General features: G+C 61.2%; 50 protein-coding genes (1 of these 50 only partly in view). 17 read left to right on the forward strand and 33 right to left on the reverse strand.

Annotation, left to right across the window (positions count from 1 at the left end):
* Window positions 1-235: 235 nt before the first annotated feature.
* The 3 genes from radA (at window position 236) to purF (ending at window position 3,864) form a co-directional block, all read left to right on the forward strand.
* Complete coding sequence (gene radA, locus Q9295_RS11250; RefSeq protein ID WP_306680669.1) at window positions 236-1,594, forward strand: DNA repair protein RadA; 1,359 nt, start codon at window positions 236-238, stop codon at window positions 1,592-1,594.
* Window positions 1,595-1,631: 37 nt separating this feature from the next.
* On the forward strand, window positions 1,632-2,252 hold the full coding sequence (locus Q9295_RS11255) for a CvpA family protein (protein WP_306680670.1): 621 nt from the start codon (window positions 1,632-1,634) through the stop codon (window positions 2,250-2,252).
* A gap of 139 nt (window positions 2,253-2,391) precedes the next feature.
* Entirely contained in the window at window positions 2,392-3,864 is a 1,473-nt protein-coding gene (gene purF / locus Q9295_RS11260; protein ID WP_306680671.1) for an amidophosphoribosyltransferase, read from the forward strand.
* 516 nt (window positions 3,865-4,380) lie between these two features.
* Here purF and Q9295_RS11265 read toward each other — a convergent pair.
* Entirely contained in the window at window positions 4,381-4,599 is a 219-nt protein-coding gene (locus tag Q9295_RS11265) for a hypothetical protein (RefSeq protein WP_306680672.1), read from the reverse strand.
* Between the two features lie 405 nt (window positions 4,600-5,004).
* On the opposite strand from Q9295_RS11265, the gene Q9295_RS11270 reads away from it, so the two are divergent.
* Both Q9295_RS11270 and yghU read left to right on the forward strand, forming a co-directional pair.
* Entirely contained in the window at window positions 5,005-5,661 is a 657-nt protein-coding gene (locus Q9295_RS11270) for an SDR family NAD(P)-dependent oxidoreductase (protein ID WP_306680673.1), read from the forward strand.
* 54 nt (window positions 5,662-5,715) lie between these two features.
* Window positions 5,716-6,564: a glutathione-dependent disulfide-bond oxidoreductase gene (gene yghU / locus Q9295_RS11275; RefSeq protein ID WP_306680674.1), complete on the forward strand. Its 849-nt coding sequence runs from the start codon at window positions 5,716-5,718 to the stop codon at window positions 6,562-6,564.
* A 41-nt stretch (window positions 6,565-6,605) separates the two neighbouring features.
* Here the strand turns inward: yghU and Q9295_RS11280 are convergent, their stop codons facing one another.
* The 6 genes from Q9295_RS11280 to Q9295_RS11305 form a co-directional block, all read right to left on the reverse strand.
* Complete coding sequence (locus tag Q9295_RS11280; protein WP_306680675.1) at window positions 6,606-7,709, reverse strand: cystathionine gamma-lyase; 1,104 nt, start codon at window positions 7,707-7,709, stop codon at window positions 6,606-6,608.
* A 42-nt stretch (window positions 7,710-7,751) separates the two neighbouring features.
* Window positions 7,752-8,651 (reverse strand): NAD(P)-dependent oxidoreductase, encoded by a 900-nt coding sequence (locus tag Q9295_RS11285; RefSeq protein WP_306680676.1) that lies wholly within the window; start codon window positions 8,649-8,651, stop codon window positions 7,752-7,754.
* A 107-nt stretch (window positions 8,652-8,758) separates the two neighbouring features.
* Complete coding sequence (locus tag Q9295_RS11290) at window positions 8,759-10,189, reverse strand: aldehyde dehydrogenase family protein (protein WP_306680677.1); 1,431 nt, start codon at window positions 10,187-10,189, stop codon at window positions 8,759-8,761.
* Window positions 10,190-10,196: 7 nt separating this feature from the next.
* Window positions 10,197-11,768: a trimethylamine methyltransferase family protein gene (locus Q9295_RS11295; protein WP_306680678.1), complete on the reverse strand. Its 1,572-nt coding sequence runs from the start codon at window positions 11,766-11,768 to the stop codon at window positions 10,197-10,199.
* A 201-nt stretch (window positions 11,769-11,969) separates the two neighbouring features.
* On the reverse strand, window positions 11,970-14,417 hold the full coding sequence (locus Q9295_RS11300) for a GcvT family protein (RefSeq protein ID WP_306680679.1): 2,448 nt from the start codon (window positions 14,415-14,417) through the stop codon (window positions 11,970-11,972).
* Window positions 14,418-14,523: 106 nt separating this feature from the next.
* Window positions 14,524-16,962, reverse strand: a complete 2,439-nt coding sequence (locus tag Q9295_RS11305; RefSeq protein ID WP_306680680.1) for a GcvT family protein — start codon at window positions 16,960-16,962, stop codon at window positions 14,524-14,526.
* Window positions 16,963-17,132: 170 nt separating this feature from the next.
* On the opposite strand from Q9295_RS11305, the gene Q9295_RS11310 reads away from it, so the two are divergent.
* Window positions 17,133-18,014: a LysR family transcriptional regulator gene (locus tag Q9295_RS11310; RefSeq protein WP_306680681.1), complete on the forward strand. Its 882-nt coding sequence runs from the start codon at window positions 17,133-17,135 to the stop codon at window positions 18,012-18,014.
* 485 nt (window positions 18,015-18,499) lie between these two features.
* Here the strand turns inward: Q9295_RS11310 and Q9295_RS11315 are convergent, their stop codons facing one another.
* The 5 genes from Q9295_RS11315 to Q9295_RS11335 all read right to left on the reverse strand — a co-directional run bounded on the left by Q9295_RS11315 (window position 18,500) and on the right by Q9295_RS11335 (window position 23,181).
* Complete coding sequence (locus Q9295_RS11315) at window positions 18,500-19,420, reverse strand: CehA/McbA family metallohydrolase (RefSeq protein ID WP_306680682.1); 921 nt, start codon at window positions 19,418-19,420, stop codon at window positions 18,500-18,502.
* Between the two features lie 38 nt (window positions 19,421-19,458).
* Window positions 19,459-20,208 (reverse strand): SDR family oxidoreductase, encoded by a 750-nt coding sequence (locus tag Q9295_RS11320; RefSeq protein ID WP_306680683.1) that lies wholly within the window; start codon window positions 20,206-20,208, stop codon window positions 19,459-19,461.
* A 3-nt stretch (window positions 20,209-20,211) separates the two neighbouring features.
* Window positions 20,212-21,885, reverse strand: coding sequence for a glycosyltransferase family 4 protein (locus tag Q9295_RS11325; RefSeq protein ID WP_306680684.1), 1,674 nt, complete (start codon window positions 21,883-21,885; stop codon window positions 20,212-20,214).
* Window positions 21,886-22,053: 168 nt separating this feature from the next.
* Window positions 22,054-22,830, reverse strand: a complete 777-nt coding sequence (locus tag Q9295_RS11330; RefSeq protein ID WP_306680685.1) for a peptidoglycan-binding domain-containing protein — start codon at window positions 22,828-22,830, stop codon at window positions 22,054-22,056.
* A 102-nt stretch (window positions 22,831-22,932) separates the two neighbouring features.
* Window positions 22,933-23,181: a hypothetical protein gene (locus tag Q9295_RS11335; protein WP_306680686.1), complete on the reverse strand. Its 249-nt coding sequence runs from the start codon at window positions 23,179-23,181 to the stop codon at window positions 22,933-22,935.
* 457 nt (window positions 23,182-23,638) lie between these two features.
* On the opposite strand from Q9295_RS11335, the gene Q9295_RS11340 reads away from it, so the two are divergent.
* Complete coding sequence (locus Q9295_RS11340; RefSeq protein WP_306680687.1) at window positions 23,639-23,923, forward strand: hypothetical protein; 285 nt, start codon at window positions 23,639-23,641, stop codon at window positions 23,921-23,923.
* 14 nt (window positions 23,924-23,937) lie between these two features.
* Here the strand turns inward: Q9295_RS11340 and Q9295_RS11345 are convergent, their stop codons facing one another.
* From Q9295_RS11345 to Q9295_RS11385, 9 genes are all read right to left on the reverse strand, one after another.
* On the reverse strand, window positions 23,938-24,777 hold the full coding sequence (locus Q9295_RS11345; RefSeq protein ID WP_306680688.1) for a fumarylacetoacetate hydrolase family protein: 840 nt from the start codon (window positions 24,775-24,777) through the stop codon (window positions 23,938-23,940).
* Between the two features lie 215 nt (window positions 24,778-24,992).
* Complete coding sequence (locus Q9295_RS11350; protein WP_306680689.1) at window positions 24,993-26,021, reverse strand: trans-3-hydroxy-L-proline dehydratase; 1,029 nt, start codon at window positions 26,019-26,021, stop codon at window positions 24,993-24,995.
* A 3-nt stretch (window positions 26,022-26,024) separates the two neighbouring features.
* On the reverse strand, window positions 26,025-27,689 hold the full coding sequence (lhpI, locus tag Q9295_RS11355; RefSeq protein WP_306680690.1) for a cis-3-hydroxy-L-proline dehydratase: 1,665 nt from the start codon (window positions 27,687-27,689) through the stop codon (window positions 26,025-26,027).
* Window positions 27,686-28,690, reverse strand: a complete 1,005-nt coding sequence (locus tag Q9295_RS11360; protein WP_306680691.1) for a 4-hydroxyproline epimerase — start codon at window positions 28,688-28,690, stop codon at window positions 27,686-27,688. The genes lhpI and Q9295_RS11360 overlap by 4 nt, the downstream gene beginning before the upstream one ends.
* 11 nt (window positions 28,691-28,701) lie before the next feature.
* On the reverse strand, window positions 28,702-29,937 hold the full coding sequence (locus Q9295_RS11365; protein WP_306680692.1) for an NAD(P)/FAD-dependent oxidoreductase: 1,236 nt from the start codon (window positions 29,935-29,937) through the stop codon (window positions 28,702-28,704).
* 7 nt (window positions 29,938-29,944) lie between these two features.
* Window positions 29,945-30,667, reverse strand: a complete 723-nt coding sequence (locus tag Q9295_RS11370; RefSeq protein WP_306680693.1) for an amino acid ABC transporter ATP-binding protein — start codon at window positions 30,665-30,667, stop codon at window positions 29,945-29,947.
* Window positions 30,660-31,313: an amino acid ABC transporter permease gene (locus Q9295_RS11375; RefSeq protein ID WP_306680694.1), complete on the reverse strand. Its 654-nt coding sequence runs from the start codon at window positions 31,311-31,313 to the stop codon at window positions 30,660-30,662. Before Q9295_RS11375 ends, Q9295_RS11370 begins: the two co-directional genes overlap by 8 nt.
* Window positions 31,314-31,326: 13 nt before the next feature.
* Window positions 31,327-31,992, reverse strand: coding sequence for an amino acid ABC transporter permease (locus Q9295_RS11380; protein ID WP_306680695.1), 666 nt, complete (start codon window positions 31,990-31,992; stop codon window positions 31,327-31,329).
* A 62-nt stretch (window positions 31,993-32,054) separates the two neighbouring features.
* The gene (locus Q9295_RS11385; protein WP_306680696.1) at window positions 32,055-32,861 is read right to left on the reverse strand and encodes a transporter substrate-binding domain-containing protein; all 807 of its coding nucleotides are present in this window, start codon (window positions 32,859-32,861) and stop codon (window positions 32,055-32,057) included.
* A 396-nt stretch (window positions 32,862-33,257) separates the two neighbouring features.
* Between Q9295_RS11385 and Q9295_RS11390 the strand changes: the two genes are divergently transcribed.
* From Q9295_RS11390 to Q9295_RS11405, 4 genes are all read left to right on the forward strand, one after another.
* Complete coding sequence (locus Q9295_RS11390) at window positions 33,258-33,962, forward strand: GntR family transcriptional regulator (RefSeq protein WP_306680697.1); 705 nt, start codon at window positions 33,258-33,260, stop codon at window positions 33,960-33,962.
* 128 nt (window positions 33,963-34,090) lie between these two features.
* On the forward strand, window positions 34,091-35,053 hold the full coding sequence (locus Q9295_RS11395) for a dihydrodipicolinate synthase family protein (protein ID WP_306680698.1): 963 nt from the start codon (window positions 34,091-34,093) through the stop codon (window positions 35,051-35,053).
* A 292-nt stretch (window positions 35,054-35,345) separates the two neighbouring features.
* Entirely contained in the window at window positions 35,346-35,642 is a 297-nt protein-coding gene (locus tag Q9295_RS11400) for a PRC-barrel domain-containing protein (RefSeq protein WP_306680699.1), read from the forward strand.
* Between the two features lie 207 nt (window positions 35,643-35,849).
* Complete coding sequence (locus tag Q9295_RS11405) at window positions 35,850-36,209, forward strand: response regulator (RefSeq protein ID WP_306680700.1); 360 nt, start codon at window positions 35,850-35,852, stop codon at window positions 36,207-36,209.
* A 53-nt stretch (window positions 36,210-36,262) separates the two neighbouring features.
* On the opposite strand, the gene Q9295_RS11410 is transcribed toward Q9295_RS11405, so the two are convergent.
* The gene (locus Q9295_RS11410) at window positions 36,263-36,826 is read right to left on the reverse strand and encodes a sigma-70 family RNA polymerase sigma factor (RefSeq protein WP_306680701.1); all 564 of its coding nucleotides are present in this window, start codon (window positions 36,824-36,826) and stop codon (window positions 36,263-36,265) included.
* A 95-nt stretch (window positions 36,827-36,921) separates the two neighbouring features.
* The gene (locus Q9295_RS11415) at window positions 36,922-37,215 is read right to left on the reverse strand and encodes a hypothetical protein (RefSeq protein WP_306680702.1); all 294 of its coding nucleotides are present in this window, start codon (window positions 37,213-37,215) and stop codon (window positions 36,922-36,924) included.
* A gap of 239 nt (window positions 37,216-37,454) precedes the next feature.
* On the opposite strand from Q9295_RS11415, the gene Q9295_RS11420 reads away from it, so the two are divergent.
* Together Q9295_RS11420 and Q9295_RS11425 are read left to right on the forward strand one after the other, a co-directional pair.
* Complete coding sequence (locus Q9295_RS11420; RefSeq protein ID WP_306680703.1) at window positions 37,455-38,069, forward strand: hypothetical protein; 615 nt, start codon at window positions 37,455-37,457, stop codon at window positions 38,067-38,069.
* Window positions 38,070-38,130: 61 nt separating this feature from the next.
* Window positions 38,131-38,709, forward strand: a complete 579-nt coding sequence (locus Q9295_RS11425) for a hypothetical protein (protein WP_306680704.1) — start codon at window positions 38,131-38,133, stop codon at window positions 38,707-38,709.
* 301 nt (window positions 38,710-39,010) lie between these two features.
* Here the strand turns inward: Q9295_RS11425 and guaD are convergent, their stop codons facing one another.
* The 4 genes from guaD to Q9295_RS11445 are packed head-to-tail and all read right to left on the reverse strand — an operon-like array spanning window position 39,011 to window position 43,619.
* Window positions 39,011-40,369, reverse strand: coding sequence for a guanine deaminase (gene guaD, locus Q9295_RS11430; RefSeq protein WP_306680705.1), 1,359 nt, complete (start codon window positions 40,367-40,369; stop codon window positions 39,011-39,013).
* 19 nt (window positions 40,370-40,388) lie between these two features.
* On the reverse strand, window positions 40,389-41,033 hold the full coding sequence (locus tag Q9295_RS11435; protein ID WP_306680706.1) for a glutathione S-transferase family protein: 645 nt from the start codon (window positions 41,031-41,033) through the stop codon (window positions 40,389-40,391).
* Window positions 41,034-42,749, reverse strand: coding sequence for a Rieske 2Fe-2S domain-containing protein (locus tag Q9295_RS11440; RefSeq protein WP_306680707.1), 1,716 nt, complete (start codon window positions 42,747-42,749; stop codon window positions 41,034-41,036).
* Between the two features lie 18 nt (window positions 42,750-42,767).
* Entirely contained in the window at window positions 42,768-43,619 is an 852-nt protein-coding gene (locus tag Q9295_RS11445; protein ID WP_306680708.1) for an aromatic ring-hydroxylating oxygenase subunit alpha, read from the reverse strand.
* 610 nt (window positions 43,620-44,229) lie between these two features.
* Between Q9295_RS11445 and Q9295_RS11450 the strand changes: the two genes are divergently transcribed.
* From Q9295_RS11450 to Q9295_RS11465, 4 genes are read left to right on the forward strand one after another with little or no spacing between them, the layout of a single operon-like run.
* Entirely contained in the window at window positions 44,230-45,312 is a 1,083-nt protein-coding gene (locus tag Q9295_RS11450; RefSeq protein ID WP_306680709.1) for a BMP family ABC transporter substrate-binding protein, read from the forward strand.
* Window positions 45,312-46,862: an ABC transporter ATP-binding protein gene (locus tag Q9295_RS11455; protein WP_306680710.1), complete on the forward strand. Its 1,551-nt coding sequence runs from the start codon at window positions 45,312-45,314 to the stop codon at window positions 46,860-46,862. The genes Q9295_RS11450 and Q9295_RS11455 overlap by 1 nt, the downstream gene beginning before the upstream one ends.
* Entirely contained in the window at window positions 46,862-47,929 is a 1,068-nt protein-coding gene (locus Q9295_RS11460) for an ABC transporter permease (protein WP_306680711.1), read from the forward strand. The genes Q9295_RS11455 and Q9295_RS11460 overlap by 1 nt, the downstream gene beginning before the upstream one ends.
* Window positions 47,929-48,846, forward strand: coding sequence for an ABC transporter permease (locus Q9295_RS11465; RefSeq protein WP_306680712.1), 918 nt, complete (start codon window positions 47,929-47,931; stop codon window positions 48,844-48,846). Before Q9295_RS11460 ends, Q9295_RS11465 begins: the two co-directional genes overlap by 1 nt.
* 25 nt (window positions 48,847-48,871) lie before the next feature.
* Here the strand turns inward: Q9295_RS11465 and Q9295_RS11470 are convergent, their stop codons facing one another.
* The 6 genes from Q9295_RS11470 to Q9295_RS11495 form a co-directional block, all read right to left on the reverse strand.
* A complete protein-coding gene (locus tag Q9295_RS11470; RefSeq protein ID WP_306680713.1) occupies window positions 48,872-50,038 on the reverse strand; it encodes a M20 aminoacylase family protein in 1,167 nt (388 codons plus the stop codon).
* A gap of 95 nt (window positions 50,039-50,133) precedes the next feature.
* Window positions 50,134-51,483 (reverse strand): NAD(P)/FAD-dependent oxidoreductase, encoded by a 1,350-nt coding sequence (locus tag Q9295_RS11475; protein WP_306680714.1) that lies wholly within the window; start codon window positions 51,481-51,483, stop codon window positions 50,134-50,136.
* On the reverse strand, window positions 51,480-52,643 hold the full coding sequence (argE, locus tag Q9295_RS11480) for an acetylornithine deacetylase (protein WP_306680715.1): 1,164 nt from the start codon (window positions 52,641-52,643) through the stop codon (window positions 51,480-51,482). Before argE ends, Q9295_RS11475 begins: the two co-directional genes overlap by 4 nt.
* A gap of 217 nt (window positions 52,644-52,860) precedes the next feature.
* A complete protein-coding gene (locus tag Q9295_RS11485; RefSeq protein WP_306680716.1) occupies window positions 52,861-54,141 on the reverse strand; it encodes a DUF3422 family protein in 1,281 nt (426 codons plus the stop codon).
* A gap of 167 nt (window positions 54,142-54,308) precedes the next feature.
* Entirely contained in the window at window positions 54,309-55,838 is a 1,530-nt protein-coding gene (locus tag Q9295_RS11490) for an NAD(P)(+) transhydrogenase (Re/Si-specific) subunit beta (protein WP_306680717.1), read from the reverse strand.
* Window positions 55,839-55,851: 13 nt separating this feature from the next.
* Window positions 55,852-56,943, reverse strand: partial view of a Re/Si-specific NAD(P)(+) transhydrogenase subunit alpha gene (locus Q9295_RS11495; protein WP_306680718.1) — the 3' portion only. 483 nt of this gene lie beyond the right edge of the window; only the last 1,092 of its 1,575 coding nucleotides appear in the window; its start codon lies beyond the right edge, outside the window; it ends in the stop codon at window positions 55,852-55,854.

Here is a 56,943-nt window from a genome sequence, read left to right on the forward strand (position 1 = left end):
CCGTCGTCGCCCTCGCCGCAACCGTCATCTTCTGGCTATGACACAAGAACGAGTCCTGACCCTAGCGAGCCTGCGCCTCCGGCGGGAGTATTTAAGATCAAGATGAATAGCTTAACGCTTCATCTTGAGAAAAATACTCCGGGGGTAAGGCCGCAGGCCTGAAGGGGGCAGCGCCCCCTTGCTTGAAGCGCGCGCCAGCACCGCCTATGCTGGCGGCACTTCAAAAGGGGATATCATGGCCAAGGCCTCGGCAAGTTTCACCTGCACCGCTTGCGGCGCGAGTTTCGGCAAGTGGAGCGGCAAATGCGATGCCTGCGGGGCTTGGAACAGCATCGTGGAAGAGGCGCCGCTTTCGGCAGGTCCCAAGGCATTGGGGCAAAGGGGCCGCGCGATTGCCCTAACCAATCTGGACACCGAAGAGCCGCCGCCGCCACGATTTTCTTCGGGAATTGAAGAGCTTGACCGAGTGCTTGGAGGCGGGCTGGTGCCGGCCTCGGCCATTTTGGTCGGCGGCGATCCCGGCATCGGCAAATCCACTTTGCTTTTGCAAGCCACGGCAAGCTTCGCGCGGCGCGGCCTGAAATGCCTATATATCTCGGGCGAAGAGGCGGCGGCGCAGGTTCGCATGCGCGCGCAACGTCTTGGGCTCACGGATGCGCCGGTGCAGTTGGGCGCCGAGACCGCTTTGCGCGATATCCTCACCACTTTGGACAATGAGCGGCCCGGGCTGGCGATCATCGACTCGATCCAGACCATGTGGCTCGACACGGTCGAGGCTGCCCCCGGCTCGGTCTCGCAGGTCCGCGCCGCCGCGCATGAGTTGGTGAGCTTCGCCAAACGCCGCGGCGTGGCGATCATCCTCGTCGGCCATGTCACCAAGGAAGGCCAGATCGCCGGCCCTCGCGTCGTCGAGCATATGGTCGACACCGTGCTTTATTTCGAGGGCGAGCGCGGCCACCAGTTCCGCATCCTGCGTGCGGTGAAGAACCGCTTCGGCCCCGCCGATGAGATTGGCGTTTTTGAGATGACCGGGAATGGGCTGCAAGAGGTTATCAACCCCTCGGCCCTCTTTCTGTCGTCACGCGATGCCCCTGCCCCCGGCTCGGCGGTCTTCGCCGGGATCGAGGGCAGCCGCCCCGTGCTGACCGAGATCCAAGCGCTTGTCGCCCCCTCAAACCTTGGCACGCCACGCCGCACCGTGGTTGGGTTAGATTCCGGCAGGCTCTCGACCATTTTGGCCGTGCTGGAAGCCCGCGTTGGCATCCCCTTCACCGGACTTGATGTTTTCCTCAACGTCGCAGGCGGCATGCGGGTGACCGAGCCTGCGGCCGATCTTGCCGTTGCCGCCGCCCTCCTTTCGGCTCGAGAAGATGTGGCAATCCCGCCAGATATGGTGCTTTTCGGCGAAATCAGCCTGTCTGGCGCGCTGCGCCCGGCGGGACAGACCGAAAACAGGTTGAAAGAAGCCGCGAAACTTGGTTTCACACAAGCGACCATTCCCAAGGGCTCAAAATCAACGGGTTCTGCGGGGATTTCCTTGCGTGAGATGGCCGACCTTGCCGCCTTCACCGGCGAGATGTTCGGCGCTGGCTGAGTTTGGCCCCTTTGATACAGGCCTTGGAGAGCGAATGATGGAAAACTTTACCGCAGTCGATGGCGTCGCGGCGCTTGTCATCCTGCTCTCCGCCATCTTGGCCTATTCGCGGGGTCTTGTGCGTGAGTTGATGGCGATTTTGGGCTGGATTGGCGCTGCAGTGCTGGCCTTCATCTTCGCCCCCGCCGCAAAACCCCTCGTCGCCGAGATCCCGGTTATCGGTGATTTTCTTGCCGACAGCTGCGAACTTTCGGTGATCGGCGCTTTCGCCGCCGTCTTCGCCATTGGGCTGATCTTGATGGCGCTCTTCACCCCGCTGTTCGCCAGTGTCGTGCAGCGCTCTGCTTTGGGGGGCGTGGATCAGGGGCTCGGCTTCCTCTTCGGCGTCGCGCGCGGTGTTTTGCTGATCGCTGTGGCCTTCATCGTTTGGGACCGGGCCTTGTCGAACCAATCGGTTCCGATGATCGACAATTCACGCACCGCCAAAGTCTTCGGCAATTTCCAATCGGCGATCGACGGCTCGATCCCCACCGATGCGCCGGGCTGGATCGTTGCCCGCTATAATGAGCTGACGATGGCTTGCGCCCCCGAAGCCACCGCGCCCACTTCGGCAGCACCGACCGAGATGCCCCCGGCCGAGGCCGCTCCGGCCAATTGAGCCAAGCCCTGACAAAAGGGGGCTGGGAACAATCAGCCCCCAACGATCACTTTTCCATTTGCGTCACAGCAGGGCGTGACTCTGCCGCCAGTTAGGCCTAAAGCAAGGCGCAACCTCACACCGGATTCGGAGGCCGCCCTTGCTGTCCGCCACGCGCCCCTTTCTTGCCCACCCCTTCGATGATGATAAGCTGAAGGAGGAGTGCGGGATTTTCGGCGTGATCGGCTTGAGTGACGCCTCAAACTTCGTCGCTCTTGGCCTGCACGCCTTGCAACACCGCGGCCAAGAGGCCGGTGGCATCGTCACCTATGAGCCGGAAACCGGCTTCCATTCCGAACGCCGCTTTGGCTATGTGCGCGATAACTTCACATCCGCAGCCATCATGAAGCTGCTGCCCGGTGATCTGGGGATTGGCCATGTGCGCTATTCCACCGCCGGGTCCAAAGGCGCCGCGCAGATCCGCGACGTTCAGCCCTTCTTTGGCGAATTTGCCATCGGCGGCTGTGCCATTGCCCATAACGGCAACCTGACCAATGCCGCGCGCCTGCGCAAAGATCTGATCGAGCGTGGCGCGATCTTCCAAAGCTCGTCCGACTCGGAATGCATCATCCATCTGATGGCGCGTTCGATGCAAAAGACCCAAGCCGAGCGTCTGAAAGACGCTTTGCGGCTGGTTGAGGGCGCCTTCTCGGTCATCGCCATGACCCGCACCAAGCTGATGGGTGTGCGCGACGCGCTTGGCGTGCGCCCCTTGGTTCTGGGCCGCTTGGGCGAAGGTTGGGTTCTGGCTTCGGAAACCTGCGCTTTGGACATCATCGGTGCCGAGTTCATCCGCGAGATCGAACCGGGCGAGATGGTGGTGATTGAGAACGGTGTCGTCGAAAGCACCCGCCCCTTCGCTCCCGCCAATGCGCGCTCTTGTATCTTCGAGCAGGTCTATTTCTCGCGCCCCGACAGCATCGTTGGCGGCCGTTCGGTCTATGAAACCCGCCGTCAGATCGGTGTGGAACTGGCCCGTGAAGCGCCGATCGACGCTGACCTCGTTTGCCCAGTACCGGATTCCGGCACCCCTGCCGCCATCGGCTATGCGGCTGAAAGCGGCATCCCCTTTGGTCTTGGGATCACCCGCAACCAATATATGGGCCGCACCTTCATTGAGCCCTCCGAGCAGATCCGCAACATGGGCGTGCGGCTGAAGCTGAACGTCAACCGCGCGCTGATCCGTGGTAAACGAGTGATCTTGGTCGACGACTCGGTTGTGCGCGGCACCACCAGCCGCAAGATCAAGGATATGATCCTAGATGCAGGTGCTGCCGAGGTGCACTTCCGCATCGCCTCGCCGCCGACGGCTTGGCCCTGCTTCTACGGCGTCGACACGCCGGAACGCTCAAAACTTCTGGCAGCGACGATGTCGGAAGAAGAAATGCGCGAATGGATCGGCGTGAACAGCCTGAAATTCATCACCCTGGACGGGCTATACCGTGCGGCTGGTGAGGCCAAAGGGCGCGACGCTGCCAATCCGCGCTTCTGCGACGCCTGCTTCTCGGGCCAATACCCGATCGCTCCCGCCGATAAGCTGGACGAGGGTTTTGTGATGACCGCAGCAAGGTAAACTGCTGCGCCATCATGCAGGGCAAGGCATTCAAAATGCGCCTGTATCCTCGGCAATGATTACCAAACCCCTTCAGAAAATGAAAAAGCGGCCAGAATTCTGGCCGCTTTTTTGTCGTTCTGCTTAAAGACTTAGACCAGTGCGCAGCAATCTTCCTTTGGGCCGTCACCGGGCAGTTCTTTGCCTGGCAGCTCCCCGCCGGGGATTCTCGGGCCGCGCTCGTCAGCATTGCCATTGTGGCGCTGCTCTTCTTCCGCTTGGTACTCTCCTGCGCTGAACGGACCGCTAAAAGGTCCGCAAGCCGAAACTGCCGCCGTCATTGCCAAAAGGACTGCAATACGCAAAGTTTTCATCAGATAGCCTTGTTAATCTTACTCGTATCAACGGGTTATCTTCTGCTGACTTTCTTCACAACCCCAAGCGCCGTAAGTAAAACCCCACCCCGGCGCCCAAATTTTCGCGCCGCGCCCGCCCTTCAGTGGGATCGCCTCTTGTCACATGACTTAAGGGGCAAGATCAGGTTGGCTCTATGGCCAGATCCTCTTCTTCAGGCGGGCCTTCCACAGGTGGCCCCACGCGCGGCCGTTCCCCGCCATTGCGGTGAACAGGCTTGCTCGCCTCATCATAGCGGCCGTAGCCGGCTCCGCCCGTGTCACTGTCGCTGATATAATAAGGACCGCCACATCCCGACAAGACAACAGAGAGCAAAATGGCGATCACACCACGGTGAGACATAAGAAATCTCCTTACGAATGTTACTGACGATCAAAACTTGGCTAAAGTGTTAAAATTTTACCAACTGGAAAAGTTAACGCAAGACACAAATTTATGCTTAAAGCCAGCGCATCGGCTCAACGGCAGTCAGGCCCTCCCGACCCTCTCGGCGCCCGCGCCCAAGAGCAGTTAGGCTGTTCGAAACATTCGCCTCATAGGTGTTGGGACAGTCACTGTCCCCCTATTCATCAGGCCCCGCTGCCAATCCCTGCCCATTTCGGCCAATTTACCGCAGGCCCCGAGATTGCAGCCTTCTTGCCCTTTCATCTTGACTGAAATACTCCACGGGGGTCCGGGGGTGTGAAACCCCCGGCCGACGCCGCCAAAGCGATACGGTAAAACTTCCCTAACCGACCCGGACGAAGCATGACCCAGAAAACCGCTCTCATCACCGGCGCCTCGCGCGGGCTTGGCTATGCCTTGGCCGAGCAGCTGGCCCTGCAAGGTTGGAATGTCGTGGCTCTGGCCCGCACCGTTGGCGGGCTTGAGGCGCTGGACGATCAGGTGAAATCCGCCAAGCTGCCGGGGGCTGGCACATTGACCCTCGCGCCGATGGACATCACCAATGAAGATGCGATGCGCCACCTTTGCCGGTCGATCCATGATCGTTGGGGCGGCTTGCAGCTTTGGGTGCATACGGCGGTGCATGTGACGGCGCTCTCGCCCGCGCCTTCGGTGGATATGAAAGATCTCGACAAATCCATCGCCACCAACCTGCGCGCTGCCAGCTTCATGGTGACCATGGTGGACCCGCTCTTGCGCGCCGGCAATGGCACGGCGATGTTCTTGGACGATCCGGCCACCGCGCAGCGCTATTCGGCCACTTACGGCATGACCAAAGCGGCCCAAATGCAAATGGCACGCAATTGGCAGGCCGAGACGGTCAAAACCGGGCCGCGCGTGCTGATCGAGACCCCATCGCCGATGGCCACCGCCACTCGCGCCCGCCATTATCCGGGTGAAGACCGCTCCCCCCTTGCCGATCCGCGCACAGAGGCCCTGCGGCTGATCTCGCTGCTCTAGGCTTGCCCTCACCAAAGGGGCGGCTATCCTGCGCGCCAGCACAGGAGTATCACCATGACCGATCGTGAATGGACCCCGCCCCGCGTCTGGACCTGGGACAAAGAGAACGGCGGCGCTTTCGCCTCGACGAACCGCCCCATCGCCGGGCCGACGCATGACAAGGCCTTGCCCGTCGGCAAGCATCCTCTGCAGCTGCATTCTTTGGCCACACCCAATGGCCAAAAGGTGACCATCCTTTTGGAAGAACTGCTGGAGGCGGGCTATGACGCCGAATATGACGCTTGGCTGATTGATATCGGCAAGGGCGATCAATTCGGCTCGGGTTTTGTTGAGCTGAACCCGAACTCAAAGATCCCCGCGCTTTACGACCAAGCCTCGGGCACGCGGCTTTTTGAGAGTGCTTCGATCATGGTTTGGCTGGCCGAGAAATTCGGCGCCTTCCTGCCCGCCTCGGGTGCGGCGCGGGCCGAGGTGATGAATTGGCTCTTTTGGCAAATGGGCTCGGCCCCGTTCTTGGGCGGCGGCTTTGGGCATTTCTACAAATATGCACCAGTGCGGCTGGAATACCCGATCAATCGCTACGCGATGGAGGTGAAGCGCCAGCTGGATGTGCTGGACCGCGAACTGGCCCATAAGCGCTTCATCGCCGGGTCGGACTATAGCATCGCCGATATGGCGATTTTTCCGTGGTATGGCGCGCTGGTGCGCAATGAGGCTTATGACGCAGGTGAGTTCCTTGACGTTGGCATCTACAAAAACGTCATCCGCTGGGCCGATGAGATTGCGCAGCGCCCGGCGGTGATCCGGGGCCGCATGGTCAACAAGGGCCAAGGCCCCGAAGAGCGCCGCTTGGCCGAGCGCCACTCGGCGGCGGATTTCGACGGCAAGGATCTGACGGCCTAAGGTCGCGATATGAAAAGGGGGCCAAACGGCCCCCTTTTGCGTCAAGCCAATGCGGCCTCGATTGAGGCCCAGAGCGGCTCCAAAGGCTCCACCCCAACCGAGAGCCGGATGAACCCCGCGGGCACCGCATCCCCCCAACGCGCGCGGCGCTCGCCCGCGCTATGGGTGCCGCCAAAGCTGGTGGTCTGCTCAATCAGCTTGCAGCGCGTGAGGAACCCTTCGGCCTGCTCGGCATCCGCCAAGGTCAGCCCGATCAGGAAGCCGCCATTGGCCATCTGCCCCCCCACCGCCCAATGCGAGGCGTCACCCGCAAGGCCCGGATAGCGCAGGCTCAGCACCTTGGGATGCGCCGCCAACCGCTCGGCCAGCACTTGCGCCGAGGCGCACATCCGCGCCAGACGCAGCTCTAAAGTCTCAAGCCCCCGATGCACCAAAAAGGCCTCGAACGGGCCCGGAATGGCCCCAGACATCCGCCGCCAATCGCGCACCCGGCCCATCAGCTTTGCATCCCGGCCCGAGACATGGCCGAAGAGCACATCGGAATGCCCGGCCGGAGCCTTGGTATCGGCCGCCACCACCAGATCGGCGCCAAGGTCCAAGGGCCGCTGCAAAAGCGGCGTCATCGTGGTGTTGTCAGCGATCACTATCGCCCCTGCCGCATGGGCGCGGGCGGCCACTGCGGCGATATCAATTACATCTAGACCGGGGTTCGAAGGCGTCTCCAAGTAGACCACCGCCACGCCGGTGAAATCCGCCGTAGCGTAATCTGCCGTCGGAATTTCCCGCACGATGATGCCCAAGGGCTTCAAAAACCCCTCTGACAGCACCCGCGTGACGTAATAACCGTCCGAGGGGATCACCAACTGCTCCCCCGCCTTCAGACTGGCGAAAAGGGCTGCTGAAATCGCCGCCATGCCGCTTGGAAAGCTGACCGTTTCAGCCGCTTCCAAGAGGCTAAGCTGCGCCTCGATCGCATCCCAAGTCGGCATGGCGTTGCGGCCATAGATGTAAGGCGCGCCTTGGGTGTCTGGCAGATGATAGGTGGCCGAGGCGGTGATCGGCGGCACCACCGGATCTCCCTTGCTCAGCCCCTCTTTGCGGTGATGCAACATCTGCGCAAGACGTGTCTCGATCGGGTCCGACATGGAAGATCCTTTGATACCATAAGCTTAGAAACGTCGGCTTGATCACTCCAACCGAGCCGGGAAGCCCTCGGCCCGCAAATCGGTGCCAAGCGCATCCTCCAATAGCTTTACGATCTGCGTCGATTGCGCGCCACCACCATAGGTGGCTTTGCCCGTGATAAAGGTCTGCTGAACCAGAGATGCCAAATTAAGAGGCACTCCGAACTCGCGGCCAAAGCCCATCGCAAAACCAAGATCCTTCAGCGCCAGATCCATCGAGAAGGCCACATCATAGCTGCCGTTCAGGATCAGCTGGCCCTCGGTCTCATGCACGAAGCTAGAACCCGAGGAGGCCGCAATTGCCTCCCATGCGGTCTTCAGATCCAAGCCGCCACGCTTGGCCAGCATCAAAGCCTCGCCATCCGCCACAAGATGAATGAAGGCCAACATATTGGTGATCACCTTGATCACCGCAGCCGAGCCTAAGGGACCCATGTAAAAGAGCTTTTTACCAATCGCCTGCAAGGCGGGGCGGTGCAGATCGTAAAGTCCCTGCTCGCCGCCGACCAGCACGGTGATCTCGCCCCGCGCCGCAAGATGCACCCCGCCGGTGACCGGGGCCTCAAGCATTTGCACGCCACTCATCCGCGCCAAGCCCGCCAGCCGCAGCACATCATCGCGGCCAAGGGTGGAGTTTTCGATCCAAGTGGCGCCCGGCTTCAGCCCGGTCATCAACTCGGCCAGCACAGCCTCGGAAGCGGCGGGGCTGGGAAGGCAGGTGAAGACATGATCAACCGCTTGGGCGAGATCCGAGACCGAACTCGCCACCCCTGCCCCCAAAGCCCGCAGCTTTTCGCAAGCGACGGGGTCGCGGTCATAAACCGTGACCTGATACCCGGCGCGCATAAGATTATGCGCCAAAGCCGCACCCAGATTGCCCAGTCCGATATAGCCGTAATGCATGGTATCTTCTTGTATAGGTTGGATAAAGAAAAAGGGGGCCACGGCGATCTGCCATGGCCCCGTCGGGGATCATGTGGTGGTTCAGGCCCTAGAGAAGGGCCAGCGCCTTAGGCGCCCCAGCCGACGATGCCTTTGACTTCGCAGAAGTCATGGATGCCCCAATCGGCATATTCGCGGCCATTGCCCGACTGCTTATAGCCGCCGAAGGGCGCCGAAGTGTCCCAATCGGGGTAGTTGAGGTTCACGGTGCCCGCGCGCAGACGGCGCGCGACGGGTTTGGCATCCTCAACCGGGCCAGCGATATAGGCGGCAAGGCCGTAGACAGTGTCATTGGCTTGGGCCACGGCATCGTCAATATCGTCATAGGGTTGGATCGCCAGCACCGGCCCGAAGATCTCTTCCTTCGAGATGGTCATCGAATTGTCCACGCCGCCAAAGACGGTCGGACGCACGAACCAGCCGCGGTTGAGATCAGCCGGACGGCCCACGCCGCCGGTGACAAGCTCTGCCCCCTCATCGATGCCCGCTTGGATCAGGCGCTGCACCTTTTCAAACTGCAACTTCGAGACCAGCGGACCGAGCACGGTGTTCTCATCCAGCGGATCGCCGGTGATGATGGCATCGGCGGCCTCTTTCGCTGCGGCCAAAGCCTCGGCATGGCGGTTGCGCGGCACCAGCATCCGGGTCGGCGCATCGCAAGATTGCCCGGTGTTCGACATCACCGCATTAACGCCCGCAGCCACAGCCTCGGCGATATTGGCCGAGGCGAGGATGATGTTCGGCGATTTGCCACCCAGCTCTTGCGCCACGCGCTTGACGGTCGGAGCCGCCGCCGCCGCAATCGCGGTGCCCGCGCGGGTCGAGCCGGTGAAGGAGACCATATCCACCTCGGGGTGGCTGGTGATCCGGGTGCCAACGCCCGGCCCGTCGCCGTTCACCAAGTTGAAGACGCCCTTCGGCACGCCCGCATCATGCATCAGTTGCGCGAAAAGCACGCCCGACAGCGGCGCGATCTCCGAAGGCTTCAGCACCATCGTGCAGCCCGCGATCAAAGCCGGAGCCACCTTGCAGACGATCTGGTTCATCGGCCAGTTCCAAGGCGTGATCAGCGCGCAAACGCCAATCCCTTCATGCACGATCCGGGTGGTGCCGCGCATATATTCCCAAGTCATCTCTTCGGCGGCCTTGATCGTCGCCTCAAGATGCACCTGCCCCGCCCAAGCCTGAGCGCTGCGCGCCCAAGTGATCGGCGCGCCCATCTCGGTGGACATGACGCGGGCGAAATCCTCGTAGCGCTCGTTGTAAAGCTCAAGGATGCGCTTCACGAGGGCGATGCGCTCGGCAACCGACGTCACCGTCCAAGCATCAAAGGCCGCACGGGCGGCCATGATCGCACGATCGGCATCGTCATCATTGCCAAGCGCGACTTCGCAAACGATTTCCTCGGTCGCCGGGTTCTCAACGCCAAGCCGGGTCTTCGACACCGGCTCGACCCATTCCCCGTTGATGTAGAATTTCGTCATGTTCTGCGGGATCATTTGGCCCTCATTTGAAATAGATATTGAAACGCTCGCGAATGGCGCGGTCGATCGCAGGGTCTACGACACAACCGGCTTTGGCAAGAATTTCATTCTTTCTAGCAATGGCCCCGTCCAAAAGCAGCGGTTTTCCCGCCTCATTCCATTCTTTCGGCGACATGCGGTTGCCAACCTTGGGATAGATATATTCGGTCTGCATCAGCTTAAGCGTTTGATCCGACCCAAGATAATGGCCCGGACCGCCCAAGCAGACCTCTTTCATCGCATCCAAGCTGGTGGTGTCGGGGTTCACATCGATCCCGCGCACCAACCGCATGGTCTGGCCCAAAAGATCATCGCCCAAGACCAAGGATTCCATGCAGAAGCCCAAAAGCGAGGCATGCATGCCGACCGCCTCATAGCACATGTTCAGCCCCGAAAGCCCGGCCAAGGCATTGGTGATGCCCTGCTCCCAACCGGCTTGCATATCGGGCAGCTTGCTGTCGGAAATCCCCGAGGCAGCCCCGCCCGGCAGACCGTAGAATCGGTGCATCTGCGCACAGCCAGCCGTCAAAAGCGCCTGTTCGGCCGAGCCGCCGGACATCGCGCCCGTGCGCAGATCCGAGACGAAGGGCCAAGTGCCAAAGATCGCCGGAGCGCCGGGCTTGATCGCATTGACATAGACCACGCCGGCCAGACATTCCGCCACCGCCTGCACGATGGTCAGCGCAATCGGCGCCGGAGCGGTCGCGCCCGCTTGCCCTGCCGACAACAGCAGCATCGGCATACCGCGGCGGATACAATCCTCCATGGTGATGCAGCTTTCCTCGGCAAACTTCATCGGCGGCACAACGAAGCAATTGGAATTGCTCACGAATGGCCGTTCCAGCCAATGCTCCTCTGAGCCTGCCACCATATGCAGCATCTCAAAGCAATCAGCGACATGGGAAGGATCCGAGAAGCTGGTGCCCACATGCTTTTTGGTGCCGGCAAGGCAGCCGTAAAGCGTGTTAAGGTCCATCTCTTTGTTATCCACCACATCGCGGCAGACCATGGTGCGCTGGTAGAAATGGATATTGTCGAGGTTATCGACCAGCCGCGCCGCATCATAAAGATCCTGCGCCGTCGACTCGCGGTAATCCAAGGTCACCGGATCGACGATATGCACCGCCGCACCTGCTGTGCCGTAATGCACATTGGTGCCCGAAAGATGCAGATCATGCTTCGGGTCACGCGCATGCAAGGTGATGTCGCGCGCGGCAACATTCAGCATATCCTCAACCAAGGCGCGCGGGAAACGAATGCGCCCGTCATCGCCCAAGATCGCCCCGGCTTCGGTCAAAAGCTTCACGCCCGAGGGCGGCGCTTGGCTCAGACCAATCTCCTCCAAAGCGTCCAAAGCCGCCGAGTGGATCTGCTGCACCGCCGCATCGCTCAAGGGCTTATATTGCCCACCCGGCAAACCCGGCCGCACCGGGCGCATATCCTCGGCCAAAGGTGCCGCGCGCATGGCCACCCGCGCCGCCCGACCGCCCGCCCGCGACGACCGCCGCGCGGCCTCGGGTGCGCAGATCTCACCGATATCCGTGTTCTCGCTCATCGCTCATGCCCTTTCATAATGGCACGTTTATCCCTCGGCGCGGCCCAAAACCCCGCCCCACTCCGCTCCGCGCTGCCAAAGCGCATTCCTCAAATCGTCCCGGCCTTCGCAGCTGGAAAAGGCGCTCTCCCCCGCCTTTCCCTGCCCATTTTCTGTCCTCAAATATCCCGGGGGTCCGGGGGCTGGCCCCCGGCTCCGGCTTCACATACGGATCCGCTCAGATTTCGCGTCATACATCGGCACCAAAGACGCCTCCGCCGCATGACGCACCCCTGCCACCTCAATCTCGTAGCTTGAGGCCAAAACCTCCGCCTCGCTCTCGCCCGCGCATGGCACATAGCCCATGCCGATCGCACCACCGAGGAAATGGCCATAAGCGCCCGAGGTCACCGGCCCAACGATCTTGCCATCGCGGACAACCGCCTCATTGTGGAACAGCAAGGGCTCCGCATCCTTCAGCCGGAACTGCAACATCCGCCGCGAAAGCCCGGCCTCTTCCTTGCGCAAGACCGCCTCGCGCCCAATGAAATTGGCCTTCTTGCGGCTGACGGTGAAGCCAAGCCCCGCCTCCAGCACATGATCCTCATCGGTGATGTCATGGCCCCAGTGCCGGTAAGCTTTCTCAATCCGACAGGAATCGAGCGTATGGAGGCCGCAAAGCTTCCACCCATGCGCGGCACCAGCCGCATCCAAAGCCTCAAACACATGCGCGGTTTGATCGGCCGAGACGTAAAGCTCCCAGCCAAGCTCGCCCACATAAGTCACCCGATGCGCCCGGGCGAGGCCCATGCCGATCTCGATTTCCCGCGCCGTGCCAAAGGGATGCGCGGTATTCGAGAAATCATTGGGCGAGATCGAGGACAACAAATCCCGCGCCTTCGGCCCCATGACGCAAAGGACGGATTCCCCTGCGGTCACATCGGTGATCACGGCGAATTCCTCGCCCAGCTGCGCGCGCAGCCAAGCCAGATTGCGCGTCAAGGTCGCCCCAGGCACCACCAAGAGATATGCGGTCTCCGACAGCCGCGTGACGGTCAAATCCGCCTCGATCCCGCCGCTTTGATTCAAGAGCATCGTATAAACGATCCGCCCTTCCGCCACATCGACCTGCGCCGAGCACACCCGGTTCAGGAAAGCACAAGCGTCGCGCCCCTCAACCCGGATCTTGCCGAAAGAGGTCATGTCGAAAAGACCAACCCCACTTCGCACCGCGAGATGCTCGGCCTTTTGGTTCTCAAACCAATTCTGCCGCTTCCAAGAATAGCGGTATTCCGCCTCTTGCCCCGGATTTGCGAACCAATTGGCCCGCTCCCAACCCGCAACCTCGCCAAAGACCGCACCGCGCGCCTTCAGTTGGTCATGGATCGGCGAGCGCCGCACTCCGCGCGCGGTCTCAACCTGCCGGTAAGGGAAGTGGTCGGCGTAAAGCAGACCCAAAGTCTCAGTCACCCGCTCCTTCAGATAGGACTTATTGCGCTGGAACGGCTGCGCGCGGCGGATATCCACCTCCCAAAGATCAAAGGGCGCCTCACCTTCGGTGATCCAATGCGCCAAAGCCATCCCGGCACCGCCCGAGGAGACAATCCCGATCGAATTATACCCGGCCGCGACCCAATAGCCTTTCACCTCCGGTGCTTCGCCAAGGTAATAGCGATCATCGGGGGTAAAGCTTTCCGGACCGTTAAAGAACGTATGGATCCCCGCCGTCTCGAACAACGGCATCCGGTTGGTGGCCTTCTCAAGGATCGGCATGAAATGCTCCCAATCCTCGGGGAGCGTATCAAATTCGAAATCCGCGCGAATGCCCTGCATGCCCCAAGGCTTGGCCTTGGGCTCAAAGGCCCCCAGCATCATCTTGCCAGCATCTTGCTTGTAATAGGCGCATTCATCCGGCACCCGCAGCACCGGCAGATTGGGGTCGATCCCGGCCACCGGCTCAGTCACCAGATAGAAATGCTCGCAAGCGTGCAACGGCAGTGTCACACCATTTTGGGCCGCCAGATCGCACCCCCACATGCCGCCGCAATTCACCACCACATCGGCAGCGATATGCCCCGGCTCGCCGTTATAGATATAGTCAACGCCGGTGGTGCGCCCGCCCGCCGTGGTGACCTTGGTCACCAAAGCCCCCTCGATGACCGAGGCCCCCTTCATCCGCGCGCCCTTGGCCAAAGCCATGGCGATATTGGCCGGATCGCATTGCCCGTCCAAGGGCAGCGACACCGCCCCCACCACGCCATCAATATTCAGATGCGGATAGCGCGCCTTGACTTCCGAGGGCGAGATCTCATCCACCGCCACGTCGAAAATCCGTGCCACCGTGGCTTGGCGCAACAGCTCCTCGTGCCGCTCTGCCGTCAGCGCCACCGAGATCGAGCCGACCTGCTTCATCCCCGTCGCCACCCCGGTCTCAGCCTCAAGCCCGCGGTAAAGATCGGCGGAATATTTCGCCAAACGCGTCATATTGGCCGAGCCGCGCAGCTGCCCAATCAGACCCGCCGCATGCCAAGTGGTGCCCGAGGTCAGCCGCTTGCGCTCCAAAAGCACCACATCTTTCCAACCGGCCTTGGCCAAATGATAGGCCACCGAACAGCCCGAGACGCCGCCCCCGATCACCACTGCCCGCGCTTTGCTCGGAATCTCAGCCATTCTTCAGCACTTCCATCGATTTCATTTCATCTTTCCCCGAAAGCATCGCATTTCATCTTGACCCAAATACTCCGGGGGGTGCGGGGGGCTGGCCCCCCGCCTCTCCTCAAGCGCGAATACGAGTGTTCTTCGGATCCCACATCGGCGCATCCTCCTGCACCACCGCCGAATAACGGCTGCCGAAGATCTCGACCTCCAACGCCTGCCCCGGCTGATTGAGATCCGCCCGCAACATGCCAAGCCCGATGCAAGCGCCGACCCGATGCCCGTAGTAGCCCGAGGTCACCTCGCCCACGACCTTATCGCCAGCCCAAATCGTCGACATATAGGGCGGGTCCAACTCGCCAGCCTCGATCTTCAGCGTGCAGAAGCGCTTGGACAGCCCGCGCTGCTTTTCCGCCTCCAAGGCCGCCTTGCCGCGGAACTCAGCCTTGGTCCAATCGACAAACCGCTCAAGCCCGCCTTGCAAGATGCTGTAATCGTTGGACAAATCGCCCTTCCAAGCGCGGTATCCCTTCTCGATCCGCAAAGAGTTCAGCGCGAACATGCCAAAGGGCTTCAGCCCCAAAGGCGCACCCGCCGCCATCACCGCATCCCAGATCGGCAAAGTATCGGCAGTGCGCGAGTGGATCTCCCAGCCCAGCTCTCCGGCAAAGGAGACCCGCATCAAGACCACCTCACGCCCGGCAATCCGCGCGCTTTGATGGGTGAGCCAGCCTTTGGTAAGATCGGCATCCGAAACGGCGGCCAAAACTTCACGCGAGGCCGGCCCGGTCAGGATCTGCGTCGACCAGTCGTTGGTCTCCTCAACCAAAGACAGCCCCGGCTCCAAGTGATTGCGCAGCCAATCGCCATCATGCACCTGCGCCGTGGCCGCCGTGATCAGCCAGAACTCTTCCTCGGCAAAGCGCGCCACCGACATCTCGGTGACGATCCTGCCCTTGTCATCGGCGAAATAGGCCAGCCCAAGCCGCCCAATCGACGGCAGTTTCCCGGTGATCTGCCGCGAGAGCCACTCCGCCGCCCCGGCCCCACTCAGCCGGAAGCGCGAAAAGCCCGGCAGGTCCAAGATCCCTGCCGCATCCCGCACCGCTTCACATTCGGCTTTCACCGCGCGGAACCAAGGCCCCTCACGCTCCCAAACCCGTTGCGCCTCTTCCGCAGTGTCATCGCCCGGTGCTGCATACCAAAGCGCGCGTTCCCAGCCGTTATAGGGCCCAAACTGCGCGCCCAAAGCCGCCGTGCGCGCATGCACAGCCGAGAGCTTTTTATCGCGGCCCTCGCCCCAAGCATGATGCGGGAAATGGATGGCATATTCGTTGCCGTAAACCTCCATCCCCTTTTTCACGCAGTAATCTTCATCCTCAAAGCCGGTGAAGCGGCGCGGGTCGCAAGACCACATATCCCATTCAGTGGCGCACTCGGTGACCCATTCGGCCAAGACCTTGCCCGCGCCGCCCGCTTGGCAGATGCCAAAGGTGAAGACGCAAGCCTCAAAGGCATTGGGCACGCCCGGCATCGGCCCAATTAGGGGGTTGCCATCCGGCGTATAGGGGATCGGCCCGTTGATCACCTTGGTCAGCGCGGCCTTTTCCAACAAAGGCACCCGCGCCATCGCATCGGCGATATGCCATTCCAAACGCTCCAGATCATCGGGGAAGAGCTGGAAGCTGAAATCCTGCGGGAAAGGATCATCCTTGGTGTGCCAATGCGCCCGGCAATTGGCCTCATAGGGGCCAAGGTTAAAGCCATTCTTCTCCTGCCGCAGGTAGTATGAGCTGTCGACATCGCGCAGAAGCGGCAGCTTATGGCCAACCTCTTTCGACCAAGTTTCAAGCTCGGGGATGGTGTCGAAGAGCATATATTGATGGCTCATCACCATCATCGGCAGATCGCGACCGAACATCTTGCCGACCTCGCGCGCGTAATAGCCCGCCGCATTGACAACGATCTCAGCCCGCACCGTGCCCTTCGGCGTCTCAAGCACCCATTCATCATTGACCCGCGCGACCGAGGTCACCGGGCAAAACCGCTCAATCCGCGCGCCCATCTGCCGCGCGCCGGTGGCCAAAGCTTGCGTCAGCTGGGCCGGATCGAGGTCACCATCATTCGGATCATAAAGCCCGCCGCTCAGATCATGGGTCTCAAGGAAGGGATAACGGCCCCGGATCTCGTCTGGGGTCATCACCTCAAGATCCATGCCCTGATAGCGGCCCATCCCTGCAACGCGTTGAAACTCTTGCAAACGCTGCCGGCTGTGGCCCAAACGGACCGAGCCGGTCACATGGTAGTTCATCGGATAGCCGACCGCTTCCCCCAAGCCACGGTAAAGCTCAGCCGAGTAGCGCTGCATATTCATGATCGACCAGCTCGACGAGAAGGTCGGCACATTGCCCGCGGCATGCCAAGTCGAGCCTGCGGTCAGCTCGTTCTTTTCCAAAAGAAGGCAATCGGTCCAACCGGCCTTGGCCAAATGATAAAGCGCCGAGACCCCAACCGCGCCGCCTCCGATGATCACCACGCGCGCGCTTGCGAATTCTGCCATGATTGCCCCCTCAAATCCTGCGCGCAGTATCCGCCGGTCAGAGCCCTCTTTCAATTCGGCAACTTAGCCCCTATTGATCGACAAAGCCGATCACGCCCTATTTTCTGTCGCTAAATATCCCGGGGGGTTCCGGGGGGCTGCCCCCCCGGCCGCCGAGCCAGAGGCCAACCATGCAAATCGAACTCCTCGACACCTTCCTTGATCTGGCCGAGACCCGCAGCTTTCACCGCACGGCCGAGCGGCTCAGCCTCACCCAATCCACCGTCTCAGCCCGCGTCGCAGCACTGGAGCATGCGGTGGGCTCACGGCTTTTCGACCGCTCACGCTCGGGCACCGACCTCACCCCCGAGGGCAAGCGCTTTGAGGTTCATGCCCGCGCTTTGCGCCATGAATGGAACGAGGCCAAGCGCCGCATCCAAGTGCCGCAAACCAATGCGCATCTGGTGCGACTTGGCATCCAAAACGACCTTGCGGCGGTTTATTTGGGCGGATGGGTCGCAGGTTTCCGCCGCGCCGTGCCGAACACGACGTTCTACATCGAGCCCGATTACTCGAACCAAATGTGCGCCGATCTCTTGACCGGGATCTTGGATTTCGCGGTGATGTTCAGCCCCAAACCCCACCCCGATCTGCATTTCGAAAGTCTGGGTGAGGTCGGTTATCACATGGTCTCAACCCATGCGACCGCGCTCTCTGAGGTGACGGCCGACCGCTTCGTCTTCGCACATTTCTCCCCGGCTTTTGCCGAGATGCACCGCCAGATCACCCCGCAACTGGCGGAATCGCCGGTCTCGGTGGGACAATCGGGCTCGGTCGTCTCGCTGCTGATGGCGATGGGCGGATCAGGCTATGTGCTGGAAAAGACGGCGGATGAGCTGGTGGCAGCGGGCCGTGTGCAAAGGGTGGCCGATGCACCAGTGCTGCGCCAGCCGGTCTATGCGGCGCTGCACATTCGCCACCGCATCGCCCCCCTGCACCAACGCCTGCGCCGCGTGGTCTTCCGCCGCCTCTCTGGCAAGGACATAGACCCGAATGAGAAGCAAACTTGGTAACCCCCCGTTGACGCCCCATATTCAAAGCCCGAGGCCTGCCCTGCGCATCATGGGCGTGCAGGGTACGCCGAGACGCGGATTACATCCGACCCAGAGCTGAAACACTTAAAGTAACAAATTAACAATGCTGTCTAATATACTGCTTTATAGGCATTAAATAGAGATGCAGAGATGAGAGTGTGTTTATAAAACCTCTCATTACGCCCCCATGACACATCCCGAATGATCGTGCCAAGACCACCGAAGTGGCGCCTGCGCGAACAAAGCGCCCCCAATGTCTGCCCGCAATCTTATCAGACCATTTGGCGCTTGCGACACACAGCTCAGCTGGCAAAGTCACCTGCCAACACCACCCACATATTTTCTGTCCTTAAATATCCCACGGGGGTCCGGGGGTGTGAAACCCCCGGCCCGGCCTCACGAAGGTGCCGCCGTTGGTATCGCGCAGTCATCGCCCCCCCCTGCGACCTCCGCAGGGCATAGGCCTAACGCCAGATCGGATTGGACCAAGCCCGTCTTCCCGCGGCATCGATGACCGAGACCCGTAGCCAAGGGCTATCCTCAAACCGTTCCAAAGGCACTTCCACCCGGGTCATCGAATGACCATGCACGCCCTTGGCACGGATGCCACGACCCAAGGCGATCGCTGAGACCACCGCCGAGCACTCCACGATCACCCGATCGCCTTTCACCTCAACATCGCGCAGCTCTGGTCCTTGGCTGGAATAAAAATCCCCGCGCTTCAAAGCCGCCAGCAAAGCCTCGGGCGTGTTCTCCTGCGCCTTCACCATCACCCAACCGCCGAAATGGTCCGGCTCTGAAAAATGCGCATCATCGGTAGCGATCAAGCTCAGTTTGCGCCCCTCGTCCAAAAGCTGATCGGCAAGGGCCGCACCATCGGGCCGGTCGCAGCCCATTGCGCAGCCGTGATTGTAGATCTCGACCGCATGGGCGGCGGTGACATTGCGGGCATCGTCGAGTGTCAGCCCCGACCATTGCGGATGCGCGATTGCCACGAAAGCCCCTGCGGCCGCGGCGCGCTCTGCAATCTCGGCTGCGGTTTCTTGCGCGGGATGAGCCAAGAAATCAGGGGAATCCGAGGGCGCGAAATCCGCCGGCAGCCCCACCGCAAGAAGGTGCCACAGATAACCATTCGCCATTGCCCCCGAATGCAGCTCTGCCCCAAGCAAAGTGGTGAAGCCGTCGGCGCGCATCGGCCTCGTATCCACAATCGGATAGTCGAAGATCCCTAAGAAATGATCCGTCACCGCCAGAAAATCGTAGCCCTCAGCCCTGTAGCGCCGGCATAACTCTTCGGGTGACAGCACGCCATCCGAACGGGTGGAATGCGTGTGCAGATTGCCGCGCCAAAAGCGGCCCGGTGCGGTGAAGGCAGAGTGGCGCATCAGGATTCCTTTGAAATTCGTCTGTTCACTATTTGCGGCTAGCCGCGCCCGATATAGGGCATATCGCGCGCCATCAACGTCACGAATGGCATGTTCACATCCAGCGGCAGTTCCGCCATATGCAGCACGGTCTGCGCGACATGGGCGACATCCATCACCGGCTCGGGCGCGATTTGACCATTGGCCTGCGGCACGCCCAGAGGAAACTGGCTGGAGATCGCGGTCAAAGCATTGCCAATGTCGATCTGCCCGCAGGCGATGTTGAACGCCCTACCATCTAAACCCAGCGTACGCGTCAGCCCCGTCACCGCATGTTTTGACATCGTATAGGGGGCAGACCCCGGACGCGGCGCATGGGCCGAGATCGAGCCATTGTTGATGATCCGCCCGCCCTGCGGCGCTTGGTGCCGCATCAGACCAAAAGCGGCGCGGGCGCAAAGGAACATGCCGGTGATATTGGTCTGGCAAAGCGCCAGCCAATCCTCAACCGCGATTTCATCAATGGGCGCGGCTTTCACCGCAATGCCAGCATTGTTGAACAGAACATCCAGCCGCCCCCAACGCGCCTGCACTTGCGCAAAAGCGGTCTCAACCGCCTTTGGATTCCCCACATCACACGGCAAGATCAGCGCATCGCGGCCATCTGAGGTCTCAAGCAGCGCGCTTTCATTGCGCCCAAGCAACGCCACCTGCCAGCCCTTGGCCAGAAAGAGACGCGCTGTGGCGCGGCCAATCCCTGCACCAGCTCCGGTGATCAAGATGGTCTGGGGTTGCGCTTCTTGCATCATTGCTCACTCCGCGAAGTCATATTTCATCAGCCAATAAAGCACCCGTGTGGCCGCACGTTCGGAAAGCCCGGCGTGGCGCGCCAGTTCTTCTGCAGTGCCTCCGGCATCACCCAATGCCTCTAACGCGGCCAGCAGAGCTGCGACATTGGTTCTGGTGTCGATCAGACGTTTGCTGCCTTCATAGCCGCGCAGATCCAGCATCCGATCAAGATCTGGGCGATCCGAGAAAGGCTTGGCACGGAAAACCCGCGAAGGATCAGCACCTTGCCGGGTTGGGTAGGCGCGAAAGAAGATCCCCGGAGCTGGCGCAGGGGGCAATGTCGCAGGGTGTATCCTGCCGCCTGCCCCTTCCTTGCGCGCAAGGGCGAGCATCGCCGATTGCTCGGCCCAAAGCGCCTGCATCTGCGGGATCACCACCGACCAATCGTAAAGCTGTCGCGCCCGACGCTGCCCCGCCTGCCCCATTTTGGCCCGCACATCCGGGTCGCCCCCCAGCCGCAGCAAAGCTGCCGTCAGCGCGCCAATATCAATCCGCGTCAAAGCCGAAAGCTGGCTTGTATATTGCGTATAGCTGTCGGTGCCGCCAAAATAGCGCTGACCAAGATAGGCAGTCAGATCTCCACGCGGCATCTCCGTCGGCACCCGAATGCCGACATCGGGTGTCACCGTATCCTTCATCCCATCCCAATCCGAGACGATCAGTGGCAGGCCCGCTGCCATCGCCTCGATCGGAGCAAGTCCGAAGGTTTCTTGCACGTTATCAATGGGAAAGAGGAAGATATCGGCGCCCGACAGCGTGGCTTTGCGCAAGGCCCCATCGCCCCCATCCAAGGGGTGAAAGCCCACCTGCGGCATCACTGACTGCGCGCCTTCTTCGAAAACACGGCGGGCGGCGTCAGAGCGATATTGACCACAAAGCAGAAGGTGAAAGCGCCGCTTTGACTGCTGCTGTGCCCGCGCAAGGGCAAGGTACAGCGGCAGCGGGTCGAACTTCTCCTCGGGGGTGAGACGCGCGATGATCGCGCACGCGATATCGCCTTCGGCAATGCCGAGCTTTGCGCGCAAAGCCGCACCCGCGCCTTGGTCTGTTGTGAAATCGGCACAATGGATGCCCAAGGGCAGCACGGGCAGCAAAGGTCGCGGTGGCACCTTGCCGCCAAAGCGGCGCACCAAATGCGCATCAGTCAGATCCATCTGCGTCACGATCGAATGACGCACCGCGCGCGAGGTGCAAATCACGGCATCCCAAGGCATTTGCGGCGCAGCGCGCAGATCAAACATTCCTTGCATAACACCTAAGGTCGCTGTGGTATGCGTGACACCGCATAGCGCATAGGCGCTGTCGCCATACCCCGACCGCCGCCAAACCTCACGCGAGAAATTTGGGCTGGGGTAATTGACCACATCCACCGGGGCCAGGCCCTCCAGCGCATCAAGCCTTAGAAAGCGCAAAGGTTTCGTCGCACCTTGCGCATTGGCAAAGTCCCGAAACTGTGCAGCGTCGCCGGGGCCGTGGGTCAGGGCGACAAATTCGTCGACCTGCGCATGGGCCATAAAACCGCGCAAGAAACTTTCACCTGCGACACGGCGGCCGTTGATGCCTTTGCCCGCAGGATCGTAGCCGTCCGGCGCGTACCAAATCGCGGCATTGGTGCGGCCGCTTGCGGCGCTCTGCATCCCTTCAATCCCTGCCGTAACGATTGGCCCTTTCGCGACATGGTTAGGCGCAGGGGTCGCTTGGGTAAAGAGTGAAGCGACGCCGAGGGGACAATCATAAAGCCCGCCCCCTTGTTGAGGGCGGGCTGCGCGGCGGCCAACTTGGCCGCAAGCAACGGAAGGCCTGACTTAATAGCCAGCCTGCGTGCGGAGGGTCCGCAACTGATCGGCGTTGATATAGCCGGTGCTTGCCAGCCCCTCGTCGCGCTGCCAACTGGCCAGAGCCCGCCGGGTGTTCGCACCAAAGATCCCATCAGTGCCGCGCGTGCTATAGCCAAGTGCGGTCAGGCTGCGTTGCACGATTTGCCGCTCAGCGCGGGTCAGGCCCAAAAGCCGCTCTTCCAACTGGTCATTGGTGGCCGTATCCTCGACAGGCGGCGCCACATTCCCCGCCTGCTGGCGCAACAGCCCCACCTGACGCGAGGTGACATAGCCCGTCGCCTCATAGCCCCCCGCCTTTTGCCAGCTGGCGATGGCGGCACGGGTCCCGCGCCCCCAAAGCCCATCAGCGGCCCCGGCATTATAGCCCAGCGAGGTAAGCTGGCGCTGGATCAAGCGGCGCTGCTCACGGCTCAGCCCCAGCGCAGCCTCAACCGATGCCGCCGAGCCATTGTAGCCGGGATCAACCGGATCAACCGGCTTCGGCTTGGTCGAGCTGCCAAAACGGTCCAGCGCGCGCTCAGCCTGCGCGCGATAGACACCATTGGGATATTGCGCCAGAAAGTTGCGCCAGCCTTGCGCGGTATTGGTGGCGCGGGCCTGTTCATAAGCATTGCGCTCCATCTCTTGGTTGAGAAGGCTCTTGGCAAGATCTTCGACCACACCGCCAAGATTTTGCGCCGTGATAGGTGAGGCGCTGATCGCCATGCCAGCACAAAGAACAGCCGCCAAGGTATTGTTACGCATTGGTAATCTCCTACTTCAGCAACCTAATTTTCAGGTCGCAAATCCGTTTGGTTTCAGCGGGCATTTCGCCCGACAATGGTTGAAAGCCGCGTCAATTGGCGCTTAACGCGTCCGCGCAATGACGCCCGGGGGCTGCCACGGATCGCCCACATCAGGCAGCTCTGAGGGAGGCAGATCATTGGGCTCGCCCGGCGCGGGATGGCCCGGCTTTGGGTCTTGCACCGGCGGGTCAAGCGGCGTCTGCGGCACATCGGGCGCTGCAGGCGCATCAGGCTCTATCGGCAGATCTGGACGCGGCAGATCCGGCGGCAGATCCGGACTGGGGGTAGGCTCTGGCTTATCCTGTTCCATCATTACTCTCCACAACATCGCCAACAGGGTGGCAGTCAGACGGCCTTTTTCTATGCGCGACAACGCCCATGCAGCCGACAGCGTTCCATCCCCGCCAACGCCTCGCCGCCTGCCCCACCATCGCGCGGGCGCCCTTTTATAAAAATGGGCGCCCGCGGTCGGACGCCCAGTTGGGTCAGGGAGGGACAAACGTGACAAAGACTCCACCGGAGAAGTCACGGCGATCTAACGTGGCTTTACGTGAATGGTTCCAGAGGCCGCCCTCTGACCCTACGTCGCAGAGTTGAGAGGCGATAAGCGGCAAGAACTGGCCTTCGTTCTGTGCCTGATGGCAACGAACCGCCGAAATCCAAGGGCGCGCCATCAGGCCACCGGAACATCCCTGAGGTGCCCAAGGTTCTCGCCTGCACATGCCAAGGATGCATGTCCTATTCCCCCTCTTTAGGAGACTGGAACAATGGCCAATCCGAACAAAGCACCGCAAGACAGCAAGCAGCAACAGGCAGATGCCAATCGTACCGACGGCAAGCCGCGCCAGCATGAGCAACAAAGCAGTGTCATCGCCCAGCAAGGGCAAAATACCGGCAAGGACAGCGCTGCAAAACAGCACAACGACCGCGACGCAAAGCAAAAGCCGCAACAGCGCCAAGATGCGACAGCAAGCGCCTTAGCCTGCTCGGATTGGGTGCTTACAGATAAAAGGGGGGGCCCGCGCCCCCCCTTTTATCTGCTCCGCAAATGACCGCTAACAAGTGCTTAGCTGTCCGCCACGCAGATCTGCCGCTGCACACCCAAGCCCGCGATCCCCAATTCAACCACCGCGCCCGGGCGCAGATATTGCGGCGGTTTCATCCCCATCCCCACGCCCGGCGGCGTCCCGGTCGAGATCACATCGCCGGGATGCAAGGTGAAGAACTGGCTCAGGTATGAGACGAGATGCGCCACCCCGTAAACCATCGTACTGGTTGAACCGTTTTGGCGCGTCTCACCGTCGACCGTCAGCCAAATCGCCAGATCTTGCGGATCGGCGATCTCATCCTTGGTCACGAGCCAAGGCCCGGTCTGACCAAAGTTGTCGCAGCTTTTGCCCTTGGTCCATTGGCCCGCGCGTTCGGTCTGATAGCTGCGCTCTGAGACATCATTGATGACACAGTAGCCCGCGACATGGTCCATCGCCTCCTCCTCAGAGACGTATTTCGCAGGCTTGCCGATCACGACGCCCAGCTCAACCTCCCAATCGGTTTTGACCGAGCCGCGCGGGATGATGATTGGATCATTTGGCCCGCAGATCGCCGAATTTGCCTTTATGAAAAGCACGGGCTCGGGCGGCACCGCCATGCCCGACTCCGCCGCATGATCGGCGTAGTTCAGGCCGATGCAAAGGTATTTACCGATACCGCCGACACAAGCGCCAAGGCGGGGGTTGCCTTCAACCAAGGGCAAGCTGAGCGGGTCCAAAGCGGCGAGACGGTCAAGATGCACCAAAGCCTCGCCCGCGAGATCGCCGATGATGCCGCTCAGGTCGCGGATCTGTCCTTGCGCATCCAGCATGCCCGGCTTCTCGGCGCCTCTTGGCCCGTAACGCAGTAATTTCATAAAGTTCCTCACCTGAAGCGCCGCGTGTTCCCGCAGCTTTGTTTGTGTCCGCTATCCAAGGGTTTGATTGACGTTAGGTCAATATTAAACCACCTCGTCGGGGCGTATTGCCGCGCTCTGACTTTAGATAGCGACAAAGGCCGGAGGTTTCTCGCCCCCGACCCCTGGAAAGAACAGCTACTGATCGATGGAAGGCGGGACCAAGCGCCTTTGCCTTAACGCGCGCCCCATGTGTCGCTCAGCCGGTAGCCCTGAGGCCAAGGGTCCGAGGGATCCAGCATATGCTGGTGAATGCCGGTGATCCAACCGCGCCCCGAAATCTCGGGCAGCACGGCGGGGATATCGCCGACCGTGGTGGTGCCAAGGATGCGGCCCGAGAATTCCGAACCGATGAGCGAGACCGCCGTCAGCCGATCCTCCAGCCCCATTTGGCCACGCGCATGCAGCACTGCCATCCGCGCCGACAGCGCCGTGCCGGTGGGCGAGCGATCGACCTTGCCCGGACGGATCGCCACCGCCGCCCCTGCCCGCAGCTCATTGCCCTGACGGGTCACAGCTCCGGCGAAAAGGCAGAAGGAGTAATGTTTCCAATCGGGATTGGTCGGATGCGAAAAGCCCAGTTGCTCGGTCGCCGCATCCGAGATCCGCACCCCCAGCTTGGCAATGTCATGCGCCTCATCCGGGGTCAGCGAAAAGCCAAGCGCCGGCGCATCGACGAAGACAAAGCTGTCGCCGCCATAAGCGGTGTCCACGGTCAGCGTGCCAAACCCTTCGACTTCGATCTGGGCGTCTAAACGCTCAGCAAAGCTCGGATGGTTCTGCACGAAAATGCGCTCGGCCTTGCCATTGCGGCATTCGGCGCGAACATGCACCAGCCCGCCCGGCGCTTCCAAAACCATCCGGGTTTCAGGCTCTTGCATCGGGATGATGCCGCTGTCCAAAAGCACCGTCGAGACGCAGATCGAGTTCGAGCCCGACATCGGCGGATTGTCCTCGGGCTCCATAATGATCCAAGCTGCATCGGCACGCGGGTCTTTCGGTGGCACCAATAGGTTCACATGCCGAAACACGCCCCCGCGCGGCTCATTCAGCACAAAGTTGCGCAAGGTCTTGTCATTCCACAAGAAACGCGACTGCTCCCAGATGGTATCGCCGGGCGGAGGCGCCACGCCCCCCACGATCACATCGCCAACTTCGCCCTCGGCATGGGCCGAGATCACATGGACCGTCTTTGTGCTGCGCATGGGTTACATCCAGTTAGGCAGGGTTTTCGGCGCATGGCCGGTCAGCGCGGCAGTTGCGCAGCGGGCAAGGCTGTCAAAGCGGATCAGCCGCCCCGAAAGCCCCGGCCCGTAATGGGCATATTTGCCGGAATTGGTCATCAAGGTGCGGGTTGCCACCGGAAAAACCGGCTCCGAGATCGAGCACCAGCACAGATCCGGCAGAACCTGCACGCCCGAGGCTTCGAGCCGCGCCAATGTGCCCTCGGCACGGAGATCGGCAATGATCTTGCGGCCTGCGGTGATGATCGTTGGCACCGTCACTGCCCCGCCCTCTAGCGCGTCAGCAAAGGCCCGGCATTCCTCGGCCGAGGCATGCGGGCTGCCGATGGCGACAAGGCTGATCTCCTCGCTGCCTTGGTTCAACTCCGTCCAGCCATGGGCGAAATCTGCCGCCGTCAGCGTGACCTCATCTGCATCAGCATCGATCAGATGCGCCTCAGGGGTGACACCTTCGACATGCAGCATCGGTGCCGCCGAGGTGGTGCCAAAGGCCGCACAAAGGGCCTGCAATTGCCGTTGTGTGGCGGAATTCAGCCCCCGAAAAACCGGGATCCGGTCGGGCGATGCTTTGCCCGCAAGCCAGCCCAAGAGTGGCCAGAAGAGATCATCCGCGTTCGGGATCAGCGACACATTGATGATGCGACGGGCCAGCCGGTTTTCCTCAAGATAAACGCCCGACAAAGGCGCCCGCCCGGTCATCGCGATGCACAAATCCAAGAAATCCGGATGTTTCGCCGTCCGCGCCCCGATCACCGAATTGGCATAGATCACCGCATTGGATTCCGACCAACCGATCATCTCGCCGGTCTGCGGCGCATCGTCCAAAAGATAGGGCGAGCAAGTAAAGGTGTTGCTGCAGCCCATCTTCACATAGGCATCCGCCAACCGCGCCGCTGGTCCGCCAAAGCTGGGCGGCAGACCTTGCGCCTGCCAATTCTCACGGTCTACCGAGATCGCATTCATCGTCGCGGGCACCCGCACCTTGGCGCCCATCTCGACCATCTTCTCGGCAAAGGTCAGATTGGCGGGGCTGGCATAAATGCAGCCATCGATATGCACGCAAGTCACATCAATGAGTCGCTCAGCCCCCTGCTCCTCGGCCATTTTGACGATCATCCGCATCGCCAAAGCCACCGCTTCGCCGTCGCGCCCGGCCAGCATAGCGCGGTCCTCATCGCTCAATTCCAATGCCGCACGGGTGCCATTGCTCAGCGGCAGCGTCACCCCGGAGGCCTCGATGGCCTCCGGGGTGACGACGACCCGCGCCGATGCAGCCAAAAGCTGGCGCTCGGCCTCCGAGACCCGCAGCACCGGAAGACCGCAGTTGAACATCTCGCCCGCGATCAGAGCGCCCAAGGTGACGACATCCTCGGGCTGAGAAAAGATCACCGCTGCCGGAGCCTTGCCGTTCAGCGCCATGTCCAAAAGCACGCCCGATCCGGTGCAAGAGCCGCGCGTGCCGGGCATCACCAGAACCCGCCCCGCAAGGCTTTGCCCATGCAGCGGGTGATGCACGTCAATGACTTTGCCCGAGGCGGGATCAACCCCACCCCAAAAGCTGATCGGTTCATCCGTGGCGAGAACATCGCCCGTCGCAACCCCCTCTAGAATGAACCGCGCTTGGATCATTTTACAACGAATCCATGTGCATAGGGGTCACGATCATCGATGAAGATCGTATTGATCCCGGTTTGCCGCGCCCAGCCCCCGATCGAAGGGATGATCGCCGTCTTGCCCGGAACGGCCTCCGAAGCCGCCTCAACCCGACCTTTGAAGATCGAGCCGATGATGCTTTCGTGCCAGAACTCATCGCCCACGGCCAATTTGCCCTTGGCCGCCAGCTGCGCCATCCGCGCCGAAGTGCCGGTGCCGCAGGGCGAGCGGTCAATCGCCTTATCGCCGTAGAAGACGGCGTTGCGGGCATGCGCGCCTTCCACCGTCGGCACGCCGGTCCATTGGATATGGCTCAACCCATTGATCCGCGCATCGCCCGGATGGATGAATTCATACTTATCGTTCAACGCCTTACGCAGCTTCGGCGAGAAGCCGATCAACTCACCCGCGGTGAAATCTGCCATATCGCGGAAGTTCTTTTGCGGCTCAACGATGGCATAGAAATTGCCGCCATAAGCCACATCAACGACGATCTCGCCCAAGCCCTCAACCTCGGCCGTCATGCCTTCGGCATAAAGGAAGGACGGCACATTGGTCAGGCGCACTTCTTCGACGAAGCGGCCCTCTTGGCGGTATTCGATATCGACCTTACCGGCGGGGGCATCAATCGACAGCTTGCCCGGGGTTTTCGGCTGGATCAGCCCGTTTTCAATCGCCATGGTGATGGTGCCGATGGTGCCATGGCCGCACATCGGCAGGCAGCCCGAGGTCTCGATGAAGAGCACAGCTACATCGCAATCAGGCCGGGTCGGCGGGTAAAGGATCGAGCCCGACATCATGTCATGGCCGCGCGGCTCGAACATCAGCCCAGTGCGGATCCAGTCGAACTCGGCCAGAAAATGCGCCCGGCGCTCCAGCATGTCTTTGCCTTCAAGGCGCGGACCGCCGCCCGAGACCAGACGCACAGGGTTGCCACAGGTGTGGCCGTCGAGACATGAAAACGTGTAGTTGGTCATGCGTGTTACACTCAGAAACGTTGCGGCGAGAAGGGTTTAAGATCAAGCGAGGGCTTGGCCCCGGTCATCAGATCGGCAACCAGCCGGGCGGTGCCCGCCGATTGCGTCAGGCCAAGGTGTCCGTGACCAAAGGCATAGATCACCCGCGCAGTGGCGGTTGAGCGGCCAATCGCCGGCAGGCTGTCGGGCAAGGAGGGCCGGAAGCCCATCCATTGCGTGCCGCCCTGCCGGTCAAGCCCCGGTAGGAAAGCCTGTGCCTTGCGCAGCATGGCCTCCGAGCGCTTAAAATTGGGCTTCAGCTTTAGCCCGCCCAGCTCGACCGCGCCGCCGACACGGATGCCGGTCGAAAGCCGCGTCACCACGAAACCATGGCCGCCAAAGGTCACTTGCGTGCGCAGATCAAAGGCGGTGCTGGGCAAGGTGGTGTTATAGCCGCGCTCGGTTTCCAGCGGGATCCGGTCGCCCAGCGATTTCGCGATCAGATGCGAATGCGCCCCGGCGCAAAGCACCACGCGCCCTGCCCGTTTGGTCACGCCTTTGGTCGCGATCTCAACCCCGTCGATGGTCTCGCGCAGCGAGAGAACCTCGGCCCGGTCGATTTTGCCACCGGCATCGATGAAGCGTTGCGCCAAAGCCAAGGTGTAAAGCTTGGGATCAGCGATCGAATACCAACCCGGCGTAAAGGTGCCATGGGTGAAGCGCGGCGCAAGTCCGGGCTGGATCGCGGCCATTTGGCCTGCATCCATATGCTGAAATTCAATACCATGCGCCGCGCGCGCCGCCCAACCTGGCTCGGAGGCGTCAAGCTCGGCCTTGGATTCATAGACCTGTAGATTGCCCTCTTTGCGCAGCATCGGCAGGGTGCCAGTGGCGGCCAGAAAGGGCTCAAGCTCGGCCTTTGAAAGATCCATCAGCGCGGTTTGTGCGGTGGTGGAGCCCGCAACGCGGCTTGGCGAACAGGCGCGCCAGAAGCGGAACATCCAAGGCGCGATTTGCAGCGCATAGGAGGGGCGCAGAGAGAGGGGCCCCAAGGGGTCCAGCAGCCATTTCGGCGCTTTGCGCAGGATCCCCGGCGAGGCCAGCGGCAGAATATCAGTAAAGGCAAAGGCCCCGGCATTGCCTGCCGAAGCACCCGCCGCTGGACCTTCCCGGTCCAGCACAGTCACGGACAACCCACGCGCTTGCAGCGCCAGAGCGGTGGAAAGCCCCACCACTCCGGCGCCGATCACGATCACTTCAGAAGTCATAATGTCCTCAGTGGGTTGCAGAAAGGAACTGCTGCAACTCAGGGGTTTTCGGCGCGCCAAACAGCTCATCCGGCGGCGCGATTTCCGCCATCACACCTTTGTGGAAAAACGCAACGCGATCAGAGACTTCGCGGGCGAACTTCATCTCATGCGTGACGCAGATCATCGTCATGCCCTCAGAGGCCAGCATGCGCAACGTGTCCAGCACCTCGCCCACAAGCTGCGGGTCCAAAGCCGAGGTGACCTCGTCGAAAAGCATGTAATCGGGCGACATCGCCAAAGCGCGGGCAATCGCCATACGCTGCTGTTGGCCCCCCGAAAGACGCGACGGATAGACCTTCAGCTTATCGCCTAGGCCCACGTGCTTCAGTTGCTTTTCCGCCTCGGCCTCGGCTTCGGCTTTTGAGCGTTTCAGCACCTTTTGTTGCGCCAGCATCACGTTTTCGATCACGGTCAGATGCGGGAAAGCGTTCCACTGCTGAAACACGATACCGATCTTCTGGCGCAGCTTGTTCAGGTCGGAGCCGCGGGCATGCACCTCAACACCGTCAACGACGATCTTGCCGGAATCGATCGGCTCCAGCCCATTGATGCAGGTCAGCAGCGTCGATTTCCCCGACCCCGAGCCACCAATAACGGTCAGCACTTCCCCTTTGGGCACGTTCAGGTTGATCCCCTTCAGAACCTCAAGGGGACCGAAAGATTTGCGGACGTTCTCGATCTCAATCATTGGACCACCGTTTTTCCAGATAGCCGCCGAAACGGGCAATGGGGAAGGAGATGACAAAGTAGAAGAGCCCGCAGATCATCAAAAGGAACAGCGGTTCTTGCAGGCGAGTGATCAGGATTTGCGTGGATTTCAGCAGTTCCACCACCTGAACGATGTAGACAAGGGCCGAGTCTTTCATGACCCCAAGCGCGAGGCCAATCCAAGACGGCAGGGCGACGCGGGTGGCCAAAGGCATGACCACCGAGGTCATATCTTGGCCCCAAGTCATCCCCAAAGAGCGCGCGGCGCGGCGCAAGGGTAGCGGCACGGCCTCGATGCCACCGCGCACGATCTCGGCGCAGTAAGCGGCGGTGTAGAGAGACAGCACCCCGCAAGCCACCGTCAGCCCCGAGACCTTGATCTTCAGCACCGTGGTGATGAAGGCATTGGCCAACACCAGCTGAATCAACAACGGGATCGAGCGGAAGACGTCCAAGACGAAGGTCAGCGGCATCGCCCAGAGAGCCCCCACTTGATAGCGGAAGACCCCAAAGATGATGCCAAGCACGGTGCCGATGAAGACCGAGATGGCCGTGACCATCAATGTCATCCCTGCCCCTTTGGCCAGGAACATCAGGTCGTTGTAAGTCAGAGCGGTTTCAAACATGTCGCCTCCCCCCTCAGTAACGGAACATGCGCGCGGCCAGAAGCCGGGCCGAGAGGGTGATCACCTTGGTGATCACATAGAAGATCACGGCAGCGATGGCGAAAAGCTCGAAGGTGCGGAAGGTCAGCGCGTTCAGCGCCGAGGTCACACCGTAAAGATCGGTGTTCATCGCCACGACCGCGCCCAGCGAGGTCATCAGAATGGCCCAAACCATCTGATTGGTCATTGGCAAGAACGAGATCCGCAGCATCTGCGGCATCACCACATGGACGAAAGCTTGCGGCGCCGACATTCCCAAAGACCGCGCCGAGCGGGTCTGGGTGTCGGGAATGGCCTTAAGCGCGCCCCGATAGTTTTCGGCCAGATAGCCCGCATTGTTGAAGGCAATGCCCAACAGCAGCGAGATATAGGGCGACAGGTGGATGCCAAAACTGCCAAGGCCGAAATGCACCATATAGATCTGGAACAAGGCCGGGGTGTTTCGGGCAATCTCTACCCAAGTTGTGGCGATTGCGGAAAGGCTGCGATAGCCTGAGATACGGCACACCGTCAGCAGGATCGCGACTATGATACCGATCACCATCGATAAGATGGCGATCTCCATTGTGACAAGCGCCCCCTCCAGCATCTGCGGAAGAGAGTTGAGCGCTTGGTTCCAGCGGAAATTATAATTGAACATGGGACCCGCCTCAGAGTGTCTAAGGACGGCGCGGGTGACCCCGCGCCGCCGCTCTTAAAGGATTAGCGGTAGACGCCCGGGATGGTCAGATTGGCAGGTTCACCTTCGCCAACCCATTTGGTGTAGAGCTCGGCGTAACGGCCGGTCCGCACTTGCTGGTTGATGAAGAGGTTCATGAAGTTCAGCAGGCCGTATTCTTCGCGCAAGGTCACGAGAGCCACATAATCCGGAACCATATCCGCTTTTGCGACAATCGAGATGCCCGGGAAGTTGCCGGTTTTCACGTTGGCTTGGGCGACTTCCATCGTGGAAACGGTCGCATCCAGCTGGCCTTGGCTCAGAGCCAGGAAGACGTCAGCTTGGTTTTGGTACGGACGGAACTCGCCAGCGCCCCATTCTTTGACTTTTTCTTCCAGCCAGATCGCTTCATAGGTGCCAGCGGTGGCGCCCACGGTTTTGCCTTGCATGCCGGCTTCGTCGGTGATGCCCGACTTTTCCGAGACAACAACAGCGTTTTCAAAGGCATAGTAGGGCATGGTCATGCCAACGGTCTTGGCGCGCTCCAGCGTGTCCGAGGTCGAACCGACGACAACGTCAACCGAACCCGACATCAGCGAAGGAATACGCTCGGGGAAGGTGGTTTCCACCACTTCGGCCGTCACGCCCAAGGCCGCGGCAAGATCGTTGCAATAATCAACGTCAAAGCCGATCGGGTTGTTGTCAGCATCGCGCGAGCCCATCGGCGGGAAGTCCAGCACGACAGCGCAACGCAGCACGCCGGCCGAGATGATGTCGTCCAGCTTGTCGGCCATCGCCGGGGTGGCACAGGTCGCGGCCACAAGGCCTGCAGCAAGGATCGAAGATTTCATACGGTTCTCCCTTGATTTGGTAGTCTTGATTCTACGCCAGAAACACTATTCCGACTGGGGGGCGGCAACGCAATCAAAAATACAAGAAATATACAAACAGCCTAACACCTGTCCTGGCGGAAAGTGTCAACCACCGATGCGACGCCCGGCCGTCGGTTATCCTTCCCCTCCAAGAATGATGGGCGCGCTTTTACAGTTGCGCAAGGATTAAGCAAAGGCGATTGCCTGCGGGTTGCCGCAAGGTCAATCAGCAGGCTTCCTGCGTCACATTCTAGAATAGGGCTGCGCACGGCTCAGCGGCCCGCCTGCTCTGTATTTTTTGTGTCGACAGGTCGTTACGTTTTGGCCTTAATCGTCCTCAAACCATTGCTACAAATCCTGTTGCGGAGCCTTCCGATGTCCGACGTCCCCAGCGATTCCTTCCCCGACCGCAAGCGCGGCTCGGGCGTGAAGCTGGTCTATGACCTCTTGCGCGATGAAATACTTGATCTCACGCTGCCCCCCGGCACGCCGATTGATGAGGTACAACTGGCCGAGCGCTTTGGCATGTCGCGCACCCCGATCCGCGAGGCTCTGGTGCGGCTTGCCGGTGAGGGTCTGGTCGAGACCTTGCCGAACCGTTCGAGCATGGTGGCGAATATCGACGTGCTGAACCTGCACACGTTCTTTGACGCGCTCACATTGATGTATCGTGTCACGACGCGGCTGGCTGCTCAGCACCACCGCCCCGAGGATCTGGTGCTGATCCGCGCCCACCAAAGGGCCTATGATGCCGCAATGCGCAGCACGGATGCCTTGGGCATGATCGCCAACAACCGCGCCTTCCATGCGGCCATCGCCGAGGCAGGGCGCAACCCCTATTACCTCACCTTCTTCCTGCGGATCTTGGATGAGGGCCGTCGGCTCTTGCGGATGTATTACCAATCCTTCGAAGACCGCCTGCCAGAAGAGTTCTCCAAAGAACATGACGCGATCATTGCCGCTATTGAGGCCCGAGATATCGAACTCTGTGACCGCTTGGCCCGCGCCCATGCCGATCAGATCATCGGCCGGATCCAGAAGGTTTTCACCCGTGATTTGCGGCAGGACATCGCGCTTTAAGAGCCATTCCGCCAAGTGCCGCAATTCTTGTCGACAAATAAAATACAAGATGTAAGGTGCGCCTCAGAGATTCGAGCAGGCCACGGCACGAGGCTGTCGCCTGTCCCCTTTTGGCAAAGGAGCCCCCAATGAACACCGAGATCTTCACCGGCGTCATCCCCGCCCTGATGACCCCCTGCAAAGCCGATCGCACCCCGGACTTTGACGCTCTGGTCCGCAAAGCGCAGGAGCTGATCGCGGCTGGCATGTCGGCGGTGGTCTATTGCGGTTCGATGGGCGACTGGCCGCTCCTGACCGACGCTGAGCGCATGGAAGGCGTGGAACGCCTTGTAAACGCTGGCATTCCGGTCATCGTCGGCACCGGTGCTGTGAACACCAAAATGGCTGTGGCCCATGCGGCTCATGCGCAAAAAGTTGGCGCTGCGGGCCTGATGGTGATCCCGCGCGTCTTGTCGCGTGGCAACTCGCCCACCGCTCAACGCCACCACTTCAAAGCCATCTTGGCCGCCGCTCCTGGCCTGCCGGCGGTGATCTACAACTCGCCCCACTACGGCTTTGAAACCCGCGCAGACCTGTTCTTCGCGCTGCGCGCCGAGCACCCGAACCTCCTTGGCTTCAAGGAATTCGGTGGCGCCAAGGCCATGTCCTATGCCGCTGAGCACATCACCAGCGCCGACAAGGACGTGATCTTGATGGCAGGCGTCGATACCGGCGTTTACCACGGCTATGTGAAATGCGGCGCTACCGGCACCATCACCGGCATCGGCAACTGCATCCCGAAAGAGGTCATCCACTTCGTGGCTCTGGCCAAAGCCGCTGCGGCTGGCGATCTGGACGCGCGCGTCCGGGCTCGTGAGTTGGGCGAAGCACTGGAAGTGCTCTCGACCTGGGACGAAGGCACCGACCTTGTCCTCTACTACAAGTACATGATGGTGCTGCAAGGCGACGCGGAATACAGCGTCCACTTCAACGAAACCGATGCGCTGACCCCGAGCCAAGAAGCCTGGGCCAAGACCCAGTTTGACCAGTTCAAAACTTGGTATGCCGCTTGGGAAAAACTGCCGGGCGCAGTGCAGACCTACCGCTCCTAAGCCTCTCGCGGGCGGCAGGCTCTCCCCCCTTTGTCCGCCCGTCTTGGCTGCTGCATGGCAAATGTCGCGGCCGCAAGGCCCTCGCTTTCACCAAGCGGGGGCCTTTTGTTTGCCCAGTTGGTCGTGATCGCGGGCGGGATAAAATGCGCGATTGACGGCCTAAGCCGGTGCTTCGTCTGGAACATCTCCTTTGATGCCCAGTTCTTTTAGGCATGACGCTAAGGCTTTGGCCCAAGCCAACCCAAAGCGTTTCTCACAAGGCGGATCTGCCGCCGATATTTGGAGAAAGCCAATGGATCACAGCAAACACACCCCCCTTCAGCGCAGCGACTTTAACGAAGCCACTTTGGCCAATGCGCCGATCTACGGCGCCGATGACAGCAAGATCGGTACGATCTCGCATGTGCATGGCGCGGGCGCAGTAACCGAGGTGGTGATTGATGTTGGTGGCTTCCTAGGCATCGGGGCCAAACCTGTTCTGGTCAGCATCGACCAGCTCAACCTGATGCGCGATGAGGATGGCGAGGTGCATGGCCGCACCGCTTGGACCAAAGAGCAGCTTAAAGCCCTGCCCGAGCATCGCCACTGATCGAGCGCCCCGCCAAGACCGAACCCGTGCCTTGGCGGGGCAATCCACGATCTCGCATCACACAGCGCCGCCATATGCCATTTTTGCGCTGTTGCGTCTAAAGCATTGGCTTTGGCAAATCATCTCCCAACTCGGAACCAGACCATCAGGCACACGTTGATGCCACGTTATACGGTTGGTTTATTGCACGCGTAAGGTAGGTTGCCGATGAGCAGTCACACCCCCCTCCTGCCCTTTCTCGCCCGTTTGCGCTCGGCCCGGATTTTGGTTGTCGAGGACGAGCCCTTCATGGCGCGCGATCTTGTGCAGATGCTTGAGCGCCACGGCGCCGAGGTGGTCGGCCCGTTCGATGACCTATGCGAGACCCTCGAAGAGCTAAGTCTGGGCGAGCGCCCTGCGCTTGCCGTGCTGGATTTAAAGGCAGGTGGCCGCACAGCCTTGCGCGTGGCCGAACACCTCGCAGCCGCAGCGATCCCCTTCATCTTTGTCACCGCCAATGAGCATTTGACCCTGCCCGAGGCCTATGCCGAGAGGCCGCGCCTTGAGCGTTCCATCGACATTTGGTGATTATCGCTTATGGGAAGGAGGGCGCGACGCTTATTTCCGGCCAAATCGCCGGTTCAGTCGCGCGAGGTGATCAGGTCTTCGACCTTACTGGCACCGAGGTCTTCCATGATCATATGGCGTGCCCGGTTGATCCGGCTTTTCACCGTACCAATGGCACAGCCACATATCTTGGCCACATCTTGATAGCTCTCGCCGGTCAAAAACACCAAAATCAGCGCCTCGCGGTAAGGTTGCGGCAGGCGATCAATCGCCTCTAGCACCTTATTTCCGGCCATCATCGTGTCATGAGCCGGCGGACAGGTCAGCTGTCCCGAGACGCAATCTTCGGCCCCCACGGGCTCTCTCGCGCGCTTGCTGACACGGGTCAAAAAGGAATTGCGCATGATGGTGAAGAGCCAAGCGCGCAGGTTGGTGCCCGACTGGTAGCTGTTCAGATTGGCCAGCGCTTTCATCAATGTTTCTTGAACAAGATCATCGACTTCGCTGCCGCCCCTCATCAGGTTGCGGGCGTATATGCGCAGGCCGGGGATCATGGCCACCAACTCATCAGCCGTGCCCGACTGCCCCGCAGCACCCGCCGCGCCGGCCTGGTTTGGCGGACGAACACCTTGTGACATCGTTACCCCCTCAACACTTGCAAAGCCAACGCCGGGCCGCGCCGGTGGTTCCCGGCACCGCGCCCCATGCCGCTGACGTTCGCGTGGGGGCTGTGTTAGGCCAAAGGCCCGCCGCCTGCCGCATCAGAGCTATGATTGTGGTGTTCTGAGGCTTCATCCTCCGCAGCCCGCGCGTCCAAAGCCGCGCCCAAGTCGCGCGCCAAAGCTTCCAGACGCGCTGGCACCGGCTCTGCCGCCGCCTTGTCCAGCAAGATCCGCCCAGCCGCATCCAACAACGCTTCAGCGTCCGGATGCGCCAGCCCTGCCGCGCCTTTCGCCGCTTCAAGCCGCGTCGCATCAGCGGCAGGCGATCCCACGGCTTCTAAAGGCTGGTGCGGGCTGATCGTCATATGAGAACCCAAGCTGCACGCCCCTGCGGCGTCCAAAAGGCGTAAAACAATCTTTCCTCTAAAGCAAGAAATCTGCCGCCGCCCGCATGCGCCGCCCCAAGCACGCCCATAACCCAAGACCGGCAAGCGCGCGGGCGGGATCACGCCAATGCGCGCCTGCGCGCTGGAACCTTTGCCCCGGCCTAAAGGTTTCCCCTCTGTCACAGCGCAAATTGCACTGTCGTTTAAGGAGGTTCATCATGGCCCGTCCGCGTTTTGGACAAACCGAAGCCCGCCCTTTGATGGCGGCGATCCCTTCCCTTCTGCCCGCAGGCGGGTTCGCCCTGCGCACAGCACCCGGCCTTGCCTTGGTGCTCTGGGCGGCTCTCGCGGCACCATCGGTGGTTCACGCTCAAGAGGCCACCCCCGCGCCCGCAGAAACGACCACAGAGCCAGCCCCGGCTGTCGCCAATACCCCCACAGAAAACCTTGATTGCGAGGCCGAATTCACCCGCCTTGACACCGATGGCAACGGTTTTGTCAGCGCGACCGAAGCGCCTCGTGATTTGGCGCGGGCGGCGGTGGACGGCACCATGCCTGCGGCCGAGGGCCTCAGCCGTGCGGATTTCGTCAATGTCTGCGCCTCGGAAACTTGGGCAGAGATGACGCCCGAGGAAGGCGCTCCTTTTGAAGGCGCCAACAGCTTCACTGAAGCCCAAGCGCAAGAACGTGCGACGGCCTGGAACGTAACCGGGGTCTCGGCTTTGACGTTGGACGACGCCGGGATTTGGCGCGGCACGGGCATGGTCGATGGCAAACCCGTCTCGGTCGCCGTCGATTACAAAGGCAATGTTGTCACCGCCGCCGCCGAATGATCCGCCCGAACGGCTGATCCCCAATCCCCCAACTGCCGCCTCGTCGGCAAAGGAGATATAAATGGCTATCATCACTCGGGTTTTTGACGATTTCGATATGGCAGAGCGCGCTCGCGCCCATGTCCACAATCTTGGGCTCTCCGATGTGGAGACCTCACTTTTGGGCAATGAGAACCTCCGCGACCGCTATGGTGCGGATCGGTTCGATGCCTCGCAAACCGCTTCGGGCACTGCAACGGGCGCCGGGGTCGGCGCGGTGGCTGGCGGCGGCGCGGGGCTTCTCGCCGGGCTTGGGATGCTTGCCATTCCGGGCATTGGCCCGCTGGTCGCAGCCGGATGGCTCGCTGCCACAGCCGCAGGCGCGGTTGGGGGCGCGATGGTCGGCGGCGCGATCGGGGCCTTGGCCGATATTGGCGTCAGCGAAGAGGAAGCGCCGGTCTTTCATGAGGCCATGCGGCGCGGCAGTGTCGCTTTGACGGTGCGCTTCCCCGACGCCCACCGCCCGCAGATCGAAGCCGCACTTGATCAGGTCGCGACGGCCAACTTCAGCGAATTGCGCAGCCGCTATGAGGCGGAAGGTTGGCGCCACGATCAAGCCGAGGCCGAGCGGCAAGCCCGCTTGCGCGACCCGATGCTGTAACCGCGCAAACCCTGCGGTTCGGCCTTATGGCCGGCCGTCGCTTTGGCTGATGTTGAAAGCCGCGCTTTTACAAGGGCGCGGCTTTTTCTTACAGATCGTGAGGGTTCACGTTGTATAATGCATCCCGCAGACAAGATCAGTTGACCCTACGGCACCTGCATTTTGGTCGGAACCATTTGGGGCAGCCTGTGTTGTGCTATTATGCCTCTGCCGCGTCAAGGACGGCAGACCGGGCTGGGGCTCTCCTCCCCTCAGAGAGTCCGCGGGGTCGCGAAGTCGAACAATCGCTGTTGTAGCACAGTCATTGCTCTAAGACTTTGCGACCCTGCACCCACACTTCACCAATGGCCGCCGCATCCGCCGTGAGCACGATCTTCTCGAGGATCTCTTGGTGCCGCGTGATCTCGGGCCGCACCCGCAGGCCCGAGCGTGGCAGGTTGGCGCGGATCACCAAAGCGTCGAAATAGAACCCTTCGCGCAACTGGCCGATCGGCAAAGACAAAGCCTCACCGCCGCCTGCTGTCGCCAGCCAAAACACCTCAACCGCCGAAAGCGGCGTCTCGTTAGAGCCGCGCTGATCCGGCGAAAGGCCCGGATCGGTGCCTGCGCCCAGATGCCGCGAGCTCATCAGAGCATGCCGCATCCCGTCCAAAAGCGAAGGGCTGAACCCGCCCGAGATATCGGTGCCAAGCCCCGCCTCAACGCCCCTCTCCAAAGCCCGGCGCATCGGGAAAATCGCATTGGCGAAATAGGCATTCGACATCGGGCAATGCGCCACCGCCACCCCGCGTTCGGCCATCAGCCCCATGTCAGGATCGCTGACAAAGTTGCAATGCGCCAGAACCGTGCGCTCGGTCATCAGGCCAAAGCCGTCCAAGGCCTCACAATCCGAACAGCCGAGACGCTGCTCGACATAGCCCTTAGCCCAATCGCTTTCCGAGGCATGGGTCTGCACATGGCAGCCGGTCTCGGCGGCCAATTTGCCCAAGCCTGCAAGAAGTTCATCGGTGCAGCTGGGGATGAAGCGCGGCGTGATCACCGGCAAAACCAAAGGGTTCTCGCCTTGCATCGCGCGCAGCTCGGTGATGAAATCTCGCGTCTCGGCTAAAGCCGTGGCGGCATCCGCATCACGGTAGAACTCGGGGCAAGTGGCCGGATCGTCCATCGCCACCTTGCCCACCAAAGCGCGCTGACCGTGACGCAGGCAAGCCTCGGCCAAGATCAGGTTCGGCGCCTTATGCACGGTGCCGAAGTAAAGCGCCGTGGTGGTGCCTTGCGCCAAAAGGCTGCGGACAAGGTCGTCATAAACCTCGGTCGCGAAAGCGCTGTCTTGATAGCGCACCTCAAGCGGGAAGGTGTATTTTTGCAGCCAGACTTCCAAAGGCTCATCCAGCGCCAAGCCCAGTTGAGGCCATTGCGGCGCATGGATGTGCAGATCGACCAGGCCGGGAATGAGCCAAGTCTCCGGCGCCATCCGGTGCAAAATGCCCGCAGCTTCCGCCTCGGCCACCACCTCATCTTGCCGCGCGCCGGGGGGGATCACCTCGGCAATCCGCCCCGCACTATCTACGACGAAGGCACAATCTTGCAGCACCTCCAGCCCATCGCGGCTGGGGGTATGCAGCGCTGTGCCCAGCACAACGAGAGCGGTTTGCGTCATATCAGGCTCCTTGCGGCGCTTATTGGCTGCCCAAGATGGCCGGGAAAATCCCCGGCATCACCACAAAACCGGGGATCCGTTTGACGCGGTCGGTCCAGCGGCGGATGGCGGGGAAAGGCTCACGCGGGATGCCGCCCTCTTCGGAAAGCATCACGTAAGGGAAGCAGGCGATGTCGGCGATGGTGGGGGCCGCGCCCGGCACCAGCCAATCATGGCCCTCACGCTCATGGAACCACAGATGCTCATCCAGCACAGCGAAAAGCTTATGCGCGCCTTCGCGGGCCGCATCGCCGTCGAAGTCAAAGCCCATGCCATCGGCCAGACGCGCGGCCGAGGCCGTCGCCGTCAAAGCGTCAGCAAAGCCCAGCCATTGCAGGCATTGCCCGGTGCGCGCTGGCGTATCCAGCGGGAACCACTGGCCCGAGGCATCATAGGCGCGCGCAAGATAGGTCAGGATCGCTTGCGATTGCGTCAACCGCAGATCGCCGTCTTCCAAAACCGGCAATTGCCCCAAGGGGTTCACCGCCAGAAATTCAGGCTCACGGTGGCGCTTGCCGGGGAAAAACTCAACGTTCTTGCGCTCATAGTCGAGCCCCAAGATCGCCAGCATCAGCCGCACCTTGTAGCAATTGCCCGAAAGATCGTAATCGTAAAGCCTGATCATCTAGAGATCCAGAATGAGACGGTCGGTTTTGGCCCGCGAAACGCAGGTCATGATCGTAGCGTTCGACGCCTTCTCGGAGGCGTTGAGATAGACATCCTGATGGTCCGGCGTGCCTTCCAGCACCCGCACCTTGCAGGTGCCGCAAGCGCCCTGCCCGCAAGACGAGGCCATTTTGATGCCATTCTCGCGCAGCACTTGCAGGATCGATTTACCGGCAGGCACCTGAAGCGTCACGGCCGAGCGTGCCAGAGCGATCTCAAAGGCCTGGCTGTCATCCAAGGTTTGGGTGTTTTTGAAATACTCAAAATGCACCGAATTGTCGGGCCAGCCCGCCTCTGCCGCGATCTTCAGCGTGGCGTCGAGCATCGGGCCGGGGCCGCAGACATAGACCTGCTTGGCCGGGCCGGGCTGGGCGAGGATGTCGCGAAGCTTCGCCGCCGTTGCTGCCGGATCAAGTCCAAGATGCGGGGTCAGCCTGTCACCCAAAGCCGCAAGGCGGTCTTGGAACGCCAGATGCTCTTGCCCTGCGGCGAAGTAATGCAGCTGGAAGTCCTGTCCATCGCCCGCCAAAGCCGCCGACATCGCCAGAAGCGGTGTCACCCCGATGCCACCGGCGATGAAGATGGTCTGGGCGGCGTCGCGGCGCAGAGTGAAGTTGTTGCGCGGCTCTGAGATCGCCAGCAGATCGCCTTCGCGCAGATGCTCATGGATCGCTTCCGAGCCACCCGTGGATTGGGCTTCACGTTTGACGCCAATGACATAGCGGTCGGTCTCACCCGGTGCATTGACCAGCGAATATTGCCGGACCAGCCCCGAGGGCAAAGCCACATCGATATGCGCGCCGGGCTGGAAGGTGGGCAAAACGCCGCGCAAGGGTTTGAGCTCCAGCGAGACGATGCCATTGGCGACCATCTTCTTGGCTGCGAGAGTGACACGGATTTTGCCCGGACCATCGGCGAGATCGGCCTCAAGCCCCGGCATCTCGGCCAGTTCTTCGCTGACGCGGGCATAGACGGGCGCGATCGGCGCAGGTGCGGGCGCGGCCAAAGCCTCGGCCTCAAGCTGGCGGGTCAAAGCGGTGAGCGCGGTGTTGAGACGGCGCAAGACCACAAGCCCCTGCCCGGCCAAAGCCCCGGTCAGAACGCCACGGATCACCGATTGCCCGGCATCCACAGCTTGGACGTAAAGCTGCAATTGGCTGCTGCCATCGCCAAAGCGCAGATCGCCCTCAGCGGTCAGACCTTCGACGCTCCAAGCCGCCAAAGCCGCCTCAACCGCCGCAGGGACAGCCCGCAAAGGCATGGCGCGCAGGACCAAAGGTGCCTCGGTCAATGCCGGGAAAGCGGGCTCCACCGCATCGAGATGCGTCCAGATCAGCCCTGCAGCCTCTCGCACCGGATAGGTGCGGTTGCAAATGGTGCGCGGCGGCGCATCGGCCGGGTGCGCGGGAATATAGGTGCAGCCCGCGTTGCGGTTGGCATAACGCCAGCCGTGGTATTGGCATATCAGCTCAGTCCCGGTGTTGATCCCGATCGACAGCCGCACGCCGCGATGCAGACAGCGGTTCTCCCAAATATTGACGTAGCCATCATCGGCCCGCCAGATCGCCAGCTCTTGCCCCAAAAGCTTGCCTTGGAAGACATGCCTTGGGATCACATCCTCGCTTGCTGCCACTGGCACCCAGCCGTTGGCCCCGCTCGCCCGTTCGATCGTCATCTTAATCGTCAACTTTCCTTAGGCCGCAGCCGGAATCGTGCCATAGGTCACGCCCTTCGCGGCGAGCCAACGGCGATACATGATCGAGCTTTTGTCGGCCCGAATGGGCGTCTCGGCTCTGGTGTCCAAAGGCAGACGCTTGGGCATCTGGTTCTCCAAGATCGGCTTATCCTGCCCGAAGATATGCAGCTGGAAATGGCTGATGAAATCATCGGCATTCACATCGTCAAGGATGCTCAGCACCATATGCGCACGCAGCTTTTCCGGCCCGATCGGCTGGACAAAAAGCGCAATCACATCAAGGCGCTTTTCGTCCAAGGGGCTGGATTTATATAGCACCGAGCAGGTCGGATGCGGCACTCGGTAGATATATTCAACATCCATGCCTTCGGTGGACACGGTCGAGGCCATCGGCTGATAGAACATGCATTCGGTGGCAATGATCTCCGAGCCATCCTCAGTCAGCCGGACGTTATATTCCTTCACCTCGGTATGCGGCAACTCACCCAAGATACCCGTATGGACGAAAGGGAAATGGCCCATATCAAGGAAATTCTCGACGCCGCGTTGCGCCGAGACATTCACCCCAATCGAGCCTGCAACGATACTGCGGCGATCTGTCTCATGATACTGCGGGATCTCAAAAAGCCCCGACTCAGGCTGACCAAGCGAGGTCCAGAGGCAGGCATATTGCGCCAAAACTGGCAGGGTTCGACCGTCAGCAGTGGTCACCTCAAACCCATCACCCGCACGGCGGTAGCTGAGCTTTTCGCCCATAAGCAAAGTGTTTTTCGCCGTCGGCCCCACATCGGTCAGGCCCGAGATGGCAAACCATTGGTTCAGCATGAAGGGATCAGGCTGCTCTGACATGTCGCATCTCCGGGCGTCTGGTGGGGTGGCGCATTGCATTCCCTTGGACGAAAACTGTCAATCTCAAAGAATGCATTGACAATCTGCGCGACCTATCCGGTAGCTTTACGGTGGTGAAACAACCCAAGCCGCCATGATTTTAAGCCGCAGACCAATCGCTCATGGCCAAGGCTGCGCCGCAGCCTATTCTGCGCGCGGGCCTCGTCTGGCGGCGGTGATGCCAGTACCGCGCCCCTCGGGAAATGACATCAAGGCCAACAGCTTGCCCCCGCTTGACTTGGTCTCATCGGTCGCGGGCTGCGACCGGAGGTGTGAAAATTTAGGCAACTTTAACTGCAGAGCGCAAAGTTTCTCAGCTGACCTTGCGCAGGTGCTTGCACATCCGGCACCGCTGCGTATCGACACCCCATTGCGTGTGATTGCCAATCTGTATGATTCCCTCGCCCGCGGATCTGACAGGCAAAGGCGGGCCAAGTCCTTGTGGGGACTGCTGCCGCTGCACCGCTGCCGGATGCGTCTATAAACCTATGCGGCCTCGACGGCTTTGGCCTTGACGGCTTAAACCTGAACCATAAACAGCCCCCATCGCGGGGATGACAGGAGACAGAAGATGCAAGTCACTCGGAGAAAGTTGCTGCAGGGCACTGCCGCTATGGCGGGCGCCTTCGCCCTGCCCCGCGCCGCATTGGCGCAAGACGTGCTGAAGATTGGTCAGGTCAATGCCTCGCCCGCCGCCGAAATCGGCTGGTCGAAGCAGCATGCCTTGGGCATCGAGGCGATCAAATCGGCGCTTGGCGACAAGGTTGAGATCACCGTGGTCGACAACACCTTCTTGCCGCAAGATGCCGAGCGCGTCTTCCGCGAGCTGGCCTCCAGCGGCCATAAGCTGATGTTCGGCACCAGCTTCTCGCTCGGCCAGCCGATGCAAAAAGTGGCCCCGGCCTTCCCGGATGCCGCCTTTGAGCATTGCTCGGGCATCGTGCATCTCGACAACCTTGGCACCTTCGAGGCCAAATATTACGAAGGCATGTATGTCGCCGGCATCGCGGCGGGCCACATGTCGAAGACCGGCAAACTGGGCTTCGTCGGCGGCTTCCCGATCCCCGATATCGTTGGCCCGGGCAATGCCTTCCTTCTGGGCGCCCGCTCGGTCAACCCGGCGATCACCTGCTCGATCGTCTTCATGAACTCTTGGTTCGATCCGGGCAAAGAGAAAGAAGCCGCCCAAGCTCTGATCGCGCAAGGGGCCGACGTAATCCTTGGCATGACCGACACCGGCGTTTGCGTGCAAGTCGCGCAAGAAGCGGGCGTGTGGTCGGTAGGCTATGCCAGCGACCTGACCTCCTTCGGCCCCGACAGCCAGCTGACCTCGATCGTGCTGGATTGGTCGTCGGAATATGTCGCAGCCGCTGAAGCGGTGCTGGCTGGCACTTGGAAGTCCGAAAGCAACTGGGGCGGCCTGAATGAAGGCGTGGTCACTTTGGCCCCCTTTAACGCTGGAATCCCCGAAGACGTGCGCGCCAAAATGGACGAGGCGGTCGCAGCGATCAAATCGGGCGCGCTGCACCCCTATGGTGGCGAGATCAAGGATGTCGATGGCGCAGTCAAAGTCGCGGCTGGCGAAGTGCTCTCGGACGGTGACATCCGCAGCATGAACTGGCTGGTCGAAGGCATGATCGGTACCTTGGGCTGATGTCCAGCAAGGACCAAACAGCAGCCGGGGCGGAGACGCCCCGGCTTGAGCTGCGTGATATCGGCAAGACCTACCCGGGTGTTGTCGCCAATGATGCGATCTCGCTTTCGGTGGCACCGGGCGAGATCCACGCCATTCTGGGTGAGAACGGCGCCGGAAAATCGACGCTGATGAAGATCATCTACGGTGCGATCCAGCCGGATCGTGGCGAGATCCTTTATGACGGTCAGCGCCTGAGCCATAACTCCCCAGCCCAAGCCCGCGCCTTGGGGATCGAGATGGTCTATCAGCATTTCTCGCTGTTTGAGACCGCGACCGTGGCCGAGAATATCGCTTTGTGCCTACCGGGCCGGATGGAGCTTGCCCAGCTCTCTGCCCGCGTGGGCGAGACGGCGGCGCGCTACGGCCTGAATGTCGACCCGTCGCGAATGGTTGCAGACCTTTCGATGGGCGAACGGCAGCAGGTTGAAATCCTGCGCTGTTTGATGCGCGACCCGCGGCTTTTGATTTTGGATGAGCCCACTTCGGTGCTGGCCCCACAAGCCGTTGAGCAACTTTTCACCGTGCTGCGCAAGATCGCTGAGGGCGGTTGCAGCATCATCTATATCAGCCATAAATTGGACGAAGTGCGCGCGCTTTGCCAAAGCGCAACCGTGCTGCGGGGCGGGCGCGTCACCGGCACCGCTGATCCGCGTCAAGCCTCGGCGCATGATCTGGCTGTGATGATGATCGGCGGCGATCTGCCCGTGACCGAACATCCCCCCGCTGTGCTGAGCGTTGAGCCTTTGCTGATAGTCCGCAACCTTTCCGGCCGCCCCTTGGGTGATCAGGGCCGGGCGCTGTCCGACATCTCCCTTGACCTTTACGGCGGCGAGATCGTTGGTATTGCAGGCATTTCTGGCAATGGTCAGGCCGAACTGGCCGCTTGCCTCTCGGGCGAAGCCACCGATCTTGGCGCGCAGATGCAGCTTCTTGGCCAGCCAATGCCCGCCCGCGCCGATGCCCGCCGCCGTCTGGGGCTGGCCTATGTGCCCGAAGAGCGTCTGGGCCGCGGAGCCGTGCCGGGCCATACGCTGACGCAGAACACCATCCTCACTGGCTTTACCGCCGGACTGATCCGTCGCGGCATGGTGCGCTACGCCGAGGCCCGCGCCCGCGCTGCCGCCATCATCCAAGGCTTCTCGGTCAAAGCCGAAAGCCCGGCGGCCTTGGCCTCCAGCCTCTCGGGCGGCAATTTGCAAAAGTTCATCCTTGGCCGGGAATTGGCCTTGGACCCGAAAGTCTTGATCGTGGCGCAGCCGACTTGGGGCGTCGATGTGGGCGCATCGGCCTTCATCCGGCAACGCATCATCGACCAAAGCCGCAAAGGCGCGGCCGTATTGGTCTTCTCCGAAGAATTGGAAGAGCTGATCGAGATTTGCGATCGGATTCACGTTCTGTCTGAGGGCAAACTCTCTCCTTCCATTCCAAGAGCCGAATCCACAAAGGCGCTGCTTGGCAGCTATATGACCGGCAGAGGTGATCCCCTTGCCACCAAGGAGGCGCCGTGATGGCTTTGCGCATTGAACCGCGCCGCAATGTGACGACCATGACCCGGCTGCTGGCTCCGGTCACCGCCGTTGTCCTGACGCTGCTCTTCGGCGCCAGCCTGTTTTGGGCCTTGGGCTTTGAACCGCTGACCACGCTTTACGCCTTTTTTATCGGGCCGGTGACCACTCTCTACGGCATCAGTGAACTTTTGGTTAAAGCCGTCCCGCTGATCATCATCGCCTGCGGCTTGGCGGTCGGTTTCCGCGCCAATATCTGGAACATCGGCGCCGAAGGCCAGCTAATCATGGGCGCAATCGGCGCTGCCGGAGTCGGCCTTTTCGCCCCCGCCGGACTGGGTATGCTCTTGCTTCCCTTGATGTTCTTGGCTGCCATGCTGGCCGGCATGGCATGGGCTGGCATCGCCGCCCTTCTGCGCGCGCGCTTCAGCACCAATGAGATCCTTGTGACCTTGATGCTGACCTATATCGCCGGATTCATCCTGTCTTGGCTGGTGCGCGGGCCTTGGCGCGACCCGATGGGCTTCAACTTCCCGCAAACCGCGCTGATGCCAGCGGACGGCATGCTCACCCCGCTCGACCCGCGTTTCCGCGTCACCGCCTCGGTCTTCTTCGCGCTTTTGGCCGTGGGCCTTCTGTGGATCTTCATCGCCAAATCCTTTGCCGGATACCGTCTGGCCGTCGGCGGTGCCGCCCCACGTGCGGCGGGTTATGTTGGATTTTCCGAAAAATCGGCGATTTGGACCGGACTTCTGACCGGGGGCGCTGCCGCCGGTATTGCCGGATTTTATGAGGTGGCAGGCCCACTTGGCCAAATCTCCGCCGTCATCTCCCCCGGCTATGGCTTCACCGCGATCATCGTGGCCTTCATCGGCCGCCTCCACCCTGTTGGCATCCTCTTGGGTGGCCTCTTCCTCGCGCTCACCTATGTCGGCGGTGAGGCGGTGCAGGTCTCTTACGGCATCCCGGCCCATATCACCCGCGTCTTCCAAGGCCTGCTCCTTTTCTTCCTTTTGGCCAGCGAGTTCTTCACCTCTTGGCGCATTATCCGCAGCGGAGGGCCCGTCTGATGGAGCTTTGGATTGCGATCTTCGCGGGCACGATGACGGCCGCCACACCGCTTTTGCTGGCGGCTCTGGGCGAGGTGGTGGTCGAGAAATCCGGTGTTCTGAACCTTGGGATCGAGGGGATGATGCTGATCGGCGCTGCTGTGGCCTTTTGGCTCGCGATCAGCGGTTGGGGCCTGCCTGCAGCTTTCGTCGGAGGCGCGCTGGCGGGGCTTCTGTCCTCGGCGCTTTTTGCGGCGCTTGCGCTTCTTTTCATGGCCAATCAATCGGCAAGCGGGCTTGCCTTGGCGATCTTTGGCACCGGGCTTTCAGCGATGATCGGTATGGGCTTTGGCAGCCAGCCGGTGGCCACTCTGAAGGCGCTCGATCTGGGGGGCCTCAGCGATCTGCCGCTGATCGGACCGCTGCTTTTCAGCTTTGATCCAATGGTTTACCTGACCTTGGCCACTGTGCCTGCCGTCTGGTGGTTCCTGACCCGCACCAAATCCGGGCTGATCTTGCGCATGGTGGGCGAGTCGCCCGAGAACGCCCATGCCATCGGCTATCCGGTGCTGAAAATCCGCCTTGCCGCGATCCTTTTCGGAGGCGCTATGGCAGGTCTTGCCGGCGCCTATCTCTCGGTCGCTTACGTTGGCATCTGGGTTGAGAATATGACCGCCGGTCGCGGCTGGATCGCGCTCTCGCTGGTGGTCTTTGCAGCTTGGAGGCCCTGGCGCGCACTGGCCGGGGCAGTGCTCTTTGGCGGCTTCACCATTCTGCAACTGCATGGCCAAATCTTGGGCCTGCCGCTGCCGTCCGAGGCGCTCTCGGCCCTGCCCTATCTGGCGACGATCATCGTTCTGGTGGCGATCTCGCAGGGCCGCAAGCGGCGGCTGGATGTGCCCGCCTCGCTGGCCCGGCCTTACCGGCCGGGCGCGTAAGCGCTTTTAATCACGCGCCTTTTCGTCAAGCGGCGGGAAGGCGCGCTTCGGCCAAACCGGCATACCAGCTGCACCCGAAGGGCAAGGCCGCATCATCAAAATCATAAGCCGCGTGATGCAGCATTGCGGTGTCGCCATTGCCAAGGAAGATATAGGCGCCGGGACGTTCATTCAGCATATAGCTGAAATCCTCGGCCGCCATCATCGGCTGGTTCACCTCCACCTCTCGGCCCGAGACCTGACGCGCGACCTCACCGGCGAAACCGGCGTTGGCGGCGTGGTTGATCGTCACCGGATAGCCCCGGTTCACGGTGAGAAGCGCCTCAGCCCCATGCGTGCGCGCGGTTCCCTCGATCAGCTGGCGAAGTTTTTCCAACGCAAATTCGCGGGTTTGCGGATCAAGCGTCCGCACCGTGCCGCGCATCTGCACCTTCCCGGGGATCACGTTATGGGCATTGCTGTCGCTGCCGATGGTGCAGATCGAGACCACCACATGATCCAAAGGATCGGTGCTGCGGCTGGCAATGCTTTGCGCCGCCAAAATAACATGGGCCGAGATCACCACCGGATCGATGCAATTTTGCGGTTTCGCGGCATGACCGCCTTTGCCAATGATCTCAACGACAAACTCATCCGCCGCCGCCATCATCGCGCCCGGACGGATGGCAAAGCTGCCGACCGGCAGACCGGGAACATTGTGCAGCCCGTAAACCTCATCGATCTTCCAACGGGTCAGCAGTCCGTCTTCCACCATCTTGCGCCCACCGGCGCCGCCCTCTTCGGCGGGTTGGAAGATGCAGACCACGGTGCCATCAAAGTTCCGCGTCTCGGCCAAGTATTTGGCGGCCCCTAACAGCATAGCGGTATGGCCATCATGGCCACAGGCATGCATCCTGCCCGGCACCTTCGAGGCATAGGGCGCCCCGGTGATCTCGGTGATCGGCAGCGCATCCATATCGGCACGCAGGCCGATGGTGCGGCCGCTACACGTGGATTTTCCTTTGATAACAACCACAACACCAGAGACCCCAACACCCTCGACCACCTCGTCACAGCCAAAGCTGCGGCAAAGCTCGGCCACACGGGCGGCGGTGCGATGCACCTCATAGAGAAGTTCGGGGTGTTGGTGGAAATCATGCCGCCAAGCGGTGATCTCGGGCAACATTTCGGCAAAACGGTTCTTCACGGGCATATAAGGCTCCCCTTCTGCGCGCAAATTGGACCCGCCGCGCCGGGCTGGCAAGGCCCCTTTCGCGGCGTGGTCCACCGTTGTGCCGTCGCGGCGCCTTAAAGGCTGGGCCCCGGCGCGATCTTTGAGCCATCGTTGAAGCGCGAGAACCGGAACCGGCTAAGATCATGCCCCACAGGACCGCCCGTGACCAGATCCGCCACCACCCGGCCAATCCCCGGCCCAATGCCAAAGCCATGTCCGCTGAGTCCCGTGGCGATGGTCAGCCCGGGGATCGGCGCATGGTCAAGAACCGGTACGACATCAGGCATGGTGTCGATCATCCCCGCCCATGAGGCCTGCAGTTTGGGTCGCCCAAGCCCCGGAAACGCCGCCGCAAAGCCCGTCAGCAAGCGGTCCAGCGCCTTCTGGCTGGGTTTGGGGTTCAGGATGCGGCAGGTCTCAAAGGGCGAGACCTCATCCGCTTTCCAACGCCGCTTGGTGCTCCAAGCATCCGGATAGCCTTGCGGCGCCGCCATGCGGAAGGTCGTGGCGCGAAAGTCGTTCTTCAGCACCGGCAGGAACTTGAACATCGAGGCGAAAGCATCGGGGCCGATGAAGAAATCATGCTCCGAGCCTCCGGGGGCCAAGGTATAGCCCCCGTCGGCGCGGCGGCGGAAGGCGATCTGGCCATCCGCCGCGGCACCGGGATAGATCTCGGGCATCGGCGTGGTGGCGCAGACCGAAGACAGCACCGAAAGTTGCGGGATCTTCACCCCCTCGCGCCCCAAGAAAAGCCGCGACCAAGCGCCCGCAGCGACGACGACCTGATCGCAAGCCACACGTCCTCGCTCGGTCACCACCCCGGCCACCCGGCCCGCCGCCAAATCCAAAGCGCGCACTGCGCAATTTTCGCGCAAGATCACGCCGCGCTCTTCCGCCGCCGCCGCCAAAAGCGGCACTGCGACCCAAGGCTCTGCCCGGCAATCTGATGCAGTAAAAATAGCGCCCTTCCAAGGCTTTGCCGAGTCTTTCAGCATGCCCGACACCTCAGCCGCCGTCATCATACGACTGTCAAGCTGATGCGCCCGCGCATGCTCCATCCATGCTTCAAACGAGTCCATATCTTTGGCCGTATCGCCCAGATACATCACCCCGGTCTGCTGAAAGCCCAAAGCCTCTCCCAATTCGGCGGCAAGGCTTTTCCAGATCGCGAGGCTCTCGATCATGATCGGCAGCTCACCCGGATCTCTGCCCTGCTGGCGGATCCAGCCCCAATTTCGGCTTGATTGCTCAGCCGCGATGCGCCCTTTTTCGCACAAAAGCACGCTGAGGCCCTTTTGGCGTAAAAACCAAGCGGTCATCACGCCCGCGATGCCGCCACCGATCACGGTGACATCGACGCGTGCGGGCAAAGCGCCCGAAAAGCGGACGGGGCGGCTTTCGGTGAAGGGAAAAACTGGGGTCATTGCAGGTGATCCAAAAGGCGTTGCATGAAATGATATCCGGCCTCGAACTGGGCCAACTCAATATACTCGTCAGGCTGATGCGCTTGGGCGATATCCCCGGGGCCGCAGACCACGGCCGAATATCCTTCGGCCTGAAACTGGCCGGCCTCGGTCAAATAAGAGACCACGCCCGAGCTGTTGTGCCCGGTCAGTTGGCAGGCCAAAGCCTCGGCCGAATGGGCGCTGGAAGGCTCGGGCACCAGTGGCGGCACGGCGGTGAAGCGGGTCAGATACACGCCTGCTTCAGGTCGGCGGGCGACCAAAGCGGCGTGCAAAAGCTGCGCCTCAGCAGCAAAAGCGGCTTCCCATGCGCTGGGGTCTTCTCCTGGGATCACCCGCATTTCGACCGAGAAATGGCAGTCGGCGGCGGTGATATTCTCGGCAGTCCCGCCTGCAATCTGGCCAATGTGCAAGGTGGTGAAGGGCGGGTCAAACCGCGCGGCCAAGGGCGTCGGCGGGGTCACCGCCAAGCGGTCATTCTGCGCATTGACCCAAGCGATCAGCCGCGCCGCCTCCATCACCGCGCTCACCCCTTGCGGCATCAACGCGGAATGGATCTCATAGCCCTTCACATGGACATCAAAGCCAGTGCCGGATTTATGGCCGGTGATGACCTGCATCCGCGAAGGCTCACCAATGATGGCGAGCTGCGCCTTGGGCAGCACTCGTCGCATGGTCTGCAGCATCGCAGGCGCGCCAAGGCAGCCGATCTCTTCGTCATATGACAGCGCCAGTTGCAAAGGCCGCGCGATACCGCGCCGCTGCGCCTCAACCAAAGCCCAAGCGGCAAGGGCCACAAAGCCCTTCATATCGCAAGTGCCGCGTCCGTAAAGCCGCCCGTCGCGCTCGCTTACTTGCCACGGGTCAGAAGCCCAGTTCTGCCCATCCACCGGCACCACATCGGAATGCCCCGAAAGGACAATGCCGCCCTCCTGCCAAGGCCCGGCATGGGCCATCAAGGCGGCCTTTTGGCGATCCTCGTTCCAATGCCGGAAGCATTGCACGCCATGCCCCGCCAGATAGGCTTCAAGCCAGTCGATCAGGGCTAGATTGGACACCCGGCTCAGCGTCGGAAATCCGACCAAAACGTCAAGGATCTGACGTGGTGTCAAAATCTCCATCTCGCCCCCCTTTTGCCGCACAGCCTCTGCATCTGCAAAGGACCTGTCAACAACGAAGCCAATCACGGCATAGCGCACACCAAGGCCAAAAGTCGGAGCCTCTGGCGGGGATAGTTAGAGTTCTAAAAGAGCCCCCGCCTTTGCCGTTTTTCAGAATAAGAATATCCCGGTGCGGTCCGAAGGACGGGGGCCGAGCCCCTTCCCCACCCCAGCGCCATCAGTGGATCTTGCGGCGAATGCGGCGGATCAAAAGCCAAACCGCGCCAATCACCGGCAGCACAAGCACCGCCGTCAGGCTCTCTTTACTAAGGCCCACCGCCTTGCCGAAAGGCTGCCCGAGATAAGAGGCAAGGCTCACCGCGTAATAGCTGATCGCGACCACCGAGAGGCCCTCGACGGTATGTTGCAGCCGCAAGGCCTGATCGGCGCGATGATCCATGCTTTCCAAGAGCCGCTGGTTCTGGCCTGAGCGCTCCACATCCACCCTGGTGCGAAAAAGTTCGGCCGCGCGGGCTGCGCGTTCCGACATTTCACGCAACCGCTTTTCGGCCGATTTCACCGTGCGCATCGCCGGATCATAGCGCCGCATCATAAACTCGGAGATCGTCTGCCTGCCGTTGATCCGCGTCTCGCGCAGCACCTGCACGCGTTGGTTCAAAATCGCCTCATAGGCCGCCGTGGCGCCAAAGCGGAAGGAGAACCGCACCGCCAGCCCCTCCAACTCGGCCGAGATTGTCAAAAGATCCTGAAGCACCGCTTCCGAGGGCCGCCCGTCGCTTTCCAAGCCTGCAACCAAGGCCTCCATCTGCGGGTCGAGCGCGTTCAGCCGATCATTCAAATGCCGCGCCCGCATAAGCCCCAGCATCGAGACCGCGCGATAGGTCTCAATCTCGCAGATCCGTTGGACAATGCGGCCAATCCGGCGCGGCGAGGTGCCGGGGCGAATGAAGATCGCAAAGCGCATATGGCCTGCCGGATCGATGCGGAAATCGCCAGCGATGATCGCCGCCTCATCCACGACTTGGCTGAGGATCATGCTTTCGGGCACGAACCAATCCTCACAGAGCGCAAATATATCATCGGGATCTTCCGGCATCTCGGCAATGCGGATCAGCGCCGAGACCAGCCTTTTGCCCGGCGCCCTCTCGATCCAATCGGCAGGGAAAATCGTGGCCTCGACCGGATCAAAAGGCCGGGCCGAGAGGCCGGGGCTGAAGGCGGTATAGGTCACGAATTCGGTGTGGCTTTCCCATTTCAACCCGGCGCGGCCGAGATGGCCCGAGTAATGCGTGGCCTGCGGCTCGGGCCGCGGTGCGCCGTGGCGGCGGGTCAATTCGGTCAGATGCGCCAGATCGGCCTCGCGGTCGCGATTGGCAGCATTGGTCGGTTCTTTGATCGCCAGAAACACCGCCGTGCAGGGCAGATCGACCGAGGGAAACGGCCGAGCGTGCAGCTCGTTCACGGTGGCATAGCGCAAAGGGTGGTCGAAAGGCGGCATGGCAGGACTTCCAAGATCAACGTGCCGCCAGTTGCGCCAAGCCCGCGCCAAGCAACCAGAAAAATCGCGGAATACCGGGGTATGCAACCAATCTGTGGCCAGAATGCAATTGCCCATGCAAAAGGCCCCGGGGATGCCGGGGCCTTTAAGGGTCTGTGACGCGCCGATCAGTCGATCATCGGCAGAAGGGCGTCGAGCGATTTTTTCGCATCACCGTAGAACATCCGGGTGTTGTCTTTGTAGAACAACGGGTTCTCGATGCCGGAATAGCCGGTGCCCTGCCCGCGCTTCGAGACGAACACCTGTTTCGCCTTCCAGCACTCCAGAACCGGCATGCCAGCGATCGGCGAGTTCGGGTCTTCTTGGGCGGCCGGATTCACGATGTCATTCGAGCCGATCACGATGGCCACATCGGTCTCGGGGAAATCATCGTTGATCTCGTCCATTTCCAGAACGATGTCATAGGGAACCTTCGCCTCAGCCAGCAGCACGTTCATATGGCCCGGCAGACGGCCCGCCACCGGGTGAATGGCGAAGCGGACGTTCTTGCCCTTGGCGCGCAGCTTGCGGGTCAGTTCGGAGACGGTTTGCTGGGCTTGTGCCACCGCCATACCGTAGCCCGGGATGATGATGATGCTGTCAGCATCGTTCAACGCCGCAGCCACGCCTTCGGCATCGATCGCGATTTGCTCGCCAGTCACTTCCATTTGCGGACCAGCGGTGCCGCCGAAACCGCCAAGGATAACGCTGATGAACGAACGGTTCATCGCCTTACACATGATGTAGCTCAGGATCGCGCCCGAAGAGCCGACCAAGGCGCCGACCACGATCAGCAGGTCATTGCCAAGGCTGAAGCCGATCGCCGCTGCCGCCCAGCCCGAGTAGCTGTTCAGCATCGAGACCACCACCGGCATATCGGCGCCGCCGATGCCCATGATGAGGTGATAGCCGATGAACAAGGCCGCAATCGTCATCACGATCAGCGCCAAGACCGAACCGGTTTGCAGATAAACCACCAGCATGATCAAGGAGATGATCGCGGCACCGGCGTTCAGCATATGGCCGCCCGGCAGCTTTTTCGCCTTGCCGTCCACTTTGCCAGCCAGCTTGCCGAAAGCAATGACCGAGCCGGTGAAGGTGATCGCACCGATGAAGACGCCAAGGAAGGTTTCCACCCGCAGGATGGCAATCTCAGTCGCGTCTTTCAGCATCAGCTTTTGGGCAAAGGCCGAAAGGTCGCCGCCTTGCAGCTTGGCTTCCAGCGCCATCAGCGCCGCCATATCGCCCGAGGCCATCGCCTCATCCATCAGCGCCATCAAAGCTTCGGGATTTTGCGCAAGGCCTGCGAGTTCGGCCAGACCGGCCAGCTCGATATGGGTGTTGAAGCCCACGAAGACCGCAACCAAACCGACCAGCGAGTGCATCGCCGCCACCAGCTGCGGCATCTCGGTCATCTGAACCTTTTGCGCCACGATCCAGCCGATCGCGCCGCCGACGAGGATCAGGACCAAAGCGGCCACGGCAAAACCGGGGCTCATATCTTTGCTGATCAGGGTTGCCGCCACGGCCAAAGCCATGCCGACAATGCCATACCAAACCGCGCGTTTTGCGCTTTCCTGCCCGGAGAGACCTCCCAGCGACAGGATCAAAAGAACCGCCGAGACCACATAGGCGGCAGTGGTGAATCCAAGTGCCATTCTGCGGCCTCCCTTACGACTTTTGGAACATGGCGAGCATACGACGCGTCACCATGAAGCCACCGAAGATATTGATTCCGGCCATGAAAACCGAAAGCCCCGCCAGAATGATCACCAACCAATGGCTGGAGCCGATCTGCATCAGCGCGCCCAGAATGATGATCGACGAGATCGCATTGGTGATCGCCATCAACGGCGTGTGCAGCGAATGCGCCACGTTCCAGATGATCTGGAAGCCAACAAAGCACGACAGCACAAAGACGATGAAATGCTGCATGAAGCTGGCCGGAGCGACGAGGCCGACCAAGAGCAATGCCGCGCCCGAAACGCCGAGCAAGGTGAATTGGTTGCGGGTCTGCGCCTTGAAGGCAGCGACTTCCTGCGCGCGCTTTTCCTCGGGCGTCAGCTCTTTGGCCTTTTCCTTCGGCTTTTGCGCCGCGATCGCTTGGATCTTCGGCGGCGGCGGCGGGAAGGTGACAGCCCCCTCATGCGCCACGGTCGCACCGCGGATCACATCATCTTCCATATTATGCGCGATCACACCGTCTTTCTTCGGCGTGAGGTCGAAGAGCATGTGACGGATGTTATTGGCATAAAGCGTCGAGGCTTGGGTCGCCATCCGGCTTGGGAAGTCGGTGTAGCCAACCACGGTCACGCCATTATCGGTGACGATCTTTTCATCGGGCACGGTCAAATCACAGTTGCCACCGCGCTCGGCCGCAAGGTCGATGATGACCGAGCCGCGCTTCATCAGCGCAACCATATCCTCGGTCCAAAGCTTCGGTGCCGGGCGGCCGGGGATCAAAGCGGTGGTGATGACGATGTCGATCTCGGGCGCAAGCTCGCGGAATTTCTTCAGCTGGGCTTCGCGGAATTCGGGGCTCGACGGGGCGGCATAGCCACCGGTCGCGGCACCATCTTGGGCAGCCTCAGCAAAGTCGAGATAGACGAATTCCGCGCCCATCGACTCGATCTGCTCGGCCACTTCGGGACGCACGTCGAACGCATAGGTGATGGCACCCAGCGAGGTCGAGGTGCCGATGGCGGCAAGACCCGCCACGCCTGCGCCGACGACCAGAACCTTGGCCGGAGGCACTTTGCCCGC

This window comes from Pseudogemmobacter lacusdianii (assembly GCF_030848395.1).
GTDB classification, from domain to species: domain Bacteria; phylum Pseudomonadota; class Alphaproteobacteria; order Rhodobacterales; family Rhodobacteraceae; genus Pseudogemmobacter; species Pseudogemmobacter lacusdianii.

Bases quoted from the DNA above. Each gene is read 5' to 3' on its own strand.
- Q9295_RS11440 (WP_306680707.1), bottom strand. From the start codon at position 42,749: ATGACGATCGAACGGGCGAGCGGGGCCAACGGCTGGGTGCCAGTGGCA.
- Q9295_RS11335 (WP_306680686.1), bottom strand. From the start codon at position 23,181: ATGGAACAGGATAAGCCAGAGCCTACCCCCAGTCCGGATCTGCCGCCG.
- Q9295_RS11410 (WP_306680701.1), bottom strand. From the start codon at position 36,826: ATGTCACAAGGTGTTCGTCCGCCAAACCAGGCCGGCGCGGCGGGTGCT.
- Q9295_RS11255 (WP_306680670.1), top strand. From the start codon at position 1,632: ATGGAAAACTTTACCGCAGTCGATGGCGTCGCGGCGCTTGTCATCCTG.
- Q9295_RS11370 (WP_306680693.1), bottom strand. From the start codon at position 30,667: ATGATTGAGATCGAGAACGTCCGCAAATCTTTCGGTCCCCTTGAGGTT.
- Q9295_RS11400 (WP_306680699.1), top strand. From the start codon at position 35,346: ATGGATCACAGCAAACACACCCCCCTTCAGCGCAGCGACTTTAACGAA.
- Q9295_RS11405 (WP_306680700.1), top strand. From the start codon at position 35,850: ATGAGCAGTCACACCCCCCTCCTGCCCTTTCTCGCCCGTTTGCGCTCG.
- Q9295_RS11465 (WP_306680712.1), top strand. From the start codon at position 47,929: ATGGAGCTTTGGATTGCGATCTTCGCGGGCACGATGACGGCCGCCACA.
- Q9295_RS11445 (WP_306680708.1), bottom strand. From the start codon at position 43,619: ATGTCAGAGCAGCCTGATCCCTTCATGCTGAACCAATGGTTTGCCATC.
- Q9295_RS11460 (WP_306680711.1), top strand. From the start codon at position 46,862: ATGGCTTTGCGCATTGAACCGCGCCGCAATGTGACGACCATGACCCGG.
- Q9295_RS11475 (WP_306680714.1), bottom strand. From the start codon at position 51,483: ATGACCCCAGTTTTTCCCTTCACCGAAAGCCGCCCCGTCCGCTTTTCG.
- Q9295_RS11470 (WP_306680713.1), bottom strand. From the start codon at position 50,038: ATGCCCGTGAAGAACCGTTTTGCCGAAATGTTGCCCGAGATCACCGCT.
- Q9295_RS11485 (WP_306680716.1), bottom strand. From the start codon at position 54,141: ATGCCGCCTTTCGACCACCCTTTGCGCTATGCCACCGTGAACGAGCTG.
- Q9295_RS11295 (WP_306680678.1), bottom strand. From the start codon at position 11,768: ATGAGCGAGAACACGGATATCGGTGAGATCTGCGCACCCGAGGCCGCG.
- Q9295_RS11455 (WP_306680710.1), top strand. From the start codon at position 45,312: ATGTCCAGCAAGGACCAAACAGCAGCCGGGGCGGAGACGCCCCGGCTT.
- Q9295_RS11320 (WP_306680683.1), bottom strand. From the start codon at position 20,208: ATGATGCAAGAAGCGCAACCCCAGACCATCTTGATCACCGGAGCTGGT.
- Q9295_RS11325 (WP_306680684.1), bottom strand. From the start codon at position 21,885: ATGCAGAGCGCCGCAAGCGGCCGCACCAATGCCGCGATTTGGTACGCG.
- Q9295_RS11385 (WP_306680696.1), bottom strand. From the start codon at position 32,861: ATGAAATCTTCGATCCTTGCTGCAGGCCTTGTGGCCGCGACCTGTGCC.
- Q9295_RS11345 (WP_306680688.1), bottom strand. From the start codon at position 24,777: ATGAAATTACTGCGTTACGGGCCAAGAGGCGCCGAGAAGCCGGGCATG.
- Q9295_RS11415 (WP_306680702.1), bottom strand. From the start codon at position 37,215: ATGACGATCAGCCCGCACCAGCCTTTAGAAGCCGTGGGATCGCCTGCC.
- Q9295_RS11310 (WP_306680681.1), top strand. From the start codon at position 17,133: ATGCAAATCGAACTCCTCGACACCTTCCTTGATCTGGCCGAGACCCGC.
- Q9295_RS11435 (WP_306680706.1), bottom strand. From the start codon at position 41,033: ATGATCAGGCTTTACGATTACGATCTTTCGGGCAATTGCTACAAGGTG.
- Q9295_RS11450 (WP_306680709.1), top strand. From the start codon at position 44,230: ATGCAAGTCACTCGGAGAAAGTTGCTGCAGGGCACTGCCGCTATGGCG.
- Q9295_RS11490 (WP_306680717.1), bottom strand. From the start codon at position 55,838: ATGGCACTTGGATTCACCACTGCCGCCTATGTGGTCTCGGCGGTTCTT.
- Q9295_RS11290 (WP_306680677.1), bottom strand. From the start codon at position 10,189: ATGATCCCGCAGAACATGACGAAATTCTACATCAACGGGGAATGGGTC.
- Q9295_RS11265 (WP_306680672.1), bottom strand. From the start codon at position 4,599: ATGTCTCACCGTGGTGTGATCGCCATTTTGCTCTCTGTTGTCTTGTCG.
- Q9295_RS11340 (WP_306680687.1), top strand. From the start codon at position 23,639: ATGGCCAATCCGAACAAAGCACCGCAAGACAGCAAGCAGCAACAGGCA.
- radA (WP_306680669.1), top strand. From the start codon at position 236: ATGGCCAAGGCCTCGGCAAGTTTCACCTGCACCGCTTGCGGCGCGAGT.
- Q9295_RS11285 (WP_306680676.1), bottom strand. From the start codon at position 8,651: ATGCATTACGGCTATATCGGACTGGGCAATCTGGGTGCGGCTTTGGCG.
- Q9295_RS11380 (WP_306680695.1), bottom strand. From the start codon at position 31,992: ATGTTCAATTATAATTTCCGCTGGAACCAAGCGCTCAACTCTCTTCCG.
- lhpI (WP_306680690.1), bottom strand. From the start codon at position 27,689: ATGATCCAAGCGCGGTTCATTCTAGAGGGGGTTGCGACGGGCGATGTT.
- Q9295_RS11420 (WP_306680703.1), top strand. From the start codon at position 37,455: ATGGCCCGTCCGCGTTTTGGACAAACCGAAGCCCGCCCTTTGATGGCG.
- Q9295_RS11350 (WP_306680689.1), bottom strand. From the start codon at position 26,021: ATGCGCAGCACAAAGACGGTCCATGTGATCTCGGCCCATGCCGAGGGC.
- argE (WP_306680715.1), bottom strand. From the start codon at position 52,643: ATGGAGATTTTGACACCACGTCAGATCCTTGACGTTTTGGTCGGATTT.
- Q9295_RS11300 (WP_306680679.1), bottom strand. From the start codon at position 14,417: ATGGCTGAGATTCCGAGCAAAGCGCGGGCAGTGGTGATCGGGGGCGGC.
- Q9295_RS11375 (WP_306680694.1), bottom strand. From the start codon at position 31,313: ATGTTTGAAACCGCTCTGACTTACAACGACCTGATGTTCCTGGCCAAA.
- Q9295_RS11305 (WP_306680680.1), bottom strand. From the start codon at position 16,962: ATGGCAGAATTCGCAAGCGCGCGCGTGGTGATCATCGGAGGCGGCGCG.
- Q9295_RS11360 (WP_306680691.1), bottom strand. From the start codon at position 28,690: ATGACCAACTACACGTTTTCATGTCTCGACGGCCACACCTGTGGCAAC.
- Q9295_RS11390 (WP_306680697.1), top strand. From the start codon at position 33,258: ATGTCCGACGTCCCCAGCGATTCCTTCCCCGACCGCAAGCGCGGCTCG.
- Q9295_RS11330 (WP_306680685.1), bottom strand. From the start codon at position 22,830: ATGCGTAACAATACCTTGGCGGCTGTTCTTTGTGCTGGCATGGCGATC.
- Q9295_RS11395 (WP_306680698.1), top strand. From the start codon at position 34,091: ATGAACACCGAGATCTTCACCGGCGTCATCCCCGCCCTGATGACCCCC.
- Q9295_RS11315 (WP_306680682.1), bottom strand. From the start codon at position 19,420: ATGCGCCACTCTGCCTTCACCGCACCGGGCCGCTTTTGGCGCGGCAAT.
- guaD (WP_306680705.1), bottom strand. From the start codon at position 40,369: ATGACGCAAACCGCTCTCGTTGTGCTGGGCACAGCGCTGCATACCCCC.
- Q9295_RS11280 (WP_306680675.1), bottom strand. From the start codon at position 7,709: ATGTCGGACCCGATCGAGACACGTCTTGCGCAGATGTTGCATCACCGC.
- Q9295_RS11270 (WP_306680673.1), top strand. From the start codon at position 5,005: ATGACCCAGAAAACCGCTCTCATCACCGGCGCCTCGCGCGGGCTTGGC.
- Q9295_RS11365 (WP_306680692.1), bottom strand. From the start codon at position 29,937: ATGACTTCTGAAGTGATCGTGATCGGCGCCGGAGTGGTGGGGCTTTCC.
- yghU (WP_306680674.1), top strand. From the start codon at position 5,716: ATGACCGATCGTGAATGGACCCCGCCCCGCGTCTGGACCTGGGACAAA.
- Q9295_RS11425 (WP_306680704.1), top strand. From the start codon at position 38,131: ATGGCTATCATCACTCGGGTTTTTGACGATTTCGATATGGCAGAGCGC.